We start from the raw sequence: 57,671 nt of genomic DNA, 5'->3' as shown, positions 1-57,671 counted from the left end.
TTCGCCCAGCGCGCTCGGCCCGCCGGGAGTCACGGGCTGCAGCGAGTCGGTGAGCTTCTCCAATTGCTTGCGCAGATCGTCCCACTCGACGGGAACCGCAGTGCGCTCCTGGGGAATGGTCGCGCCGTCGCTGAGCTTCGGCCCACCGGAATACGCCGGGACGAGCTGGATCGCCCGCGCGGTCACAAGTGACGGCGACAGGATCGCCGCCCGAGCATCGGCAGGCACCGGGTAGTGCGAGTCGACGCTGAAGGTGACTTTCGCCGCGTTGGGCTGCGGGTCGATCTGCTCCACGGTCCCCACGGCGACACCGAGGATGCGGACTTCGTCGCCGGTATACAGACCATTGGTGTTGGCGAAGTAGGCGATGTACGTGTTTCTGCTCAGGTGTTTCCACCATGGTGTGGCCACCACGGTGATCCCGACGACGAGGGTCACGACCAGGCTGACCAAGGTCGTGAGGCGCACGGCGCGTGTGTGTTTCGCGATCATGGCGCCCCACCCGCAGGTACTTCTCCGGGCGCCGGCACGTACACCGGCGTCGGCGCAGGCGCCGGCGCTGAACCGGCCGGCGGGCCGGGTGGCGGCCCTCCGGGCGGCGGCGCAGGCAACGGCTCCCGGTACGGGTAGCGCGGGTCGCCCGGGTTACCGGTGATCGCGTCGGGCAGCGTCCGTTTCGGCTCACCACCTTGTCCGGTGCGCGGATAGGGCAAGGGCAGCGGCGGGATGCCGGGCTGGCCCGTGGGCGGGTCGACAAGTTGCGACGGCAGTAGCACGTTGGGGTCCAGTCCCAGATCGGAGAACGCGGCGTCGATGAAGGGCTGGGCGAATTGGCCCGGCAGCAGGTTGACCAGTGAGGCCTTGAAGAACGGCCCTGATCCCAGCACTTCGCCGAACGACATCGCGTATCGCCGAAGCAGATACAAGGTGCGCTGCAATTCCTGCTTGCGGTTGTCCAGGATTCCCAGCACACCGTTGAGTTTGTCGAGAGCAGGTTTGAGTTGCTTGCGGTTGTCATCGACGAGACCGGATATCTGCCGCGACGCGGCCGTGAGACTGGTCATCAATGCGTCGACGGACTTCCGTTGCGAGAGAAGCTCGGCCAGCAATGCATTGGCATTCACGACCAGGCTGGCAATCTGGTCGCTGCGCTTCCCGAGCACGGCGGTGACCTTGTTGGCGTTGGCCAGCAGGTTGCGCAGCTGCGCGTCGCGGGCGTCGAGGGTGTCGGAAAACCGGGCCACCCCCTGCAACGCGACCTTCAGGTCGGGCGGGGTGTCCTTGAAGGTGTCCGCCAACGTGGTGAGCGCCGAAGACAGCTGGGTGGTGTCCAAAGCGCTGATGGTGCTGGTCAAGTCGCCCAGCGCGGTGGGCAGGTCATACGGAGAACGCGTGCGCTCGATCGGGATGGTGCCGGTGAGCCTGCCGTCTCCTCGCGGGGTCAGTTCGAGCATTTTCGTGCCGAGCACGGTCTCGGTCTTGATCGCTGCCTCGGTCCGGTCTCCCAGGGTTACGTCGTCGTCGACCGTGAAGGTCACCAACACCTTCGTCCTGTCCAGCTTGACGCCGGAGACCCTGCCGACCGACAGTCCGGAGACCCGCACGTCACTGCCCGACTTGATACCCCCGGCCTCGGCGAAGTAGGCCGAGTAGTCGCTGGTGCCCTTGATGAACGGAATCTTGTTGTAGGAAAAGACGGCAACAACCAATGCGACCACAATGAGTATCCCGACCACACCAACCGTGATCCGGTTACGCTCGGCAAGCGGCTTGATATCGGGTCGCCTCATTTCGGTGCGCACCGCCCCGTAGCCTGGCCCACGAGCTTGATGAACACCGGCTGGCCGTTCTTTCCGTTGACCTTCAAAATCGCGTCGCACAGGTAGAAGCCGAAGTAGTCGCCGTAAAGCCCGTTGCGCGCCAGCACCTGATACGCGTCGGGCAGGGTCTTGACCAGATCGTCGACGTAGTCGTGATCGGCCTCGATTTGCCCTGAGACCCGGTCGGTTTGCACCACGGTGTCCTTGATCGGCTGCCGAGCAACCGTCAGCAGGTCGGCAACGGATGCCGCCGCAGCATTGATGTAAGCCACCCCCTTGGTGATTTCGGTCTTGCGCCCGGACAGTTCCTCGACAAGTTGGGACAGCTTGTCCAGGCCCTGTGAAAACTGATCGTCACGGGTGGCGAATGTGTGCAACACGGTGTTCAGGTTGGTGATCACCTCGCCGATGAGCTTGTCGCGGTCGGCCAGCGTGGAAGTCAGCGCAGAGGTCTGCGCCAGCACCGACGAGATGGTGCCGCCTTGGCCTTGGAAAACCCGCAGCAATTCGCCGGATAGCGCATTGACCTGGTCGGGGTCCAGCGCACGAAACAGCGGCCGGAAGCCGCCGATGAGGGCGTCGACGTCCAGCGCAGGGGAAGTGCGGGCCAGCGGAATCGTCTGCCCCGGCTGCAATTTTCGCGTCGAGCCCGGTCCCTGTTCGAGCGACAGATAGCGATCACCGATGAGGTTCTCGTAGCGCACCGCCGCCTTGGTGCCCTCGGTGAGTGTGAGTCCTTTGTCGATGGCGAAGTCGACTGAGACGGTTCCGTCCTTGTGCAGGGTCAGATGCTTGACTTTTCCGACTTCGACCCCGGCGATGCGGACGAAGTTTCCGCCTTTGAGGCCGGATACGTTCGAGAACACCGCGCTGTAGGAGGCCCGCTGGTCAAACCGGAATTGCCCGAACACCGTCACCAGAACGAACGTGAAGGCAAGGCAGACAATGGTGAACAGCGCCACTCGCGTAAGCGCGCGAACGGTTCTGCCTCGCATAGCTGTTCCTTGTCTTCTCGAGGTGTCTCTGGTCGGCTCAGGGGGCTGGTGCGCCGTATGGGGGCGCTCCTGGGTAGGGCGGCAACGGGCCCGGCGCCGGACCGCCCGGGTAACGGATCTTCGGTGGTTCGGGTGTTCCCTTGGTGACAGGGAAATAGTTGGCGATGCCCGGGAAGCCGATGCCGGGATTGGGCCGGATATCCAGGCCGGTGCCGAACCCGGTGTCGGTGACCAAGTACTTGACCGGGAAGTTTTTGCTCACGTCCGGTAGCGAGCCGCAACTCGGTTTACCACCGGGTCCGCCCTTTGCTTGGACGACGGGCAGGTTGTCGGGATACCGGTATGGATCGTCACCGAAGAGCAGCGCTGCATCCATGATGACGGATTTGCCATTGCCCCCCAACGCATCCCGGCCGCCGTGATCGAGAAACCACTGGGCGCCCTGAAATAGGCAGGTGTAGGTGGGCGAGTACTTCATCAGAAGGTCGGTGGTTGGCACCAGAACGTTCAAGCCGTCTATCAGGCTCTGCTGATTCGGCCCGATCGTGTTGATACCCGACTGGGCAAATCCGATCGCCGACAGCAGCAGCTCGTCGAGCGCCTTCGCATGCGTGGTGATCGTTGTGCTGGTGGTCGAAAACGAGTCCAGAACCGCGAGGATGTCCTGCGCGGCATCCGAATACGCCTGCGTGGTCTTGCCGAATAGCTGCCAGTCCCTGCGAACTGTCGGCATTCTCGGGTTGACGGCGAGCAGTAGTGTATTGGCGTCGCTGATCGCCTGACCGATGCGATCGCCCTTGCCGCGCACGCCGTCCGCCACCGCCGACAGCACACCGTTCAGCTTCGCCGGATCAATGGCCTGAACTATCGCCTGCAGGTTCTCGAACACGGTGTTGACTTCCACCGTCACGTTGCGCGAGTGCAACACAGCGCCCGGCGCTAGCGGCTTGGGACTGGCAGCGTCCGGCACTATGAGGTCGACGTACTTGGCGCCGAACGCGGTGCTCGACTTGATCTCCGCCTCGACATTGCTTGGCAGATAGCGGAACTCGTTCGGATATATCTTCAGTCTCAGCGTCGAGAGGTTGGTGCCGGCCGGGCCCGACTCGGCACCGATGGACGCGACTTCACCGATCTGAACGCCGCGTAGCTTCACCTTCGCGCCGTCCTCCATGACCAAACCGGCCCGGTCGGAAATCACAGTCAGCGGAACGGTTTCCCGCAGCGTTCCGGAGAACATGAACGCGGTCAGTGTGCTCACTGCGGCGATCACAAGAAGCAGCACCGGTGCCCACCAGATCGGATCGATCCTCCCCCGCCGCGGCGTGTTGTTCATCGCGCTCACCCCGACAGGTGGAAGTTGCCGGACTGCCCGTACACCGAAAGCGTGATGGTCAGCAAGATGAAAACGCCGGCGGTAATCGAGGTGCGGACAGCACGCCCGACCGCCTCGCCGACGCCGGCCGGACCACCGGTCGCGGTGTATCCGTAGTAGGTGTGCACCGCCATCACGGCGGCGGCCATCGACAGCGCCTCGGTGAACGACCACAACAGGTCCGTCGGGTGCAGGAACGACGAGAAGTAGTGGTCGTAGACACCCCGCGACTGCCCGTAGATGATCGTCGTGCCGAACCGGGTCGCCAGAAACGACATCAATACCGCGACGGTGTAAATCGGGATGACCGCCAAAACCCCGGCCACGATGCGGGTCGACGCCAGGTAGGTGATCGCCCGAATGCCCATCACCTCCAGCGCGTCGATTTCCTCGTTGATGCGCATGGCGCCGAGTTGCGCGGTGGCACCGGCACCGATGGTGGCCGCCAACGCCACCCCCGCGGTGGCCGGGGCGATGAACCTGACATTGAGAAAGGCCCCCAAAAAGCCGGTGAGGGCCTCGATTCCGACGTTGGACAGTGTGTTGTATCCCTGCACGGCGATCAACGCGCCGGTGGTCAGCGTCAGGAATCCGACGATGACCACCGTGCCGCCGATGACGGCCAAAGCGCCGGTGCCCATGCCCATGACGGCGATCAACCGCAGCACCTCACCGGGGTAGCGTCGGACCGCGTCGGCGGTGGCCCCGAGCGCGTTGCCGTAGAAGGCGGTCTGCTCGCCCAGCGTGCGGGTCGCGTCGACCAATCTGCCCAGAGTCTCGCTGGCGCGGTGACGCTTGCTCGTCTCAGCTGTAGAGATGCGCTCGCCCTCGGCGCTTTTCGCATCGACGAGGTGGCGCGGAGCCTCGTCGGCGCGGGTGGATTCTTTCGCGTCTGTGGCTGTCACGGAGCCACCTTGACTCCGAACGCGGTGGCGAGGATGTTGATCAGGAACAGCGCCATGAACGCGAACACCACTGTCTCGTTGACGGCTTCGCCTACCGCCGTCGGCCCGCCGCCGACCGATAGGCCCTTGTAGCACGCGATCAGCCCGGCCGAGAGGCCGAACAACGCCGCCTTGACCAACGACACGACCACTTGCGGCAGGCCGGTCAACAACGTCATCCCGGCGACGAAGGCGCCCGGCGTGACGTGCTGAACGAACACCACAAAGAAATAGCTTCCGAAGAGCCCGACGACTGCGACCACCGAATAGAGCATCAGGGCAACAAAAGTCGCGGCGATTACCCGCGGCACTACAAGCGCGTGGATGGGGTTGACGCCGATGACCTTCATCGCGTCGATCTCCTCGCGAATGGTCCGGGCGCCCAAATCTGCGCACATCGCGGTGGCTGCCGCACCGGATACGACGATGGCGGTCACCACCGGGCCCACCTGTGTCACGGATGCCAGCGCCGCACCGGCACCGGACAGGTCGCCGGCGCCGACCTCGATCAGCACGATGTTCAGCGTGAAGACGATCAGCACCGTGTAGGGAATGGAGAGCACGAGAGTGGGGACGATCGATACCCTGGCCACAAACCAGATCTGGTCCAGCAGCTCGCGCCAGGCGAAGGGCCGGCGGAACATCGCGGCAAGCGTCTCGCCCGCGAGCACGACGAAATCGCCCGCAGCGATCGCGGGCTTCGACCAGGCCGCCGGACGGCCGGGCTGGTTACGGACAGAGACCACGCCGGGACTCTACGGGCAACCCGCTGCCGGCAAGAGGGTTGAAATCAACCAGACGTTATGTCGACCAGCGGCTCATCCGATCGTGATGGTGACGGTTTGGATCGCGTTGCCGCCATAGCCGAGTCGATTCCATTCGGCCCGCTCGGGCTGGCTGGCGCCGGTCAGGTCGGTCGCGCGCGCACGCACTGTGCAAGGCCCGCGGGATTCGCTCTGCGTCAACAGCTCCCACCACTGCCAGCTGTGCCTGCGGCGTTCGCCGATCAGACGCGCGGCCTGCCATGGACCTTCGCCGACGGATACGTCGACGCGCTCGATCGGCGCCGCGCCCGACCAGGCAACACCACGCACCACGAGTTCACCGGCGGTCACCGACGCGCCGTCGGCGGGTTCGGCGATCACCGCGCGGACGCGCTGCAGGCGAACGGGTTCGCGGACGACGCCGCCTTCACGCTCCCATTCGTAGACGTAGCGGTCGGTCTGAAAATAGGCTTCGAACGGTTCGCCGATCACCTCGATCTCGGTCAGCCACTTGACCGATGCCACCGAGTACCAGCCGGGAACGACGAGCCGAACGGGGCGACCATGTTGCAGGGGCAGGGATTCGCCGTTCATCGCGTAGGCGACGAGCGCGCCCGAATTCCGCGCGTCGTCCACGGATAGGGCGCGCTCGAACCGCACCGGTGCGCTTGCGCCCTCGACCAACCCCGCATCGGCTCCGCGAAATACGACGTCGTGCGCACCGGCCTGCAATCCCGCGCGGTCCAGGATTTCCACCAGCGGGACGCCGGTCCATTCCGCCGTGCTCGCTGCTCCGTAGCGCCATTGCTCGCCTTCGACCGGCGGGTCGAAATTGATTCGACCGTTGCCGGCGCATTCCAGGGTGGACACCAATGACTGTGACGGCATGTTCTGCAGATCGCGTAAGCCAAAGGTCAACGGTTGCTCCACCAGCCCGCCGACCGTCAGTTCATACGACTCCGGGTCGAGCGTCGGGGTCGGAAAGTGGTTGCGCACATAGAAGTTGGCGTTGGGCATCACGACGCCGCCGACAAGCGCTGCCAGCGAGGTCTCACAGTTGAGTGGCTCTTCGCGGTGAACAATCAGACCGGGATTTCCACCATCGGTTACCACCGGGAGCCCGGCGGCCGCCCACGCGCACATCCCGCCGGCCAAGTTGACCGCGTCGAACCCCGACTGGCGCAGCGTCGCAGTCACCGCGGCGGAGCGACCTCCTGACCGGCACATCACCACGATGCGGCGGTCGCGGGGTAACTCGTCCTGGCGTGCGCTCACCCGGCCCATCGGCAGCAACGTCGCTTTGGGGGCGTGCTCGACGTACCACTCGTCGGGCTCTCGCACGTCGAGCAGCAATGCGCCGCGGTCCAGCAGCTTTTTCGCCGCAACGGGGCCGACTTGCGGTGTCTCACGGACGATGTCGCCCTCTTCGAGGCGGCGTGAGTCCAGGCCGGCGGTCTGCCAGGCGCTGAACCCACCCACCAGGTCGGAGACATCGTCGAATCCCGACGCCCGAAGCACACTGGCGGCCACCATCGAGCGGTAGCCACTCGCACAGTAGACGAGAACCGGCGCGGTCGGATCGAGGTCTGCGATCGAATTCGTCAGGGCCGCTAGCGGAATCTCGCGCGCTCCCGGGATGACGCCCTCTGCGAGCTCGCCGGGATTGCGAACGTCCACCAGCTGCAGGCCAGGCTGCAAGCCGCGCAGTTCGGCGAGCTGCCCGACGGACAGCCGCGAAGCGGTCTCGACGAGTTCTGGGTGGTTAGCGAAAACCGTTGCCGGGTTACGCAATTGACCGACGACCCGGTCAAAGCCCACCCGGCTGAGCCGGATCTTCGATTCACGCGCAAGCGTGGGATCCCCGACCAACACTATGTCGCGCTCTGGTGATACGACGTCGCCGGCCCACTCGGCGAAGCGTCCCTGCAGGCCTACGTTGACCGCCCCGCGCAGGTGACCGGACGCATAGTTGGCTGGTTCGCGGGTGTCCAACAGGACCGCGCCCGTTGCAGCTCGTTGACACACCTCCTCGATGTCCAGCAACGGCGGTTCGCTTTCTTCGAGCAGCGGGTGAAGTTCACGGTTGCGGTGCGTGGCGAAGTCGACGTACGGCGGCCGCACCGGCTGCCCCTCGGTGACCGCGGCCACGAACTGGTCGACGTCGCGCATTTGCAACGCATAGTTGGTCCGGCGCTGCTCGCCGATCGTTGAACTGGTTTCGCTCGACAGCTGCTTGCCGCACATCGATCCGGCACCGTGGGCGGGAAACACCCGCGTGGCGTCGGGCAGTTTCAGCAGTTTGTCGTGCAGCGAGCTGTGAAGCGCCCGGGCAAGCGCCTCCGACGACCAGCCCGAGGGCGACAGCAGATCCGGGCGCCCCACGTCGCCGACGAACAAGGTGTCGCCGGTGAGGACGCCGTAAGGCACCTCGTCGTCGTCCTCGCGGATCACGATGCAGATCGATTCCGGTGTGTGACCCGGCGTCGCGAGGATCTCGAGGGTCACCCTTCCCAGCGAGATCCGCTGGCCGTCCCTCAACTGCTCGATCGGGAACTCCACGCCGGCGTCTTCCCCGTAGCAGATCAGGGCGCCGGTGGCGGCGGCCAGCTCCAGATGACCGCTGACGAAGTCGGCATGGACATGGGTTTCGATGACTCTTTCGATCGCCAACCCGTGGTCAGCCGCTTCGGTCAAGTAGGGCTCGATGTCGCGACGAGGGTCGACCACCACCGCCCGGCCGGTGGTCTCATCGCCGATCAGGTAGGACGCGTGCGACAAACAGCCCAGGTAATGCTGCGTGAAGATCATCTCGTTCTGCTCCTCACGCCGGTCGGGACAGCTGCGCAGGGCGATTCAGTTGGGAATTCGTGGCAATTCATAATGTCGTGCGGGTCGCACGCGGCCACAAACCCTGCGCTGCTCGCGCAGCCATGTGTTTCCAAGCTTATGCCGCGTTTGCCCAGCGTGCAGGCGGTTTTAGCGGAGGCAGGAGTGGTCGCCTACTTGGAATCACCCTGAGTTTGACGACGATCCGGGCTGCAGCCGGCCGGCGACGAACGTCGCCGCCTGATCTGCCATGCCGGACTGGACATACAAAAGGTGCGGGACCATGTTCCCGCCTTCGGAACAAATGATGTCGTCGGGAATACACAAATCGATCGCCTTGGGGCGGTAGGGCGGGCTGAGCGTCGGCAGCTGCCCGCCCATCAGCGAACTCGCGTAGGGGCTGGAGGGATTGCCGAAGAGCGCGACGGCCGCGACATGACCGGCCGTCTGAGGCGGCATCGACGCGCTCGAGAAATCGATCACGCTCGCGCCCTGGGAATAGCCGCCAAGCACCAGTTTGGTGTTGGGACAGTTCGCGATCACGTTCCCGATATGAGCGCTCGCGTCACCCGCACCTGCTAACGCACTATTTCGGTAATCGTCGGTCGCCGGGTAGTTGACCGGGTAGGCGCCGATGGAACTGCCCGGCAGTTGGGAGCGAAGCGAGTCGACGAATGCCTGGCCGACCCCACCGAGCCCCACGGGCTCGCCGGTGCCCCGAGCGAACACCACCTCTGCGTCAGAACATGGATCGGCAACGGCGGGCGGACTTCCGGACGCGCTTACCAGCGCCCAGGTCATCACCACCACAACGCCGACGATCCGAATGAGGTTGCGCGCGCCCATTTCCAAATGCTGACATATCGCCGGCAATGCGCAGCGCGGATTGGCCTGTCGGGTAAAACGACGAAACCGACAGGACAACTGTGCCGATGTGGACGATGATGGAGCGATGCGACCGCTTCAAGCGCTTGCCGGCCTCGCCGTCATCATCGGCCTGGCGGTGCCGGCGCACGCCGACCCGGGCAGCCCCGACCCGGGTGCTGATGCGCGTTTTCTGGACTCGCTGAACAAAGCGGGCATGACCTATCGCAGCGGGCCCGATGCCATCGCTGCCGGCAGAATGGCCTGCGACATGATGAACTCGGGGCAATCGGAAATGGACGTCGTCAACCGGTTGGCTGCGCTCAACCCGGGATTGAACACCGGTGGCGCCATGAAGTTTGCTGCGCTTGCATCGAGCGCTTACTGCCCGGAGTTCCTGGACAAGTCCAGCACCAAGACCACGTCTCCTGGCCCCATTCCCGGTCTTCCCGGCCGATGAGCGAGCGTCCGCGTTAAAAGGTTGTTTCGTCACGGTGAGAACCGCAACGCTGCGGCGATGATGAGCTGATGCGAATCCGATTGATGCTGTCGATCGTGGGGGCCGCGATCGCACTGGCGGCGCCTGCCGGCGCCGACGACGGTGACCAAACCTTTCTTGCCGACCTTGATCGGGCGGGAATTCACTACAGCGACCCAGACCAAGCCGTCACCGCAGGCAAGACCGTGTGCTCGTTGAAGGACAGCGGCACGAGCAACGATGATGTCGTCACAGACTTAACGGATCAAAATCCGGGTTTCGCCCCGGAGAAGGCAGCAAAGTTCGCGACGATCGCGACTAACGACCTCTGCCCGCAAAACGCTGAGGGTGGAGCGCAGAGCTCGGACTAGACGAGCGGTATTTGCGGCTCCCCCGGCTGGACTCGAACCAGCAACCCTTCGGTTAACAGCCGAACGCTCTGCCAATTGAGCTACAGGGGACTGCTCCCATCCGCGTACCTGCCTGCGCGGATCGCTGGATGACTCTAGCGTACTGGCCTCCGCACGCCCAACCAGCCGGATCGCCCGCCCGAGGGCGCTGCCCGCGGAGATGAGGCAGGATGGACCCGTCGAGAGTCGGGAGGGCCGTTTTGATCCGGTATGTCATTGTGCTGGGACTGGGTTATGTGCTGGGCGCGAAGGCCGGGCGTCGCCGCTATGAGCAGATTGTCGGCACCTACCGCGCCATGACCAGCAGTCCCGCCGCCAGATCGGTGATCGAAGCGGGCCGGCGCAAGATCGCGAATCGGGTCTCGCCCGACGCGCGGATGGTGACATTGACCGAGATCGACGACGCGACCAGCGTCGTGGAACCGCAAAAGCCGCGCCACGCGAAGTGACTTCAGGCGGTCAGGTCGTCGCCGCTGGCCTGTTCGAGCAGGCTGCGCCGATAGGCCTCCATGGCGACTAGGTCACCGAACAGAGCGTGGTAGTCGTCGCCCTGCTCCACTGGTGACATCCGCTGCAGCTTGGACTTGACCTCGGCGATCTGCCGGCCCACCCACACCTCTTGCAGTCGTGCCAGCACCCCGCCGATGTAACGCGGCAACTTGTCGTCGTCGTCGACTCGGATGCCCTCGACTCCGAGCTCGCTGATCAGTCCGGCGGCGGCCGGCGACGGGGCCTGCTGGCGCACCGCATCCAGCCACTGCGCGCCGACGATGCCCGCGCCGGTTCCGCCCGCCGCCTCGATGGCCGTGTACACCGCCGCATAGCCGGGATGGGTGAAGCTCTCGACCGTCAACGCGTCGAACACAGGGCCGGCCAGCGCCGGATACTGCAACGCCGACTTGAGCGCCTCGCGCTGCGGCCACAGCGTGGGGTCCTTCGGGTCGGGGCGAATGGCGGCGGGCGCGGCGGCGTCGGCGGAGGCTGCGGCGGTGCGGCGGGGCGTGGCGCGGCTGCGGGTCTTGGGATGCTTGGCCTGTTCGCGGACCCGGCCGATGACCTGCGCGACGTCCGGCCAGCCCACCCAGCCGGCGAGTTGGCGCGCGTACTCGTCGCGCAGCGTGGGATCTTTGATCTGGGCGACCATCGGCACGCACCGGCGCAGCGCATCCACCCGGCCCTCGGCGCTGTCCAGGTCGGTTTCGGCCAGCGTGGTGCGAATCGCGAACTCGAACAACGGCGTTCGGCGCGCGACCAGATCGCGCAGCGCGCCGTCACCGTGTGTCAATCGAAGGTCGCAGGGGTCCATGCCGTCGGCGGCCACCGCCACAAACGACTGGCCGGCCAGATGCTGTTCGCCGGCGAACGCTTTGAGTGCGGCGGCCCGGCCGGCTTCATCGCCGTCGAACACATAGATCAGTTCGCCGCGAAAGAAGTTGTCGTCCATCATCAATCGCCGCAGCATCGCCAAGTGCTCGTCACCGAATGCGGTGCCGCATGACGCGACCGCCGTGGTCACCCCCGCCAAATGCATCGCCATCACGTCGGTGTAGCCCTCGACGACGACGGCCTGATGTCCCTTCGCGATATCGCGTTTGGCCAAGTCGATACCGAACAGCGCCGACGACTTCTTGTACAGCAGCGTCTCGGGGGTGTTGACGTACTTGGCCTCCATCGGGTCGTCGTCGAACAGCCGCCGGGCGCCGAATCCGATCACCTCCCCGGCCGAGGTGCGGATCGGCCACAATAGCCGCCGGTGAAACCGGTCGATCGGGCCGCGGCGACCCTCTCTGGACAGGCCGGCGGCCTCCAGCTCCTTGAACTCAAAACCCTTGCGCAGCAGATGTTTTGTCAGCGAATCCCAGCCCGAGGGAGCGAAGCCGCAGCGGAAATGCCGGGCCGCGTCGCCGTCGAAGTTCCGCTCGGTCAGATAGCGGCGGGCCGGCGCGGCCTCGTCGGATTCCAGGGCCTCGGCGTAGAACGCGAGCGCCGCCGCGTTGGCGGCGAGCAGCCTGCTGCGACTGCCCCGGTCCCGCTGCACACTGGTGCCCGCGCCGGTGTAGCTGATCGTGTAGCCGATCCGGTCGGCCAGCAGCTCGACGGCCTCGACGAAGCTGACGTGTTCGATTTTCTGGACGAAGGCGTACACGTCGCCGCCTTCCCCGCACCCGAAGCAGTGGAAGTGGCCGTGGTTGGGCCGCACATGGAAGGACGGCGACTTCTCGTCGTGAAAGGGGCACAGGCCCTTCATGGAGTCAGCGCCGGCGCGCCGCAATTGGACGTAGTCGCCGACGACTTCGTCGATGCGGACTCGTTCGCGGATGGCGGCGATATCGCGATCGGAGATACGGCCGGCCATCGGCTCAGTGTAGAGCGGGCACCGGACTAGTCGGCCTCGATGCGCTCAAGCCGACCCTCGGTGTAGGAGGCGATCTGGTCGACGACGACGCGCAGCCGGGCACCGTCGTCGGCGGCGGTGTTGAACGCCGGCACGAACAACGGGTCGAGGGTCCTGGGCGCCCCGGCGAGCAGCCAGTTCGCCGCCCGGTGGATGCGTTCGCGCTGCGCGCGCTGCCGCTCGAGGTGCCGGGGGTCGGACATGATGAACTGCAGCGCCAGGATCTTCAGCACCGCAACCTCGGCGCGGACCACATCGGGGACTTGCAGGTTCGCCGCGTAGCGCGCCAACGGCCCGGGCCGGGAAGCGGCCCGGGTGGCCGCGATCGCCGCCGACGCGAACCGGCCGACCAGCTCGCTGGTCAGCCGCTTGAGCGCCACCGACGCCGAGAGGGTGGCGTCGTACTTACCGACCGCGGCGACCACCGGCAGTCCCGAAAGCCGGTGCGCGGCCGCGGCCAGGTCATCGGCACGCACACGGGCGAACGCGGTTTCGCCGAGTTTGGCCAACGCGCCGGCTTCGTCGTCGTCGGCGAGCACCCGAAGGTCGATTCGGCCGGAGACGATGCCGTCCTCGACGTCGTGCACCGAATAGGCGACGTCGTCGGCCCAGTCCATCACCTGCGCTTCCAGACATGGCCGATCCGCCGGCGCGTTTGCGCGCACCCAGTCGGCGGGCTCGCGGTCGATGTCGTAGAAGCCGAACTTGGGTCTGCCTCGATCACGTGTCCACGGATATTTGGTCACCGCGTCCAGGGCCGCCCGGGTCAAATTCAGCCCCACGCTGCGGCCTTGCGGATCAACAACTTTGGGCTCCAGGTTGGTCAGGATCCGGAAGTTCTGCGCGTTGCCTTCGAAGCCGCCGTACGCGGCGGCGACCTCGTCGAGCGCCTTCTCCCCGTTGTGCCCGTACGGCGGGTGGCCGATGTCGTGGGCCAGACCCGCCATGTCGACCAGGTCGGCGTCGGCGCCCAGCCCGATCGCCATCCCCCGGCCGATCTGGGCGACCTCCAGCGAATGGGTCAGCCGGGTGCGCGGCGTGTCGCTTTCTCTGGGCCCGACAACCTGTGTCTTGTCGGCCAGGCGCCGCAGCGCGGCGCTGTGCAGGACCCGGGCCCGGTCCCGGGCGAAGTCGGTGCGGTGCTGGCCCTCGGTGCCCGGCAATCCCGCGGTCTTGGGCGCTTCGGGGACCCGCCGCTCGCGGTCGAAGTCGTCATACGGATCCTGCTGACTCATCGTCGCTCAGTCTGCCAGGGCCGTGCCGAACCGCATTAGATTGGCGAGCATGCGTATCGCCCGCGTGATCGCCGCGTTCCTGGCTGTTCTGCTGACCGGACTGCTGGCGGCGCCCGCGGCCGTCGCCCAACCGCCGTTCCGGCTTGCCGACTACGTCACCGACGATGCGGGCGCATTGAGCGGCTCGGGGCGCGCCGCGGTCGGGTCGGCCGTCGACAAGCTTTACGCCGACCGCCATATCCGGCTGTGGGTGGTCTACGTCGACAACTTCTCCGGGCAGCCGGCCGTGAGCTGGGCGCAGAGCACCCGGCAAGCCACCGACATGGGCGACTTCGACGCGCTGCTCGCGGTGGCTACCGTCGACCGCGCCTATGCGTTCCTGGTGCCGTCCAGAGTGCCGAGCATCACCACCGGGCAGGTGAACGACTTGCGGCGCAACCAGATCGAACCCGCGTTGCATCGGATGGACTGGAGCGGTGCGGCCGTCGCAGCCGCCGAGGGGCTCAATCGGGAGCAGGGCGGAAGCTCCGCCGGATCGTGGGTGCCCATGCTGATCGCGCTGGGCGTGATCGTGATCGGGGTGCTGGGTTTGTTCCTGGTGATGCGCTACCGGCGCCGGCGGCGGCGTGCGGCCGAGCTGGCCGCTGCGCGGCGCATCGACGCGACCGACCCCGATGCGCTGGCGGCGCTCTCGTTGGGCGCCCTCGACGACCTGTCCCGGATGAAGGTGGTCGAAGTCGACAACGCGGTACGTACCAGTGCCAATGAACTGGCCCTGACCATCGAGGAATTCGGTGAGCAGCGAACCGAGCCGTTCACCCGGGCGGTGAACAACGCCAAAGCCGCTCTGGGCCAAGCGTTCACCGTGCGCCAACAACTCGACGACGCGATACCGGAGACGCGCACGCAGCGGCGCGAGCTGCTGACCCGGGTGATCGTCTCAGCAGCACGCGCCGATCGTGAGCTCGAGTCGCAGCGGGAAGCCTTCGAGGAGATGCGCGACCTCGTCATCAACGCCCCGTCACGGCTCGATCGCCTGACCCAGCAGATCGTCGAGCTGACCGCGCGCATCGGCCCCGCCGAAGAGCGAATGACCGCACTGCACAAGGAATTCGACGCTGCGGCGCTGACGTCGGTGGCCACCAACGTTGCGACCGCCAAGGACCGGCTGGCATTCGCCGACCAGAACCTCAGCCGAGCGCGTGAGCTGGCGGCCCGGCCCGTCAGCGGTCAGCAGAGCGAACTGGTCGACGCGCTGCGCGCCGCCGAGTCGGCGCTGGGACAAGCGCGTGCGCTGCTCGACGCGGTCGACAGCGCCGCCACCGACATCCGCCACGCCGTCGCCACCCTGCCGTCGCTGATCGCCGACATCCGGGCGGGCATCGAGCAGGCCAACACGCAGTTGGTGCAGGCGCAGAAAACCAAAGCGCCGCATATCCGCGAGCTGGCCGACGCCCGAGACACGGCGGTCAATGCCGTCGACGCCGTCAACGCCGGTGGTTCGGCCGACCCGCTCGGCGCGTTCACCCGATTGACCCAGGCCGACGCCGCGCTGGACCGGTTGCTGGCCACCGTCGCCGAGGAGCAGGCGGCCGCCGAGCGACTCAACCGCACGCTGGAGCAGGCGCTGTTCACCGCCCAGTCGCGGGTGCGAGCGGTGACCGACTACATCGACACCCGCCGCGGCAGCATCGGGCCCGAGGCGCGCACCCGGCTGGCCGAGGCCAGCCGCCGACTGCAAGCCGCGATGGACAACCGGGCCACCGACGTCAGTGCGGCCATCGCCGACGCCAACGCCGCCGCCGCGCTGGCCGCACAGGCGCAGACGCTGGCCAACGACGACGTTCAGTACGCGCAGCGAGCCTACGCCGGACGCTACGGCGGCGGCAACGACCTGGGCGCAATGATGGGCGGCATCATCATCGGCGACATGCTGGGCGGGGCGATGCGCGGCGGGTTCGGCGGCGGATGGGGTGGCGGCTGGGGTCCCACGTCATTCGGCGGGTCGCCGGGCGGGTCCGACGGCGGCTTCATGGGCGGCGGCGGACGCTTCTAAGACGCTTGTAATAAGACGCGACAGCACACCACGCCCAAGTGTGCTGCCGCGCCAAGTATGGGAGTTAGTGCCTCCTGGAGCTGTGGGCGCTTTCGGTGGAGGTCACCGTATCCACGTAGACGATCGTATTACCCATGTGACCAATATTGGGCGACGATGAAGAAATTCGTCCAACATTTCGGAATCCTTGGCCTCCGAGGAGAACGGCCCGCCGACGAGGCGGGCTAGAAGCCGAGGCTCTCCAGCTGCGATTGGTAGGAGAGCGGCGCCTTCCCCTAGCAGGCCCGCAGGCGTACGGCCAGGTAGTCGGCGACGGCGTCCATCCCCACTCGCTCCTGGGTCATGGCGTCGCGCTCGCGAACCGTGACCGCCTGGTCGTCGAGCGAGTCGAAATCCACCGTCACGCAAAACGGCGTGCCGATCTCGTCCTGGCGCCGGTAGCGCCGACCGATCGCGCCGGCGTCGTCGAACTCGACGTTCCAGCATTTCCGCAACTCGGCGGCCAGATCGCGGGCCTTGGGACTCAGGTCGGCATGGCGGGATAGCGGCAACACCGCAACCTTCACCGGCGCCAGCCGCGGATCCAGCCTCAGCACCGTGCGCTTGTCCATCCCGCCCTTGGCGTTGGGGGCCTCGTCCTCGTTGTAGGCGTCGATCAAAAACGCCATGAACGATCGGGTCAGCCCGGCCGCCGGCTCGATCACGTACGGCACATAACGGGTGTCGGTGGCTTGGTCGTAGAACGACAGGTCGACGCCGGAATGCTTTGCGTGCGTTGACAAGTCGAAATCGGTCCGGTTAGCCACACCCTCCAGTTCACCCCACGGGTTTCCGGCGAAGCCGAACTTGTACTCGATGTCGACGGTGCGGTCGGAATAATGCGACAGCTTGTCCTTCGGGTGTTCCCACAACCGCAGATTCTCGCGATTGATACCGAGGTCGACGTACCACTGCAGCCGGGTGTCGATCCAATACTGGTGCCACTCCGGCGCCGTCGCGGGCTCGACGAAGAACTCCATCTCCATCTGCTCGAACTCGCGGGTGCGAAAGATGAAGTTGCCGGGGGTGATCTCGTTGCGAAAGCTCTTGCCGATCTGGCCGATACCGAACGGGGGCTTGCGGCGCGCGGTGGTGACCACGTTCGCGAAGTTGACGAAAATGCCCTGCGCGGTCTCCGGCCGCAGATAGTGCAGGCCCTCCTCGGTTTCGATCGGCCCGAGATAGGTCTTGAGCATCATGTTGAACTCGCGTGGCTCGGTCCACCGGCCCGGCTCGCCGGTATCCGGATCCCGGATATCGGCCAGCCCGTTGGGCGGCGGATGCCCGTGCTTTTGCTCGTAGGCCTCGATGAGCTGGTCGGCGCGATAACGCTTGTGGGTGATCAGTGACTCGACCAGCGGGTCGTGGAATACGTCGACATGCCCGGAGGCGACCCACACCTCGCGCGGCAGGATGATCGAGGAGTCCAGTCCGACGACGTCGTCGCGGCCGGTGACGACCGAACGCCACCACTGCCGTTTGATGTTCTCCTTGAGTTCCACCCCCAACGGCCCGTAGTCCCACGCCGACTTGGTGCCGCCGTAGATCTCGCCGGAGGGATAGACCAGGCCACGGCGTTTGGCCAGGTTCACGACGGTGTCGATGACGGACGCCACGAGGTGCCATCGTAGCCATCGAGGTGACGGTCTTTGACATGCGCGATCATGCATGTGACAGTGGAATCAACATGTCACCTGCTATGTCCACGGCGGCCGACGGCGACCTCGGCGCCGACGACGGCGCCCACGAGCGCAGCGGTACGGCCGATCTGCCGGCACCCCCGCCGCGGGAGATCCTCGACGCCGCCGGCGAGTTGTTGCGGGCGCTGGCGGCGCCGGTGCGGATCGCGATCGTGCTGCAGTTGCGCGAATCCCAGCGCTGCGTGCACGAACTGGTCGACGCGCTGGGCGTGCCGCAGCCGCTGGTCAGCCAGCATCTGAAGATCCTCAAGGCGGCGGGTGTGGTGGCCGGGGAACGCTCCGGCCGCGAAGTGCTCTACCGGCTGGCCGATCACCACTTGGCGCACATCGTGATCGACGCCGTCGCGCACGCCGGCGAGGAGAGCCTGTGACCCGCGCGGGTGAGCGCGCTACCCGGCAGCGAGCGGCGATCTCGACGCTGCTGGACACGCTCGACGACTTCCGCTCCGCGCAGGAACTGCACGACGAGCTGCGGCGCCGCGGCGAGAACATCGGCCTGACCACCGTCTATCGGACGCTGCAGTCGATGTCGACGACGGGCTTGGTTGACACGCTGCGCACCGACACCGGCGAATCGGTGTACCGGCGCTGTTCGGACCACCATCACCACCACCTGGTGTGCCGCGGCTGTGGGTCCACCGTCGAGGTCGGCGACCACGAGGTCGAGACGTGGGCGGCGGAGGTCGCCGCCGAACACGGCTTCTCCGACGTCAGCCACACGATCGAGATCTTCGGGACCTGCGCGGACTGCCGGGCCTAGACCGCGAGCGAGCGGCGGATCTCGGCGCCCCTGTCGAGCACCATCAAGATCAGTGTGCGCAGCGCGTCGTCGCTGATTCCGCCGCCCGGAAAGTTGTAGCGCAGCATCACGTCGGCGGTCTTGCCCGAGTTGCGCTTGGCGGTCGGCTCGCTCATCTTTTCCACGAGGTCCACCGAGCCGAGCAGGGTGCCGTGCGCCAGCTCGGCTACCCGGTCGCGAGTCTTCTTGGTAAGAGCCAGATCCCACGCCACGATCTGGGTGAGCGACACCAGGTCGAGATCCTCGGTGATGGTCACCGCCCGCAATGAGGCGAACGTGCCGTCGTGACGCACGGTCAGCGCGCCGTCGTCTTCCTCCTCGACGGGCAGCACCGCCTCCAGTACCGACAGCAGCCGCTCCTGCAGCGATGGCATCAGGCGCTGCCGAATCGTCGATGGCGCGACGCGTATTCCTCGCAGGCCGCCCACAGATCGCGGCGGTCGTAGTCGGGCCACAATTTGTCCTGGAAGATGTATTCAGCGTAGGCCGCCTGCCACAGCATGAAATTGCTGGTCCGCTGCTCACCCGAAGTCCGCAGCAGCAGGTCCACATCGGGAATGTCGGGCCGTTGCAGGTGCCGCGCGACGGTCGCCTCGGTGACCCGTTCGGGGTTGAGCTTGCCCGCCGCGGCCTCACGCGCGATGTTCCTTGCGGCTTCGGCTATTTCGGCACGGCCGCCGTAGTTGACGCAGTAATTCACGGTGATGACGTGGTTGCGGGCGGTCATCTGCTCGGCAATCGCCAATTCTTTGATCACGCTGCGCCACAGTCGTGGTCGCGAGCCCACCCACCGTATCCGGACTCCCATCTCGTTGAGGTTCTCGCGGCGCCGCCGTACGACGTCGCGGTTGAACCCCATCAGAAAGCGGACCTCCTCTGGGGAACGGTTCCAGTTCTCGGTGGAGAAGGCGTAGAGGCTAAGCCATTTGATACCGATTTCGATTGCACCGCAAGCGATGTCAATGACAACCGCCTCGCCCATCTTGTGGCCCTCGACGCGAGCCAGTCCGCGCTGGGTGGCCCAGCGGCCGTTCCCGTCCATGACGATCGCGACGTGGGTGGGTAGCTGGTCGGCCGGAATCCTCGGGGCGGCCGCCTTGGAGATGTGCTGCGGCGGCCGACGGGGGCCGCCATCCGGCGACGGCGGCAGCTCCGGAAAGACCACCGGCCACGTCGACTTGTCGGGAAAGGTCGGGTAGTCGTCGGGCGCCGGGGGCAGTTGCGGGAAGCCCTTCCGGATGTGCTCAGGCAAAGCTGCGATCCACCCGGTCGATCCGCTCGACCAGCGGCAACGTTCGCAACTGCCGCTCCAGATGCCATTGCAGGTGGGCGGCCACCAATCCGCTGACCTGACTGCGCGCCGATGGCGGCGCGGCCTCGGCGGCTTCCCAGTCGCCGTCGTGCAGCGCGGACATCAGATCCAGCACACCCAGCGGCGGTCTGGCCGCACCGACGGGGCGGCAGTGCGGACAGACGCTGCCGCCGGCGGCGATGTGAAACGACGTATGCGGGCCCGGCGCGGCGCAGCGAGCGCATTCGGTCAGCGCGGGTGCCCACCCGGCGATGCTCATGGCGCGCAGCAGATAAGCGTCCAGAACCAGCTCGCGGGGTCGTCGGCCGTCGGCGACGGCCCGCAGCGCACCGACCGTGAGCCGATGCAGCGCCGGAGCCGGGGCCCGTTCCTCACCGGCGAGGCGTTCGGCGGTCTCCAGCACCGCGCACGCGCAGGTGTATCGGCCGTAGTCGCTGACGATGTCGGTGGCGAACGCGTCAAGCGAGACGACTTGCGTGACGATGTCCAGGTTGCGGCCCGGATGCAGCTGCACGTCGATATGGGCGAACGGTTCCAGCCGCGCGCCGAACTTGCTGCGCGTGCGGCGCACACCCTTGGCCACCGCGCGAACCAGTCCGTGGTCGCGGGTGAGCAGGGTGACGATCCGGTCGGCTTCGCCGAGCTTGTGCTGGCGCAGCACCACCGCCCGGTCCCGGTAGAGCCGCATCACACCAGTCTGTCATCGCGCTGAGACATCGCCGGTATCGCACGCCGATAATGTCGATACCGATGATGCATCCTCCGCACTCCCGCCTGCCCACCCTGACCGACCTGCTCTACCAGCTGAACAGCGGCGAGGTGACGTCCGACGAGCTGGTCCGCCGCTCGTTGCACGCCATCGACGTCAGCCAGTCCACGCTGAACGCGTTCCGGGTAGTGCTCACCGAGTCGGCGCTGGTCGACGCCGCCGAAGCCGACCGCCGCCGCGCCGCGGGCGACGACGCGCCGCTGCTCGGTGTCCCGATCGCGGTCAAGGACGACGTCGACATCGCCGGGGTGCCAACCGCCTTCGGCACGTCGGGCTTTGTGCGGCCTGCCACGAGCGACTCCGAGGTGGTGCGCCGGCTGAAAGCGGCCGGCGCCGTGATCGTCGGCAAGACCAACACGTGCGAGCTGGGCCAATGGCCGTTCACCAGCGGACCCGGGTTCGGCCACACCCGCAACCCGTGGTCGCGCAAGCACACACCGGGCGGGTCGTCGGGCGGCAGCGCCGCCGCGGTGGCCGCGGGCCTGGTCACCGCGGCGATCGGCTCTGACGGCGCCGGCAGCGTCCGCATCCCGGCGGCCTGGACGCATCTCGTGGGCATCAAGCCGCAGCGCGGCCGCATCTCCACCTGGCCGCTGCCGGAAGCGTTCAACGGCATCACCGTCAATGGCGTGCTGGCCCGCACGGTCGAGGATGCGGCGTTGGTGCTCGATGCCGCATCCGGCAACGTCGACGGCGATCGGCACAAGCCGCGGCCGGTGACGGTATCCGACCACGTGGGCATTGCTCCCGGGCCGCTGCGGATCGCGCTGTCAACCCGGTTTCCGTTCACCGGGTTTCCGGCGCGACTGCATCCGGAAATCAGGGCGGCGCTGGAATCTGTGGCCGACCAACTTCGGTTGCTCGGCCATACTGTGATGCCGGGCAACCCGGACTACGGGCTGCGGTTGTCGTGGAACTTCCTGTCGCGCTCCACTTCTGGCCTGCTCGACTGGGCCGAACGACTCGGCGACGGGGTCACCCTGGACCGGCGGACGATGTCCAACTTGCGGATGGGACGGTTGCTCTCGGAGTCGGTGCTGCGCGCCGCTCGCGCGCACGAGGCCGCCGACCAGCGCCGGGTGGGCTCGATTTTCCGGATCGTGGACGTGGTGCTGGCGCCGACGACCGCGCAGCCGCCTCCGCCGGTGCATGCGTTCGACAAGTTGGGCGGCCTGGGCACCGACCGCGTGATGATCGCCGCCTGCCCGGTGACCTGGCCGTGGAATCTGTTGGGGTGGCCGTCGATCAACGTGCCGGCCGGGTTCACCTCCGAGGGTCTGCCGATCGGTGTGCAGTTGATGGGACCGGCCAACAGCGAGCCGCTGCTGGTCTCGCTGGCGGCCGAGCTGGAGGCGCTCAGCGGCTGGGCGGCCAAGCAGCCGCAGGTGTGGTGGAACACCGGCACCGGCACGTCGCTGGACACGGGTGGGCTGGAGCCCACGCGATGATCTCAAAAGCCTAGTCGGCCAAGCTGTTTGGGATCGCGCTGCCAGTTCTTGGCGACCTTGACTCGTAGGTCGAGATAGACCTTGGTGCCCAGCAGCTTCTCGATCTGGCTGCGCGCGGCTGTGCCCACCTCGCGAAGGCGTGTGCCGCCCTTGCCGATCACGATGCCTTTCTGGCTGTCGCGCTCTACGTAGAGGACGGCGTGCACGTCGATCAGGTCGTCGCGACCCTGGCGCGGAGTGGTCTCGTCGATCACCACCGCCAGCGAATGCGGCAGTTCGTCACGGACCCCCTCCAGGGCGGCCTCCCGGATGAACTCGGCCATCAGGACCTCTTCTGGCTCGTCGGTGAGCTCCCCGTCGGGATAAAACGCCGGCCCGGGCGGCAGCGCGGCGGCGAGGACGTCGATCAGAACGTCGATCTGCTCACCGGTCACTGCCGAGACCGGCACGATCTCGGCTTGCCGACCGTCGGGGCTGCCGACGAGTTCGCCGACTGCGGCGAGCTGTGCGGCCAGTTTGTCCTTGGATACCTTGTCAATTTTGGTGACGACGACGACGAGTGTCGTTGCGGGTGCGATGGAACGGATCTGCTCCATGATCCACCGGTCCCCCGGACCGATCCCCTCGTCGGCTGGAATGCACAGGCCGATGGCGTCCACTTGTGCGTAGGTGTCACGGACCAGGTCGTTGAGCCGCTTGCCCAGCAGCGTGCGCGGCCGGTGCAGCCCCGGAGTGTCGACCAGGATGATCTGGAAGTTCTCCCGATGCACAATGCCGCGGATGGTGTGCCGGGTGGTCTGCGGCCGACTCGACGTGATGGCGACCTTCGTGCCGACCAGGGCGTTGGTCAGCGTCGATTTCCCGGTGTTGGGCCGGCCAACGAAACATACGAAGCCGGAATGGAATTCAGCGTTCGCCGCGGTCACGACAGCACATTGCCCTCGCGGTCGGTGATGATGACCACCGCCGTGCCGGACATTTCGCGGACGGCGGCGATGCCGGCGTCATCGGCCGAGCCGCCGACCAATGCGGCCGCCTCCAACCCGGCCGCCCCACTGGACACCGCCGCGGCCACCGCCGTCTGCAAAGCGGTCAGCTGCAGCGCCGAGAGGTTCACCGGCGCACCGGCGTACGTGCGGCCGTCGACGTCACGCACAGCGGCTCCGCTGCCGGCCTCCGCACGCGCCATCGCAGAGCGGGCCAGCACCACCAGCTTGGTGTCTTCGGCGTCAAGCGGCTCAGCTGCCACCGGTGACCTCCTGACCGTCGGAGTCGACGCGGCTCAGCAATACCGTCCCGATCCGTAGCCGCCCGCGATGGTCGGGGCCGCCTTCGGCTTGCAGCCGCAACCCGTGTGATACCACCTCCGCGCCGGGTAGCGGGACGCGGCCCAGCTCCAGGGCCAACAGTCCGCCAACCGTGTCGACGTCGAGGTTGTCGTCGAATTCCATGCCATACAGGTCGCCGACGTGTTCGATCGGTAGCCGCGCCGATACCCGGAAGCGGTTGTCGCCCAGTTCTTCTACCGGTGCTATTTCGGCTTGGTCGTACTCGTCGGCGATCTCACCGACGATTTCCTCCAGCACGTCCTCGATCGTCACCAGCCCGGCTATCGCACCGTATTCGTCGACCAGCAACGCCATGTGGTTGCGGTCGCGCTGCATTTCCCGCAGCAACGTGTCCAGAGGTTTGGAGTCCGGCACGAACACCGCTGGACGCATCAGCTCGCCCACAGTGGTGTCCCGGCCGCCGTTGGTCGAGTAGTACGTCTGCTGGACAAGGTCTTTGAGATACACCACGCCGACGACGTCGTCGACGTTCTCGCCGATCACCGGGATGCGGGAATGGCCGCTGCGCACGGCCAGCGATGTCGCTTGGCCGGCCGATTTGTCGCTTTCGATCCAGATCATCTCGGTGCGCGGCACCATCACCTCGCGGGCCGGGGTATCGCCGAGTTCGAAGACAGACTGGATCATGCGGCGCTCGTCGGCGGCGACCACGCCGCGCTGCTGTGCCAGGTCGACCACTTCGCGTAACTCGATCTCTGATGCGAAAGGTCCGTTGCGGAATCCCCGGCCCGGGGTCAGCGCGTTACCGAGTAGCACCAGTAGTCGGCTGATCGGCATCAGCAGTAGCGAAATCGCTTGTAGCGGAAGGGCTGCCGCCAACGAAATCGAATATGCGTTCTGCCGGCCGAGGGTACGCGGGCCGACGCCGATGACGACGAAGCTGGTCAGCACCATGATCACGGCGGCGGCGATGCGCCCCCACTCCCAGCCGAGCTCACCGTGGAGGAAAGCCACCAGCAGCACGGTTGCGGTGATCTCACAGGTGATCCGTAGCAGCACAACCAAGTTGATGTAGCGGGGCCGGTCGGACATCAGCTTGGCCAGCCGCACCGCGCCCGGCCGCCCGTCACGCACCAGTTCGTGGACGCGGGCCATTGATACCGTGCTGATCGCGGCATCGGTCGCCGCGAACAGCCCGCCCAGGCATATCAGCACAATTGCGGCGAGTAGCGGAGCGGACCCGTCCAATTCACCACCTTTTGCCAGGTTTCACACCGCCGAAGCGCCCCGGGGCCGCGTTTAGATCCCAATCCAGACCCATTGCTGATGGGCCTGATCCCACACCGGGTGCAGCGGCGGCGCCCCCGGCGCCGGTGAAGGAGGCGGAGGGATGTCCTGCGGCGCCCAGATCGGCGCGTATTGCGGTGGGGGTGTCCACCACTCTGGCTGTGGCGGTGGCGGTTTGCACTCGTTGGTCCATACATTGCGCGACCAGTTGGGGTCGCATTGCGCCGAGCTGACCCCCGGCGTCGCCACCGTCGCAGCCGCCATCAGAACCGACACGACCGCGACTCCGGCCGCCAGATGACCGACGAAACGCATCATCGCAGGACCTCCAAGCGCTCGCTCTAATTGTCGAAATACCTTGATTTGTCAAGCAGCCGACGGTCTTTCTCGCTCTGGCGATCCTGGTGGTAGGCCTCCACCTGGTCGGCGACCCACTCCTCCAGCAGCCGGTGCTGCAGAGCGAACATCTCTTTTTCCTCGTCCGGCTCGGCGTGGTCATAGCCCAGCAGATGCAGCACACCGTGAATCGTCAGCAGCGCCAGCTCGTGACCGAGCGAATGACCGGCGGCAGCCGCCTGCTCGGCGGCGAACTCCGGGCATAGCACGATATCGCCGAGCATCGCCGGGCCGGGCTCGGGTGCATCGGGGCGGCCGCCCGGCTCGAGCTCGTCCATCGGAAAGCTCATCACGTCAGTGGGGCCGGGCAGGTCCATCCAACGCATGTGCAGGTCGGCCATCGCGGCGGAGTCCAACAGCAGCATCGACAGCTCGGCAGCCGGATTCACCTCCATCTCCGCGATGACGAACCGGGCGACGCTGATCAGCTCGGCCTCGGAGACGTCGATGCCCGACTCGTTGGCGACCTCGATGCTCATGACACGCTCACCGGCGGTGGCGGACACCCGATGCCCGCCGCGCGGCCCGGTTCATCGTCAGGCCGGGCTCTTCGTATTTTGCGTAGGCGTCCACGATTTCGGAAACCAGCCGATGGCGCACCACGTCGACACTCGTCAGCTCCGCGAGATGGATGTCGTCGATGCCCTCGAGGATGTCAACCGCCGCCCGCAGCCCCGACCGCGCGCCACCCGGCAGGTCGATCTGCGTAACATCGCCGGTGACAACCACTTTGGAGCCGAATCCCAACCGGGTGAGGAACATCTTCATCTGCTCGGCGGTGGTGTTCTGCGCCTCGTCGAGGATGATGAACGCATCATTTAACGTGCGACCGCGCATAAATGCCAGTGGCACAACTTCAATCACGCCGGAGGCTATCAGCTTGGGGATCAGCTCGGCGTCCATCATGTCGTAGAGCGCGTCGTAGAGCGGGCGCAGGTATGGGTCGATCTTCTCGCTCAGTGTGCCCGGTAAAAAGCCAAGGCGCTCACCGGCTTCCACCGCAGGGCGGGTGAGGATGATGCGAACCACCTGCTTGGTCTGTAGTGCGTTGACCGCTTTGGCCATGGCCAGATACGTCTTGCCGGTGCCAGCTGGCCCGATCCCGAACACGATGGTGTTGTTGTCGATGGCGTCGACGTAGCGCTTCTGGTTGAGGGTCTTGGGTCGAATGGTCTTGCCGCGGCGCGACAAGATGTCCAGGGTCAGCACTTCGGCCGGCGACTCGTTGCCGGTACCGACCAGCATGGCGACGCTGTGGCGCACTACTTCTGGCGTCAATGGCTGCCCGCTGGCCACGATCGGGATCAGCTCGGAGATCACCCGCTCGGCGAGCGCGACGTCGGCGGGCTCACCGGAGAGGCTTACGGCGTTGCCGCGCACATGCAGATCGGCGGCAAGAATGCGCTCCAGTGCGCGCAGGTTTTCGTCGGCGGAACCCAGCAGGCCCACGACGAGGTCGGGCGGAACATCGATGCTGCTGCGTACCTGAGATGACGATGAATCAGCAGCGTTGGTCTCGCGGGGCGTCACGTGGTTTCTGATGCCTGCTTTCTGCGGTCTGTTCAGCGGTTCAGGTTCTAAAGTCTACCGCCGCGACCCCGACAGGTCAGCGCTGTAGCAGCGTATTGGCTGGTAGATCCTTGTCGAGGACCTTCTCGGCCTGGCCTACGCCGGTGACCGGCAGCGACTTCTCGTCCAGCAAACCGACCTGCACCAACAGCGACGCCTGATCCCAGTAGATCCGCTCGTAGGCCACCTTGTCCGCCTCGAATCCCATCACGACCACCACCGGAAGCAGCACCGTGCGCCCGGTAGGCGCCACGCCCGGAAGGAACGTCGGCATCGGGATGTCGTGGGTGAACGACATGATCATCTCGTCGACCACGCGGTCGCTGCCGACCGTGCGGCAGACCGGGATGATTCTGGTGTCGGCGGGCCAATGCCCGATGAAGTACTTGCCGTAGAAATCCGCCAGTGCGTCGGCGCCGACCCCGCCCATCATCGTGGGCACGTGGTTGACGTACGGCTGCGCGGTCATCGTCGCCATGGTCGCCGCAACGTCCTCGGCGACGAACTCGTCGGCGACATGCTCGTCGAAGATCGCGCTCAGATCGTAGGTTTTGTTGACCATCCTGCAAGCGTCGCACTTCGGCTGCCATCTCATGCGCATAACCGTCGACGGCGGCGGGAACATTGAAGTGATGACGATCCGGTACCTGGAATTCGTTCGCGCGGGATGGGGTGCGCTGTTGTTGACGGCCCCGCGTGCTGTGCTGACCGCAGTGCGGGCTGTGCATGTCGACCGCAAGGCGCTCGCCGTCACCCGCATCCTGGGTGCACGCCAACTTGTCCAGGCATCGTTGTCGGGAGTCAATCCCACACCGGAGATCCTGGCGGCCGGCGTCTGGGTGGATGCGGTGCACTCGCTGACCGCGTTTGGGCTGGCGGCGGCCGATCGTCGTCGGGTCCGGGTGGGCGTGATCGATGGGATGGTCGCGGCAGTATGGGCCGGCTTGGGGTGGCACCACCTGCGCGCCAACAAGACTCGACAGGATCCTCCACCGTGAGATTGCACGCAGGGTTGTGGTTGCCCGTGGATCAACAGCCCTGACTGCAATCTCACGCCATCACCGCCAGCTACTCCCAGCGCGCCGTCAACACCCCCAGCGCGCCCAACGCCACCGCAGCGGCGGACGACGTGCGCAGCACCGTCGAGCCCAGCCGCACCGCGATTGCACCCGCGTCGGTCAACGCCGTGATCTCATCGGGGGCAATGCCGCCCTCGGGACCGACGATCAACATCAACGAGTTCGCTTGTGCCACACTGAGTTCCGTCAACCTATCGGTTGCCGATTCGTGTAGCGCCAGCACCATCGCCCCGCTCGCCACCGCGTCGCGAACCCGGTGGGTGAGCGCAGTGGTGGACAGCACGCCCTCGACCGGCGGGATGTGGGCGCGACGTGATTGCCGCGCGGCAGAGCGGACCACCGCGCGCCAGCGGCGCAGACCCTTCTCCATTCGCGCACCGTCCCACCGCGCGACACAGCGCGCCGCCTGCCAGGCCACAAACGCGTCAGCGCCCGCCTCGGTGGCCAACTCGACGGCCAACTCGGAGCGCTCAGCCTTGGGCAGGGCCTGCACGACGGTCACGGACGGCTGCGGCGGCTCGACGCTCCAGCGCTCGAGGACCCGCACGGAAAGCCCGTCGCGGCCGGATTGCTCGACTATGCAGCGAGCCAGGCCGCCGGCGCTGTCGCCGAGCAGCAGCTCTTCGCCGGGGCGGATCCTGCGCACAGTCGCGGCGTGAAAGCCTTCGTCGCCGCCGACGACGGCCAGCGCACCGGTTTCGGGCAGCGTGTCGACATAGAACAGCGGCGCCGCCATGTGCGGGCTAGCGACCGGTGAACGTCTCGCGCAACCGGCTGAACAACCCGCTGGTGGCGGCGCCGTGCGTGGAGCGCACTTCGGGTACGTCGCGGTCACGGCGGCTCTTGAACTCGCGCAGCAGTTCGATATCGCGATTGTCGAGGCGGTCCGGGATCACGACCTCGACGTGCACGTGCAAGTCGCCCCGCGTTCCGGACCGCAGATGCGGCATCCCATGGCCGCGCAGCGTCGTCACCGAACCGGGCTGCACGCCCGCGGGGATGGTGATCTCGGTGAGCCCGTCCAGGATCGCGTCGACCGTCACCGTGGTGCCCAGGGCGGCGTCGACCATCGGTACCGAGATCGTGCAATGCAGGTCGTCGCCGTCACGCACGAAGATGTCGTGGGCCTTCTCGTGGACCTCGACGTAGAGATCACCCGCCGGTCCCCCGCCGGGCCCGACTTCGCCCTGGCCGGCCAACCGGACCCGCATGCCATCACCGACGCCCGCAGGGATCTTCACAGTGATCTCCCGGCGCGAGCGCACCCTGCCGTCCCCGCCGCACTGGTAGCACGGGTCGAGGATGACCTCGCCGACGCCGCGGCAGGTGGGGCACGGGCGTGACGTCATCACCTGGCCGAGCAGCGAGCGCTGCACGGTTTGCACCTCCCCACGACCACCACAGGTGTCACAGGCCACCGGCGCCGAATCGCCGTTGGTGCCGCGGCCCTGGCAGCGGTCGCACAGCACCGCGGTGTCGACGGTGACCTGCTTGCTGACCCCTGTTGCGCACTCGGCAAGGTCCAGCCGCGTCCGCAGCAGCGAGTCCGAGCCCGGACGGACCCGTCCGATGGGACCGCGGGAGGTGGACCCGCCGCCGAAGAACGCCTCGAACACGTCGCCGAGCCCGCCGAAGCCGGGGAATCCGTTTGCCATCGCGGCGTTCTCCAGCGGGTCGCCGCCCATGTCGACGATGCGCCGCTTCTCCGGGTCGGAGAGCACCTCGTAGGCGACGCTGATCTCCTTGAACTTCGCCTGGGCAGCCTCGTCGGGGTTGATGTCGGGATGCAGTTCCCGCGCGAGCTTGCGATAGGCGCGTTTGATCTCCGCATCGCTCGCGTTTCGGCTCACGCCGAGCAGACCGTAGTAATCGCGTGCCACGCCTAACCTTCCTTGTGCCGCGTCAGCACGGGCGCGCGTTCATCGAGCACCCAGCACTTCGCCGATGTACATAGCAACCGCAGCGACACTAGCGATAGTTCCCGGATAGTCCATGCGGGTGGGCCCCAGCACACCCATGCCGCCGTAAACGGTGTCCGTGGTGCCGTACGCGGTGGACACCACCGAGGTGCCCGCCATCTCCTCGACCTCGGTCTCGTGCCCGATGCGCACGGTCACCTTGCCGGCTTCCTGCTGCGCCGCCAGCAGCCGCAGCACCACCACCTGCTCCTCGAGCGCTTCCAGGATGGACCGCAGGGAGCCGCCGAAGTCGGCCGTGTTGCGGGTCAGGTTGGCAGTGCCGCCGAGCACCAGCCGCTCCTCGCTGTGCTCGACCAGTGACTCCAGCAGCACCGTCGCCGAGCGGCCGACGGCGTTGGACAGGCTGCCGGAGTGGCCGCCGCGTCCGTCGAGCTGCCCGGCCAACTCGGCGACCGCTGCAGAGGCCGCGGTGAGCTTTTTGCCTTCCAGCGCCTGCCCGAGAATCTCCCGCAACTGGGACAGCTGATGGTCGTCGATGACGTCGCCGAGCTCGACGATGCGCTGATCGACGCGACCCGTGTCGGTGATCACCACCATCAGCAACCGGGCCGGGGTCAGCGCGATCACTTCCAGGTGCCGGACGGTCGACGTCGACAGCGTCGGGTACTGAACGATGGCCACCTGACGGGTCAGCTGGGCCAGCAGCCGCACCGCGCGGCGCAGCACGTCGTCGAGGTCGACGGCGGACTCGAGGAAGTTCTGGATGGCGCGCCGCTCCGCGGCCGAGAGCGGTTTGACGTCTTCGAGCCGGTCGACGAATTCGCGGTAGCCCTTCTCCGTGGGCACCCGTCCGGAGCTGGTGTGCGGCTGGGTGATGTAGCCCTCGGCCTCCAGCACAGCCATATCGTTGCGGACCGTGGCCGACGAGACGCCGAGGTTGTGCCGCTCCACCAGCGACTTCGAACCGATCGGTTCCTTGGTGGCAACGAAGTCGGCGACGATCGCACGCAACACCTCGAAGCGGCGGTCGTCGGCACTTCCCATTGCTGTCCACCTCCTTGACCGCGTCCATTTTACGGTGATCAGCAGCGGGTTACGGTCGCGGCGGGACACGACTAGCCTTAACGCGATGATTTTCAAGGGCGTGCGCGATGGCAAGCCGTATCCCGACCACGGTCTGTCCTATCGGGACTGGTCCGCGATACCGCCCCGGCAGATCAGGCTCGACGAACTCGTCACCACCACCACGGTGTTGGCGCTGGACCGGCTGTTGTCGGAGGATTCCACGTTCTACGGCGACCTTTTCCCGCACGCTGTGAAGTGGCGCGGCATCCTCTACCTCGAGGACGGCCTGCACCGCGCGGTGCGCGCTGCGCTGCGCAACCGCACTGTGCTGCACGCCCGGCTGCTCGATATGGATGCGGTGGGGCAACACGCCTAGTGGTCACATTCGGCCGATGGCCGGTGTCGAGGTAGGTGAGAGACCGAATCCGACATTCGACAGGAGGACGGCCATGCCACGAATTGCCGGGGTGTCCGACCGCGACGCCGGCCTGGGCGCCAAGATCGCGTTCTTCTTCACCAAGCGGCGGTTGGCGAAGATGACCGGACTGGAAACCGCCACCATGCTCGAACCGCTGCGGATGTACGCGCATATTCCCAAGCTGCTCAACGCCTATGGCCGGCTGGAGCTGGCGGAGTCGAAACTGGACATCCTCAGTCCCCGTCACCGGGCGCTCGCCGAGCTGAAGTCGGCGACGACGGTGCGCTGCGAATACTGCATCGATCTCGGGTCGCAGATCGCCCGCCGCTGGGGAATCACCGACGAGGAACTGCTCGCGATGGCCGACTATCGCAACGCCACCTGTTTCTCCGACCTGGACAAGCTGATCCTCGAATACGCCACCGCGGTCAGCCGCACACCGGTCGAGGTGACCGACGAGTTATTCGACCGCCTGCGAGAGCATTTCGACGACGCTCAACTGGTCGGGCTAACCCACGTCATCAATCTCGGCAACATGCGGGCCCGCTTCAACATCGCGCTCGGCATCGGGGCGTCGGGTTTCAGCGAGGGCAGGGTGTGCGCGGTGCCCGACGCAGGTAACCGGTGACCGGCAACGCGGCGCTGGCCGAGCGTTTCCAGGCGGCGCGCCCGCATCTCGGGGCGCTCGCCTACCGCATGCTGGGCTCGGTCGACGACGCCGAGGACGCGGTGCAGGAGGCCTGGCTGCGGCTGAGCCGCGATGGCGCCGCCGAAGGGGTGGTCAACCTGGACGCCTGGCTCACCACCGTGGTGGCGCGGATCTGCCTCAACGCCTTGCGCGCCCGCCGCAGCGGCGTCCGCGAAGAACTCGTCGCGCACGTGCCGGACCCCATCGTCGATGCGGTCGGCGAAGCCGATCCCGAACACCAGGCGATGCTGGCCGACGCGGTGGGGCTGGCGTTGTATGTGGTGCTGGACACTCTGCCGCCGGCGGAGCGGCTGGCGTTCGTGCTGCACGACGTCTTCGCGGTGCCGTTCGACCAGATCGCGTCGATCGTCGAGCGCTCACCGGAGGCCACCCGCAAGCTGGCCAGCCGGGCGCGCAGGCGCATCAACGACGCGGCGCCCGACCCGGACACCGACCTGGTGGCCCAGCACGCCGTCGTCGACGCCTTCTTCGCCGCCGGGCGCGCGGGTGACTTCGACCGGCTGGTCGCCGTGCTGGACCCCGACGTGTCGTTGCACGGCGACTTCGGCCCCGGGCCGGCCGGGCTCCGCTCGGTGCGTGGCGCCTCCGCGGTGGCCGGTCTGGCCCGTGGTTACGCGGCGCCGGAACGGGAGGTGCGCCCCGCCGTCGTCAACGGGGCCGCCGGCGCGGTGATCTTTGTCGCGGGCCAGCCGACGGCGATCATGGGCTTCGTCGTCCGCGGCGGGCGGATCGCTGCGATCGACGTGCTGGCCGATCCGGCGCGCATCGCGCGGATCGACCTGAGCGCAGTGGGCGGCTAGTCGATTCCGCTCGTGGCCGTCTCCAGCAGCGCCTGTGCTGAGTCGTGCGCGATCACCCAGTTGCCGTCTTGGTTGGCGAACGTGTAGTTCTGCGTGACCGGCGCGGCAAGCTTGGGACCCGTCGTGGTGACGTCGGCGGTGACGTTCGGACCGGCCTGCTGAATGTTCGTCACGTTGAACTGCTCCGGGAAGTTCCCGTTCCGGTATGCCTGTCTCAGCCGGTGGTCGGCCTCATGGCCCTCGTTCGGGGGAATGCCTCCTTGGACCAGATTCTGCTTGGTCGTATACGACACGCCGGGGTTGGTCACTTGGTCGCACAGGCTGGACAACTGCTCAGCGCTCGGCAGGGCAGCCGGCGCGCCCGGCGGGGGCGGGTTTGGCGACGGCGGCGGGTCGAGTGGAAGTGGGGCGCCGACGGCGGCGAGCTGCACCTGATCCGCGGCTGGGTGGCCATAGGCGATGGACGTCACGCCGGCGGCCGCGGCTCCGATCGCGGCGGCGGCTGCCGCACCTGTGGCGAGGGCTTTGACGGTCATGGCTGTCCCTTCGATTCGGAGGAAAACATCCGTGTCATTGTGCCGGTCGGCGCTGGTGCGCGTCTACGACTCGCGCAGACTCGCTGACCAGGGAGTTGGCGCCGGGGCGCAGCTCGCTGCCGAGCACCCGGTCGGAAAGCAGACCCAGGCAGCTGAGGTTGGGGAATCCCGGGCCCTGGTTGAGTCCGGCGAGGTTGGGCAGGAACAGCTTCGGCGAGACGTCGGTGACGGCGAGGTCGTATCCGATCGCCTCCTGCAGGCGATCACCGGTCAGCGGGCCGCCCAGGCCGAGCTCGAGCAGGTCGAGCGCATCTTGGCTGAACAGCGTGGTGAACCACAGCGGGTCGTAGCCCGACCCGTCGATGACCAGATCGAAGCCGTGCACGGTTTCGGAGTTTTCGCTGCCCCGATCGGTGGACAGCGTCAACCGGATCTGCTCGTCGCGGCCCACCGCGTGAGCGACGCGGCCACGCAGATGGCGGATGCGGTCGTCGGCCAGCAGGGCGTCCTGCACGTTCGACGAGAACACTCCGCGGTCGGTGCGGGCGATCGCGTCGCGCCGCTCGTCAAGCGTGAGCGCGGTCCAGTCGGTGGGATCGGAGAACAGCGTGTTCTCGAAGAAGCTCTCGCCGCGGGTGAACAACGTCACCTGTGGGGAGATGACGGTGATCGTCGAAATCCGGTGGCGGAACAGCTCGGTGAGCATCGCCGCGGCCGTCTCGCCGCCGCCGATCATCGCAACCCGCTCGGCGCAGATCCGATCGTGTTGCGCGGCGCGGTGCCAGAACTGGGCGATCGAAAGCACCCGCGGATTGCCGGGTAGCAGCGAACGTTCGGCCTGCCCCGGGCCGGTGATCATCAACCCGTCGGCGTGCACGGTTTTTTCATCGTTTTCGTCGGTGCGCAACATCCAGCGCTCGCCGTCCACTGAGAGCCGGTTGACCTCTCCGCGGATGACCGTCATGCCGATCTGGTCGGCCACCCAGCGCAGGTACTGCCCCCAATTCCGGTGCGCGGGTGCGGGTCTGCCGCGGTCGATCCACTGCGCGAACTGACCGGTGGCGATCAGATACGACTGCCAGCTGTAGCAAGTCATCCGCTCATCGAGTTCGGCGTTGCGTCGTGGCACCAGCGACGAGCGGTACGGGAAGCCGATGTCTTTCTCCGGGCTGGTGCCCAGCCGTTGCGCGCCGTCGGTCCAGCCGCCGCTGGCTTGCCAATTGGCGCCCACCCCGGTGCGTTCGACGGTGATCACGTCGGGTGTGTCGACGCCCATCTCGCGCAACACGAAAGCCTTGGCCGCGACGGCCACCGCCTTTACTCCGGCGCCGAGCACCGCAAGTGTGGTCATGCCGTCACCTCCCGGAGGGCATCGTGGAAAAGGCCATGCAGCGCAGTGATATCCGCGTCGCTGAGAATGTCGGGCAGTGCGCGCCATTGCGTCACCAGCACCTGCTGGTCACCGGCGCCGAGCAGGGTGGCCAGGATGACGAGCTCGTGACGGACCGCGACATCAGGCGCTGGAAGCTTCGGCAGCCCGGCGAGCAGCGCGCGGTCGAGGCGCGGGCCGGCGCCGGCGTCGCTCATGTCGGTGCGGCCGAGATAGTTCAGCAGCAGCTGCGGCCCGGGGAATCCGCTCAGCTCCTCGGCGGTGTCGTCGCGCAGATATCGCAGCAGCCCGTAATCGATTCCATCGCCGGGGATCGCTGCCAGCAACTCGCCCACCCGTCGCGGGTCCGCGGAGTCGACCCGCAGCGGATAGATCATGCTGAGCAAGCCCACGGTGTCGGTGGTGTCGATGGCGTTGTCCCCCATGTCGTCGAACAAAGCGTCGGCGCGTCCATGGGTTTCCAGCTCCAGCAGCGGCGGCGGTGTGGGCTGACCGCGCAGCCGGCGCCACCGCGTCACCGTCTGCGCCACCGCGGCGACCAGCAGGTCGAACATCGGCATTCCCGAACTCAGCAGCCGAGCGGTGATGTCGGCCTCGGTGACCGCAGCCCGCACCAGCAGTTCACGCGCTAGATCACGGCTGGGCCGGGTCCGCCGCGCTCCGAGCTCCGGATCGTTTCCGACCAGCTGCGAAAGCCAAAACGGCGCGGTGTCAAGTTTTTTGGCGCGCTCGATGAGCGCCTGTGACCATCGGCGATAGCTGGTGTGTTCGCGAATTGTTGCCGGTGTGTGCCCGTCGCGCAGTGCGTGCAGCGCGGCGTCGAGTTCGCCGAGCACGATCCGCCACGACGCCGGGTCCATGGCAAGCACGTGGGCGCTCAGCACCAGCACGCTTTCTGCGTTCGGCACGCGCAGCAACACCGCTGCCAACAACACGCCCCGTTCGGGGTCGAGGCTGTCCAGCATCCGTTGGGCATGTTCGGTGACCGCAGCCTGGAGGTCGTCGGAAACCTGTACTGTGGTGAGAATTTCGGCGGCTGGTGCGGGATGCAGAGTCATGGTGGCGCGGTCCAGCCGGGTGCGCAGCACCTCGTGGCCGTCGAGGACGGCGGTCAGCGCGGTCCGTACCTGGTCACCGGTGACGCCTTCGGGCAGCCGGATGGCTTCGGTCTGGGCCACCCTTCTGGGCTCGCCGTACTCGTAGAGCCAATGTGCGTTGGGCAGCAATGGGATTGGTGTGCTGCTGTGGTCTGATTCGCGGGTGCCGCCGCCAGATTCGGCGTCGATTGCGGCGGCGAGCTCGCGAATCGTGCTGCACTCCAGGATCAGCCGGGCCCGCATCGGGATACCGCGGCGGCGAGCCGCCTGCACTACCGAGAGCGCCACGATGCTGTCCAGGCCCAGCTGCAGGAAATCGGTGGTCACGTCGATCTGCGGGGCGTGCAGCATCTGGCAAAGCAGCTCGGCCAACGCGGATTCGGTCGGTGTTTCCGGTGTGCATTCGACCGTGGCGGCGGAATCGATGTCGGCGAGCGCGGTCTCGTCCAGCTTGCCGTTGGCGGTCAACGGAATGTCGTCGACGACGACGATGCGCTGCGGAACCATGTAGCGGGGTAGCCGCTCTCCGAGCATGCTGCGTAGTTCTCCGGCTTTGGGTTTAGTGCCGTTGGGGGCCGCCGCGTACGCGGTCAGTCGTGGACCACCCTGCGCTTGCTCACGCACTACGACGTGGGCATGCCGTACCGCGGGATGCGCTTGCAGCGCGGCGGTGATCTCGCCGAGTTCGACACGGTAGCCGCGGATCTTCACTTGAGCATCCGCACGGCCGAGGTACTGCAGCGAACCGTCCGGATGGCGGCGCACCAGATCGCCCGTGCGGTACATGCGCTCACCGCGCGCAAACGGATCGGCGACGAATCGAATCGATGTTTCCGCTGCGCGGCCGAGATAGCCGCGGGCCAATTGCGCGCCGGCCAAATACAACTCGCCGGCCGCACCGTAGGGCACCGGGCGCAGCGCGGAGTCCAGCACGTAGCCGCGGGTCTGCTGGGTGGGACGTCCGATCGACGGCTGGACGTGCTCGGCGATGGCCGCAACCACCGCCTCGACCGTCGTCTCGGTGGGGCCGTAACAGTTGTAGGCCGCCATGCCGCTGCGAGCGCACTCGTCGCGGATCGCATCCCAGGTCGATGTGCCGATGGCTTCGCCGCCCAGCGCCAGCACCGTCAACGGCGCGGTGTCCAGCAAGCCGAATGCCCGCAGTTGGGCGAACATCGACGGGGTGGTGTCGATCATGTCGATGCGCTGCTCGACGATCGTGCGGACCACTGCCTCGGCGTCGCGCTGGGTCTGCTGGTCGACGACGTGTACGGCGTGCCCGTCCAGCAGCGCGACCAGCGGCTGCCACGCGGCGTCGAATGCGAATGACCAGGCGTGAGCGATGCGCAACGGGCGACCCAGCCGGGCGGCGGCGGGGCGCAGCACGGTGTCGATGTGGTCGTCGGCGTAGGCGCTCAGCGCGGCGTGGGTTCCGATGACTCCCTTGGGTTCGCCGGTCGTCCCCGAGGTGAAGACCACGTAGGCGGCCTGCTCGGGTTGCACATCGACTGGTCGAAATTCGTTGAGTGCCTTGTCCACTGCGAGCAGCATGCCCTCGTCGATGACGATGGTCGTACCGCTCTGGCGCAGAATGGACTGCACCCGTTCGGGAGGCATGTCCGGCTCCAGCGGCACGCCCACGGCTCCGGCCTTCAGCGTCGCGAGCATTGCCGCGACGTATTGTGGGCCGCGGGAAAGCCGTATCGCCACCGGGGTTTCCGGTCCGACACCGCGATCACACAACATCGCAGCCAGTCGATTGGCGGTGGCGTTCAGTTCGGCATAGCTCATCGAGCCGCCCGCCCAGCTGAGTGCGACGGCGTCCGGATTGGCCTCGGCGACGGCGGCGAACCGCGTGTGGAAGCCGGTTGCCGCTCGGATCGGGGGCGTATCGGCCGCCCGAATCGGCTCCGCCTCGTCGTCGAACAGCACGCTGACTTCACGCAGTGGGCGGTCCCACATCGACAGCAGCCGCTCGGCGACGGCCAGCAGCCGTCGGCCCAGCATCGCACCGGTCGTCGGGCCCAGTGCCCCGTCGAGCACTTCGACCAGCAAGACCAGTTCGCCGTCGGCCATGTGGGCAGCCAGCGCGACGGGAAAATGCGACACGCTCTCCAGGCCGGCGGGCCGGAATGTCACACCGAGAGCGGTCAGTTCACCGCCGTCGACCAGTCCCGCGGTGGGAAAGTTCTCGTAGACCAGCAGGGTGTCGAACATCTCGCCGACACCGCCCAGTGCCCGCAGCTGCGCATGCCCGAGGTAGCCATGGTCTCGCAGCACCGCCGCATCCCGTTGGGCGGCAAGGCATTGCGTGCCGACCTCGGCATCGGGGTCGATCCGCACCCGCATGGGAATGGTGTTGATGAACAGCCCGATCATGGTTTCCACGCCGGACAGTTCGGGTGGACGTCCGGAAACGGTGACTCCGAACACCACGTCCTCGCGGTCGACCAGCCGCGACAACACCAGCGCCCAGGCCATCTGCATCAGCGTGTTGACGGTGATGCCGCGTGAGCGGGCGCCGTCGGAAAGCCGTGCGGTGGCCGCGCGGTCGGTGTGCAGCTCGGTGCGCCGCGGCAGACCGGTGCCCCGAATGCCGCCCGCCACCGCAGCCGACAAGAGGGTCGGGCCGGGCAAGTCGGCCAGATGCTCGCGCCACACCTGCTCGGCGGCCGCGTGATCACGCGCGGCCAGCCAGCCGATGTAATCCCGGTAGGGCCGCGGCTCGGGCAGTGCGGTCATGTCGCCGCAGGCCCCATACAAGGCGATCATCTCCGCGGCGAACACCGGCAGCGACCAGCCGTCGATCACGATGTGATGGGCGGTGATCACCAAACGCCAACGAGCATCCGGTAATTCGATGAGCAGGAAGCGAATCGCCGGAGTGCGCTCGAAGTCGAACGCGCTGCATCGCTCCTCGGTCTCCAGCCGCTCGATATCCTCGGGTCCTGCGATGAGCTGCCGCCACGGCAGATCGACCCGAGTCGGCACTATCTGCACCGGGCGCGGGATGTCGCGGCTGACAAAGCTGGCCCGCAGGTTCGGGTGGCGCTGCAACATCTTTGCCGCGCAATCCTTGAGCAGCTCGACGTCAAGCGCACCGGAGATGTCGGCGGTCATCCCGATCAGGTACGGATCGTTCGCACTGAATTCGGTCAAAGTGGTCAGCGAATACAGCCCCTCCTGCAAAGGGCTGAGCGCCATCACGTCCTCAATGCCCGGCGGCGCACCTGTTTCGGTGGCCGTCACGGCTTTCCGCCCTGGGTCCAGGACTGCGTCACCGCTGCCAAATCCTCTGCCGACAGACCAGAGGTGCTCATCGGGGCATGCCGGGTGTCGATCTCGGCGCCGTTGGCCTGCGGCCCGGCGACGTCCACCGCGGCGGCCAGTAACTGCACCGTCGGGTGCTCGAACACCATCCGCGGGCTGACCGGCAGGCCCGCCTCGCGCGCTCGAGCCGCCAGCCGCACCGACAGGATGCTGTCACCGCCGAGCGCGAAGAAGTCGTCGAAGCGGCCCACCTCGGGCGTTGACAGCAGCTCGGTGAACAGTGCGGCCAGCGCGCGCTCCGTGCCGGTTTGCGGTGGCTCGCTGCGGCCCGCCGTGCTCGCGGTCGGCGGCGGCAGCCCAGGCCGGTTCAGCTTGCCCGACTCGGTCTTCGGCATCTCGTCGAGCACGGTGATCGACGACGGCACCATGTATCCAGGTAGGACGGACGCGACTTCGGCGCGCACGGCAGCGGCGAACGCGGCCCTGGCAGCGTCGTCGGTGCACTGCTCGTGGGGCACCACATAGCCGGCCAACGTGGTGCTGCCCTGCACTTCCCAGGTGCGCGAGGCAGCAACGGCGACTCCATCGGCCGCCTTCAGCGCGGCATCCACCTCGCCGAGTTCGACACGGAAGCCCCGGACCTTCACTTGGTGGTCGATCCGGCCGACAAATTCGAGTCGACCATCCTCGGTCCAGCGGGCCCGGTCGCCGCTGCGATAGAACCGCGCACCGGGTTCGCTCGCATACGGGTTGGCCACGAACCGCGACGCGGTTAGCGCGGGCCGTTTCCAGTAGCCCCGAACCAATTGGCCGCCAGCATAATACAGCTCGCCGACGACACCGACCGGCACTGGGCTGAGCCCGTCGTCGAGCAGATACACCTGCGAGTCTGGCATCGGGGTGCCCAGAATCGGGACCGGCGGAGTCAGCCGTCCGCGCACCAGCGCGCCCGATGTCTCGGTGGCGCCGAAGTTGTTCAGCAGCTCCGGGCCGCCCACGCCGCCGCACGCGGCCATCAGCCGTTTCTGCAGAGAAACCGTCATCGGCTCGGCGCCGCACACCAACCGGGTCAACGATCGCAATGACTCGGGCCAGGAGTCGACCATGGTCGAGACCAGGCTGGGCACCGCCGTCACCTGGGCTATCGAGTGACGCTCGATCAGCGACGCCAGCGCTTCCGGGTCGCGGTACTCGGCATCGTCGGCCAGGATCGTGGTGGCGCCGGCGGCCAGCCCGCCCAACGTCTCCATGCAGCCCTCCAGGAATGTCCACGACGCCTGCGCCAAGCGAATGTCGTTGCCGGGCACCGGATAATTCCATAGCTGCCAGTTCAGCCGGGTGGTCATCGCACGATGTGTACCCAGCACGCCCTTGGGCTTGCCGGTCGATCCGGAGGTGAACACCAGATACATCGGGTCGTCGGGATGCGCCGGGGTCAACTCGCGAGAAGTCCCCCCGGGCGTATCCATGGCGTGTTGCACCGCCGGGTCGTCGAGCGAAATGAACGTCACATCAGCCGATTCCGGCATGGTGTCGAGCGCTTCGGGTGTCACCACGACGACTTGCGGCGCAACGTCGTCGAGCATCAGCTGCTTACGCACCCGCGGGTAGCTGGGGTCGAGCGGGAAGAACCCGGCGCCGGCCTTCATGATGCCGACCAACGCCACCACCATGTCGATGCAGCGCCGCGTCGACAGGCCCACCAGCGATCCCGGCCCCACACCGCGGTCGGCGAGCAACCGAGCGAAGTTATCCGAACGACGGTGCAGCGCCGGGTAATCGATCTGCTCGTCGCCGCATCGCAGCGCGATGCGGTCGGCGCCCCATTGCCGGCTCAATTCAAGCAGTTCGGCGATGGTCAGCGGACGCTCGGGCGGCAGCTGTGCGCCGCGGCTCCACTCGGTCAGGATACGTTGCCGCTCACCGGATTCGAGCAATTGCACGTCGCGCAACGTCTGATCGACATCGCCGGCGAACGCATCAATGACCCGCGTCAGCCACCCGACGAGCCGCTCGATGGTGCTGCGGCGATACAGCTCGGTGCGATAGAGGATGCTGCCGCGATACCCGTCCTCGGTGCCGAAGAAGTTGACACTCAGGTCGGCATGGGCGATATCGAAGGGCGGCTCCAGCGCGGTGAGCACGGTGTCGCCGTCCGGAGTGGTGTCGATGACCCGTTCGGCGGGCAGGTGGTCACGAACGTGCACGACGACCTGGAACAACGGGTTGCGTGCTAGCGAGCGGACGGGGCTGACCGCGTCCACCACCCGGTCGAAGGGCAGGTCCTGGTGAGCGTAGGCGGCCAACGCCGTCTCCCGGGCCCGCGTCAGCACCTCACGCAGCGTCGGGTTGCCGCCCAAGTCGTTGCGCAGCACCAGGATGTTGATGAAAAAGCCGATCAGTTGGTCGAGTTCGGGTTCGGTGCGTCCGGCGATCGGAGTGCCCAATGGAATATCCGCTCCCCCACCGGCTTTGTGGAGCACCACCGCGACGGCCGCTTGCAACAGCATGAACTCGGTGACCCCTAGCTCCCGGCTCAGCTCGGCGAGCCGACGGCGGGTCTGCCGGTCGATGCTGAATTCGACGGAGTCACCGGCGCCGCTGGGTACCGGTGGTCGAGGAAAATCGGGCCGCAGCCCGGTGTCCTCGGGCAACTCGTCCAACTGCCGCTTCCAGTAGTCGCGCTGGGTTTCCGCGATGGCGGGCTCGGCCAGCAACGCACCCTGCCAGGCGGCGTAGTCGGCGTAGTGCACGGGCAATGGCGCCCACGTCGGCTTTTGCCCGCCGTGGCGGGCCCGGTAGGCGGTCAGCAGGTCGGCGAATAGCACGCCACCCGACCAATGGTCGCTGGCGATGTGGTGCACCACCAACGACACGACGTGCTCACGGCCGGTTCGCAGCACGGCGGCGCGGATCGGCCAATCCCGATCCAGCTCGAAGCAGTACCGGCGCTCCGCCTCCAGCTGCGCCTGTAGCCAAGCTTCATCGTCACCGGTCAACTGCTGCACCGGCACATCAGCGGCGGGATTGACCACCTGGTATGGCACACCGTCGATTTCGGTGTAGGTAGTCCGCAGTATCTCGTGGCGCGCCACCACATCGCTGACGGCGGCGACCAGGGCATCGACATCGCACGGCCCGCTCAGCCTGGCCGCGAATGGAATGTTGTTGACTTCGCTGGGCCCCTCGATGCGATAGGCGAACCAGGTTCGTAGCTGTGACGCCGACAGCGGCAACGGCTCGTCGTGCGACGTTTTGAACAGCTTGGGCCGCTTGATCGTAGCCGCGCCGGACTCCAGCTGGTCGATCCGCCCGGCCAGCCGGGCGATCGTCGCCAGCTCGAAGACATCGCGGATTCCGATCTCCACGCCGCACTCGGATCGGATCGCGGCGACCAGCTTGGTGGCCACCAGAGAGTGCCCGCCGAGCTCGAAGAACGAGTCGTCGGCACCCACCCGGTCGCGGCCGAGCAATTGGCCGAAGAGTCCGGCGATCCGCCGCTCGTTGGCAGTCGTCGGCTCGCGATAGACGGCGGCCGCTTCGATCTTCGGCTGCGGCAGGGCGTCACGGTCGATCTTGCCGTGGGCGGTGATCGGTATTTCGTCGAGCACGACGTAGGCGGCCGGCGTCATGTAATCCGGCAGTGCGGCCGCCACCCGTATCCGAATGCGCTCAACCTCAACAGTTTCCGTGCCACCCGCGGCCGGGGTGATGTAACCGACCAGGCTTCTGCCCACTCCCGGCAAGTCTGCGGCGATCACCACGGCCTGACCTACGCTCGGATCGACCGAGATCGCCGCGGCGACCTCGCCGAGTTCGATACGGAATCCGCGGATCTTGACCTGTTCGTCGGCGCGACCGACGAATTCGATATCGCCATCGGCGTTGCGGCGGGCGAGGTCTCCGGAGCGGTACAGCCGGCCGCCCGACGTGAACGGATCGGCGACGAAACGCTCCGCGGTCAACGCCGGCCGGCGGTGATAACCATGCGCCATATGACTTCCGCCGATGTAGATTTCGCCGATCACACCGACGGGTACCGGCTGGAGGGCATTGTCCAGCAGGTACAGTTGAGTGTTGATCTTGGGCCGGCCGATCGGCACGATGCGGGTGCCCTGCGTTCCCTCGACCGGATAGCTGGTGGCGTTGATGACGGTCTCGGTCGGGCCGTAGAAGTTGTACAGCGAGGCGTCGAAGGTGGCGTGGAACTTGTCGGCGATCTCGCCGGGCAGCGGCTCGCCGCCGACCGGCACCCGGCGCAGTGTGCGCCATTGGCTGACGCCCGGCAGCGACAAGAACAGCCCGAGCAGCGACGGCACGAAGTGCATCGACGTGATGCCCTCGCGATACAGCAGGTCGGTCAGATACCCGATATCGCGCAAGCCGTCAGGTCGCGGGATCACCAGCCTCGCACCGCAAATCAGGGTGCCGAAGATCTCGGCGATGGACACGTCGAACCCCGGCGAAGCCACTTGCAGCAGCCGGTCGGTCTCGTCGACCTGGTAGGCGTCGCCGAACCAGACGAAGTACTCGGCGACCGGCGCATGGGTCACCGGGACGCCCTTGGGCAGCCCGGTCGAACCGGAGGTGTAGATCAAATAGGCGGTGTTGTCCGGCCGCAGCGGTCGGGGCAGCTCGTCGGCGGCCGGATCTCTTGCCGGATATTGCGCCAAGTCGCTGACCGGTTGGCGCAGAACGAGTTTGGCTTCGGCGTCGTCGAGGATGAACGACAGCCGGTCCTCGGGGTAGGTCGGGTCGACCGGCACGTAGACGGCGCCGGCTTTGAGGATGCCCAGCGCCGTGATGACCAGCTCGGGCGACTTGTCGAGCACCACGGCGACCCGGTCCTCCGCGCCGATGTCCTGCTCGATCAGCCAGTGCGCCAACCGATTAGCTTCTTCGTTGATCTCACGGTAGCTGTACTGCCGGCCTTCGTAGACCACCGCGACGGCGTCGGGAGACATCGCCGCACGCTCGGCTACCAGCGCCGGCAGTGTGCTGGCCGGTGTGGAGAACTTCTCCCCGGTCGAAGCGGTTCGCAACCATTCGACGTCGGCGTCGCTCAGTATGGTCAGCGCTGCCAGTTCGCTGTCGGGCTCCCTCAACGCGCTATCGAGCAGCGCGCGATAAGAGTCGAGCGTCTGTTGCACCAGGGGGGCGTCGAGCACCTCGACCAGATACTCCGCCTCGATTAGCGCGCCGGTCTCGGCGTATTCCACCATGAAGCCAAGCGGCAGCTGGGTGAACTGGCTGCGCAATTCGCCGCGTTGGCACCGCACCCCGGGCGGACAGAAGCCACCGCCGTCGGGCTCGCGAAACCCGAAGCTCACCCGCGTCATCCGCTCCGCGCCGTGGCGCCGGTCGGGGTTGGACTCACGCACCAGCATGTCCAGGTTGACGCGTTGGTGGGCGAACGCCCCGGATGCGCTGTCCCGTGCTTCCGCCAGGAGTTCACGGAAGGTGCGGCGCGGCTGAGGGCGCGTGCGCATCACGACGGTGTTCCCGTAGTAGCCGATCGCGTCCTCGGTCCCGGCGCTGCGGTTCATCACCGGTGCGGCGATCAGGAAGTCGCTGGCATGGGTGTAGCGGTGCACCAGCGCCGAGAACACCGCCATGAACACCATGTACGGGGTGGCCCCGCCCTCGCGGGCCAGCGCCCCGACGCGGGCAACGTCATCCGCCGACAGCCGTATCGATGCCCGTTGCGAGCGCCAGCTGCTCGGTACCACCGAGCCATTGGGACCCGGAAGCTCCAGCGGCTCAGGAAGATCCGCCATCAAGGGACGCCAGTACGCGAGGTCTTCTGCGGTGGTTTCGGCGGGCGGCTCGTTCGCCGGCGCCCACTGAGGGCCGCCGAGCGCGTCGGGGTCGAGGTAGGCGCGGGTGAGATCGGTGAAGAACGGTCCCCACGATCCGTCGTCCCACGCGATGTGGTGGGCGGTAAAGAGCAGCATCAGCTCGTCGGCGCCCAGCCGGGCCACGCTGATGCGTAGCGGCGAGTCGGCGGTCAGGTCGAATGGTCGGCGAAAATCTCGCTGCGCCAGGACTTCCAGGCGTAGCCGCTGCGCCTGTTCGGCCAACCCCGAGAGGTCGTGCTCCGCCCAGCCGGGACGCAGGTCTTTATGGGTGATCAGATTCAGATCGCCGTCGTCATCGGTGTAGTAGGTGGTGCGCAACACGGGGTGTCGAACCGCGACGGCGTCCACTGCCCGGTGCAGCCGGGCGACATCGACGGTTCCGGTGAGGCGGTAGGACAGGCAGACGTTGAGTAGCGAGCTGGTAGGGTCGATCGACTGCACGAACCACATTCGGCGCTGGCCGTCCGACGGCGCGGGGCTGGTCTGTTGCGCCGGCGCCGCTGACCGGGACAGGCCACGCTCGGCGAGCCGGCGGCGCAACAACTCAAGCCGCTGTTCATCGAGCCGGGTATCCGTGGTCTCAGTCACGCAGTGGTTCCAACCTTTCGTATCTGCAAGGCGTCGATCAGCTCAGCGCCGGTGATGCCACCGAGCAACCTGGCCAGCGGAACCGATGCGCCGGTGCGCCCAAGCAGCCGCCTGCGCAGGTCCAGAGCGAGCATGGAGTCCAGCCCGAGGTCGACCAGCGCGGCGCTCAAGTCGACCGACTCGGACCCACCAAGGCTCAGCGCCGCGGCCAGTTCAGCGCGCACCACCTCCGCCACTGGTCTCTCATCGCAGGGGGCGGCGACTTCAGCAGGGTCGGGCACCGGCTTATGTTCGGCGAACGGCATTGGCGCGCCTTGGCTTTCGAAGAACATCCGCAGGCGGTCGAAGTCGGCAGCAAGGATCAGCGGGTTGCCACGGTGGTCGTGCAGGCTGGCGTCGATCGCCGCTTCCGGATCCATCGCCACCAGACCGGACCGTTCGATCCGGGCGATCTCGTCGGCGTCGGCGATCCCGGTGCCCTGCCACAAACCCCACCGCACCGCCGTGCAGTCCAGGCCGTCGGCCCGCAGCGTGTCGGCCATCACGTCGAGCATGCGGTTGGCCGCCGCATAGGCGGCGTGTCCACGACCACCCCATAGCCCGGATACCGATGAGCACAACAGGATTCGTATGCCGGGCCGCAGCGGCCAGACTTCGGTCATCCTGCCCAGACCGGCCACCTTCGCCCCGAACACGTCGGCCAAATCCAGGTCGGTGAGCTGATCGTGCGGCGCGAATTTGGCGACTCCGGCGGCATGGATCAGCAACGTCGCACCATCGCCGCCGTGCTCCTCGGCGACGGCCGACAGCGCCTCCGCGTCCGCGATATCGCACGGCGGGGCATATACATCGGTGCGATATCCGTCGGTGAGCCGGCCGAGCGCCATGGCGTCGAGGCCCTTGCGGCTCAACAGCGTTACGCGGCGTGCTCCCCGCTCGATGCAATGTCGGGCATACCGCAGTCCGATGGCGCCGGTTCCGCCGGTGATCACCACGTTGTCCAACTCGGCGCCATTCAGCGGCCGCTCGGCCGGCGGGATTTGGCGCTCCCGCAACGTACGGACGTACGGACGCAGCCCCGACCCGCCCGAACCGTTCTCGCGCAATGCCACTTCCGTGTGCGAGCCCAACAGCGCGTTGACCGCGGCCAGGGCGCCGTCGACGTCCAGATCGCGGGACGCCAGATCCACATGCGCAAAGGTCTGGTCGGGGAATTCGAAGCCAACGCTGCGATGCATCGCTGCCAGCGCGGCCTGGCTCGCCAACACTACCGGTTCGCCTGGCTGCACCCGCTCACCGCGAACTGTGACCAGCCAAACCCGCCGGCAGCGAGGTCCCACGATCGCGGAGTAGCGCAGCGGCCGAGGGCCGTGCTGCGACGCCGGTGCCACCACGACGACGATCTCCGCCTTGTCGATTGGCGCCGGCTCGCAGGCTTCGTGTGCGCCGACGGCGTCCGTCAGCCGCCGGGTGACGGCGTCGTCAGCGTCCTCGGGTGCGACGACTGCGACGCAACGACGTGGCGCGCTGATCGGTGTGCGCTCGGGACTCGGCTCCCACTCCTCGAACGCGACCGTGATCGCCGAACTGCGGTGTGACGGCAGCGGCTCCCGCGCCGCCCACAAGTGAACCGCGCGCATCGGTGCATTCGGAAAGCCCCGCAGTGGCGGCTGGTCGGTGCCGCTCGACAGGTCCGCCCATCGGTATCCAGGGTCGGCCAGCGCGGCGGCGGTGATGTTGGCGGAGAGCTGGTCGACGAGGGACGCATCGCGGCGGCCCGACCCGACGACGACGGCCGACTCGTCGATCAGATCGGAAAGCGCCGGCAGCAGCGACGGATTCGCCGACAGCTCGATGAATGCGTTGGCGCCGCGTTGCACGGCCATCGCCACCGCGTGATCGAATCGCACGCTGTTGCGCAGATTCCGGCACCAGTAGTCGGCGAAATCGGTGTCGGCGCCCACGACGGTCCCGCAGGCCGAGCTGACGAACTCAACCGGCGCATCCACGAACGCCGACTCGGGCAACAGCTCCTCGAACGCGTCCAGCAGTGGTTCCAGGGCGCTTGTGTGCCCGGGGTAGTCGACGGCGATCGCGCGGGCGAAGATGCCACGCTGTTCGACAACCCATACCGCGGCTGCCACCGCGTCGCGGTCACCGGACACCACGGTCGACGACGGTCCGTTGACAGCCGAGACTTCAAGCCAGCCGGCCGTTTCGGCGATGACCCGCTGGGCGTCGTGCAGGCCGATGCCCAGCATCGCCATGCCGTAGCTGCCCGGTAACCGGTCGACGACCGTCGACCGGGCCGCCACCACGGCAACCGCGTCGGAAAGTGCGATGGTGCCCGCCACATATGCGGCGGCCACCTCCCCCAGACTGTGTCCGATCGTGATGTCGGGCAGAACGCCGCAGGATCGCCACACCTGCGCCAAGCTGACAGAGTGGGTGAATTGCGCGCCCTGAATGTGGATTTGGGGCCACTCCTGGTCGCTAGCCGCGCACAAGTAAGGCAGCGGCGACGGCAGCCCGGCAGCCGCGAACGCATCCGCGCATCGGTCCGCCTCCGCTCGGTAAACCGGAAGCCGTTGGTAGGCTTCGGCACCCATCGACGGCCACTGACTGCCCTGACCGGGGAACACAAACGCGGTGCGCGGCGAAGCGGTTTCCGAGGACCTGGTGATCAGGGGATGCTCGGCGCCGTCGGCCAGCGCCCGCAGCCCGGCCGCCAGCTCATGGCGGTCAGCGGCTCGCACCACGGCGCGGTGCCGACGCCGCCGGCGCAGGCGCAGGAGCGTTGCGGCGACCTCGGCGGGCCCAACGTCGGGGGCGCGGTCCAGATAGTCGGCGATGGCGGCGGCGTCCGGCCCGATCAACTCCTCGGCGTGTGCGCTGATCAGTACCGGCACACGGCCGTCGGGCAGGGCAAGAACACCCATCAGGCGACCTCCGGAACGGACACGATCACATGTGCGTTCGTGCCGCTGATGCCGAATGCCGATGCCGCTCCAATCCTCTGACCGTCCAGCGCGCGCCACGGCGTCAGCGTTCGAGCCAGTCGCAAACCTTGGCTGTCCCAATCGATCACCGGGCTCGGTTCACCGCTGTGCAGGCTGGCCGGAACCGCCCCGTGCTCGGCGGAAACCAGAACCTTGGCCAGCCCGAGCCCACCGGCGGCGGCTTGCGCATGGCCCAGGTTGGACTTCACCGAGCCCAGCAGCGGTCCGGCACCGGGTTCGGTGCTGCCGTATGTTTCCGACAGCGAGCGCAATTCGGTGCGATCGCCAATCCGGGTGGCGGTGCCGTGTCCCTCGACCATGCCGACCTGCTCGGGCCGCACCCCGGCCTGGCTGATGGCGCGGCGCAACAGGCTGGTCTGCGCCGCGCCGTTGGGAGCGCTCAGCCCCGCGCTACGGCCGTCCTGGTTGACGGCGGTGGAACGGATCTCCGCGATGATTCGCCGGCCGTCGCGCTGCGCAGCCGACTTGCGTTGCAGCACAAACATTGCCGCGCCCTCAGCCCATACCGTTCCGCTGGCCTGCGCGCTGTAGGAGCGGCAGTGGCCGTCGTCGGAGAGACCGTGCTGCTTGGAAAACTCGACGAAGTATCCGGGCGAGCCCATTACGCAGACACCACCGGTTATCGCCATGTCGCAATCACCCGCGCGCACCGACTGAACAGCAACGTGCAGAGCGGCCAGCGCGGATGCGCACGAGGCGTCGACCGTGAGCGCCGGCCCGGCCAGGCCCAGTGTGTAGGAGATGCGACCGGAAATCACGCTCAACGCCGTGCCGGTGATCAGATGACCACTGTGACTGGAGAACTCGGCCATCTCGGGCCCGTACCCGGTAGGCGAGGCACCGACATAACAGCCGACATCATGGCCGGCCAGATCATCGGGGTTGATCCCACTGTTTTCCAGCGCGCGCCAGGACACTCGCAGCGCGACGCGCTGCTGCGGGTCCATCGTCGTCGCTTCGCGCGGTGAGATACCGAAGAATTCGGGGTCGAATGTCGCTGCCCCAGTGAGGAATCCACCACAATCGTGGATTCGCTTGAAGCCCTCCCGGCGTGACCCGTCCAGCAGGTCGCGAACCGGCCAGCCCCGGTCGGTGGGAAACGGACCGAGCGCTTCCTGTTGCTGGTTGAGCAGCGCCCAGTAATTGTCGGCGGTGTCGATACCGCCGGGCGCCTCGAGAGCCATGCCGATGACGACGACGGGATCGGGGTCGCCCACGGACCGACCGGAATGACTGTCAGGCATCGGCGATGACCCGAGTGGCGAGGGTGTCGATGTGTTGGTTGACGTAAAAGTGCCCGCCGTCAAAGAAAGCCAGCCTGAACGCGCCCTCGGTGTGATCGGCCCACCGCTGTAGCGAGTCGACGTCGATGCGGCGGTCGTCGCGACCACACAAAACGTCGATATCGGCGCGGATGCGAACGCCCGGGCCGCAGTCGTACCGGTTGAATGCCTCGTAGTCGGCTCGTGCCGCAGTGGTCAGCAGGTCGGCGAACTCGTCGTCGGCGAGCAACTGCGGGTCGGTTCCGCCCAGATCCGCGAGGTCGGCGAGCAGCTCTTCGTCGCTGGTGGGCAAGTCGGGCATCGCCGCGATGCTCGACGGCACCGGGCCGGCCGACACCCACAGCTTGCGCACCGCGACGCCGCGCTGCTCGGCGATCCTGGCGAATTCGAAGGCGACGACGGCGCCCATGCTGTGTCCGAACAGCCACAGCGGCGAGACCTCCCGCCACGGTCCGGCGTCGAAGAGGCCCAGCGCCAGGTCATGTACGGTCGCCGGGGCAGGGTCGCGTAGCCGCTCGGCACGACGCGGGTACTGCACGATGAAGGTGTCCCTGACAGCGGCGAAAGCCATGCCGAACTTGCGGTAGCCGGCGGCCGCGCCCCCGGCATGCGGGAATACCACGGTCGCGCCCCGCCGCGGCTGATCGTCGGGCCCGGGGAAGTGTTTGATCCAGGGCGCGAATGTCATTGTGTGGCCGCCTCTTTGGAAACTGCAGACCGGACCTCTTCGGCGTCCATGTCGGAAATCTCCAGATACAGCTCCGCGACCTGCTCCAGTCGGCGGCGGTCACCTTCGCGCCTGATGAGCAGATCGCCAAGCACCGAAACGGTGCGCGCCGCGAACATGTCGGCGACCATCACGTCAGGGGTGTCCAGCCACGCCCTGATGCGCGCAACGGCCTGAGTGGCCAGCACCGAGTCGCCACCGAGTGCGAAAAAGTCGTCGTCACAACCGACCCCGGCCACGCCGAGAACTTCACCCACAATTGCCGCCAACGCACGCTCCACCGGTGTTACCGGGACCCGCCGGGCCCCTTCAACCGCCGCGGCGACCGACGCGGCCAGTCGGGCGGTCACGGCGGGACGGTCGATCTTGCCGCCATCGGTGAAGGGAATGCGATCTGCCAACGTCACATGGCGCGGAACCATATGGGCCGGAATGATTTTGGCCAAAGCTTCCCGCACCTCGGCTGCGGTCAACCGGATGTCATCGACGCAAACCGCAGCCGCCAAGGCCTGCGATCCTGCGGTCGTCGGCACAACAGCGGCGACGGCGGTCGTCACGCCGGGCGCCCGCCGCAGCGCCGCTTCCACCTCGCCGAGTTCGATGCGGTAGCCGCTGACCTTCACGCGGTGATCGGCTCGCCCGACGAATTCCAGCGTGCCGTCGGTCCAGTAGCGCGCCAGATCGCCTGTGCGGTACCAGATTTTGCCGTCGTGCACGACGAACCGGTCGGCGGTGAGGTCGGGACGGCCGCGGTAACCCCTCGAAATACCGCGTCCGCCGACCCACAGCTCACCGGTCACCCAGTCGGGGCAGTCGTCGCCGAAGGCGTTCACCACCCGACAGGCGATATTGGGAAACGGTCTGCCGTAGGGCACCGCGGTCCAGTGCGCGGGCGGCTCGGCAGTCTCGCAGATGGTTGCGTGCACGGCGGTTTCGGTGGCGCCGCCCAACCCGGCGAACCGCAGACCAGGGGCGTGCGCCTTCAGGCGGCGGGCCAACTCGGGTCGCACCCAGTCGCCACCGGTGGCCACCACCCGCAGTGAAGACAGCGTTCCCGCATCGGTCTCGAGCAGCATCTCCAGCCAACCCGGCAGGAAGTTCAGCACGGTCACCCGGTGGGTGTCGATCAACCGGGCCCAGGCGTCAGGATCTCGGCGCTGAGCCTCGTCGACCATCACGATCGCGCCGCCCGCCCGCAGCGTGGCGAAGATGTCGAGCACCGACATGTCGCATTCCAGCGTCGACAGCGCCAGGCACCGGTCGGCTGCGCCGAGCTCGAAATGGTCGCTGAGGAACTCCACGGTGTTCATCGCCGCGTCGTGCGTCAGCTCGACGCCCTTGGGCTCGCCGGTGGAGCCCGACGTGAACAGCACATAGGCCAGCTCCCCGGGATCCGTTGGGTGAGGCCGCGATTGGCCGCCGTGGCGCAGCGCTTCGGCGACGGTCAGCGTCGGCAACGGCAGCGATGCCTGGTGGTCGCCGCAGACCAGTGCGGCGCTGACGCCACCCATTTCGAGGATGCGTGCCGCCCGGTCCGGCGGTTGGTCGGCGGCGATGGGCAGGTATACCCCGCCGGCGGTCAGGACGCCCAGCACCGCGGCAATCTGCTCGGCGCACTTGGGACCAAGCACCGCGACCGTGTCGCCGGCAGCGACGCCCAGCTCCCCTAGCGCCGCGGCCACCGCCAGCGTTTGGTCACGCAGCTTCCCGTAGCTGAGGGCGCCGGAACCGGCGTACAGCGCCGGCGCATCGGGCTGTTTTTCGGCCCGCCGGAAGAAGCCGTCGTGCAGCGCCTCGCCGCTGCCGGCCATGCGGCGGCCGTTGACGGTGTCGCGCACCGCACGCTGGGTCTGCGGCAGCGCCGACGGTCCCGTCGTGTCCCAGGCGCCGTCGTCGTGAGCCAGCCGCACGAGTTCGTCGACGTGGTCGGTGAACATCGCGTCGATGACTCCCGGTGCGAACGCCTCTTCGCGCACGTCCCAGTTCACCAGCACACCGCCGTTGAACTCGGTGACCTGCGCGTCGAGCAATACCTGCGGCCCCTGGGAGATCATCCACCCGGGTGTCCCGAACGCATCGGTGACGTCGGCGGCGAACAGTTCGCCGAGCCCCAGCGCGCTGGTGAACACCACCGGCGCCAGCACTTGAGCGCCGCGATGCCGGCTCAGGTCGCGCAGCACTGCTAATCCCGGATAGCCGGAATGCGCGGCCGCCGTGCGCATGGCGTCTTGTACGACATGTGCGCGTGCCGTCGGGGTGGCGGCGTGGGTCAAATCGATGTCGAGCAGCAGCGAGGAGGTGAAGTCGCCGACCAGCAGATCCACATCGGGGTGCAACGGTCGGCGGCCGAACAGCGGGACGTTGAGCAAGAACCGCGGGCTGGACGACCAGCGCGCCAACGTGTTGGCGTACGACGCGGCCAGCGCCATCGCGGGGGTGATGGCCCGCCTGCGCGCGGCGGCGAACAGCGCATCCCGGTCGGCGGGATCCAGCCAGTGCCAGCGCCGGGTGCTGCGACGCGAATCGCGTCTGCCGAGCGTGGGTAACGCGGGCGGATCCGGGAGGTGCGGAACGCGCTGGGCCCACCAATCCCGGTCGGCGCTATCAGGGGCGGATTCCTGGCGGGCAACGGCCTTCCGATACTGCTGGTAGGTGTAGCCCAATTGCGCGGGCTGCCGGCCGCAGTACAGCGCCGCCAGATCGGCCATCAGGGTGCGATAACTGATCGCGTCGGCGGCCTGCATGTCCAGGTCGACGTGCAGCCGCGAGCGGTGTCCGGGCAGGAGCGACAGCGTCAGCTCCAGCACCTGACCATTGAGCTGCTGATGCGATTTGGTGTCCCGGATGGCGGCCAGTCGCTGGTCCAGCGCCTGCTGGTTGAGATCGGTGAAATCGTTCACCGTGACCGGGAATTCCGCCGCGGGACCGATCCGCTGAGCTCCCTCCGGCAGGAACTCCACCCGCAGCATCGGGTGCCGGCGCGCCAGGCTGGTGGCCGCCGCGCGCAACCGGGCGGAATCGATCGGGCCGCCGTCGAACTCGACATAGAGGTGGGCGGCGACGCCACCGAGCTGCTGCTCGTCCTGGCGGCCCAGCCACAGCGCGTGCTGCATCGGAGCCAATCCGAACGCCTCGCCTGTGGTGTCCACTTCGGGCGTTGCCGGCTTGTCGACGGTTTCCGGTTGCCCACGGGAGGCCGACACCAGCGCCGCCCACGCCTCGATCGTCGGGCTCTCGGCCAGCGCAGCGAAGTCGACGGCAATGCCCTGCCGCCGCCACTGCCCGGCCAGCGCCATCATCCGAATCGAATCAAGACCCTGACGGATGAGGTTGTCACCAGGGTCGACGGCATCGACGCGGACGCCGAGCAGTTCGGCGACCTCCGCACGAATAGCCTCGTGACTGGCCGGTGCAGAACCCACACACCCCTCCGGTGATTAGCGAAGGCTTCCCTTATTTCGGTCGTCACTTTATCGTGATCTCGCGCGACTCGGTTAACTTCGTCGAGACGAGGTCCCAGGCGCGATGATGTGCGGTTTTCCGTCGGCTTTGTAAAGGGTGGAAACGACATGGAGGGCTTCGTGCCGTTTCCCGCGGACCGGGCCGCACGGTATCGCTCGGCCGGCTACTGGACGGGCCGAACGCTCGACTCGGTTCTGTCCGATGCCGCGCAGCATTGGTCGGATCGCCAGGCTCTGTGCGATGCCGGTGGGCGGTGCCTGAGCTACGCAGAGCTCGAGGATCGTGCCAATCGCGCGGCGGCCGGGCTGGCCGAGCTGGGCATCGCCCCCCGCGATCGGGTGTTGCTGCAATTACCGAACAGCTGTGAGTTCGCGGTGGCGCTGTTCGGGCTGCTGCGCGCGGGCGCGATCCCGGTGATGTGCCTGCCCGGCCACCGGGCCACCGAGCTGGGGCACTTCGCCGCGGTGAGCAACGCCAGCGCACTGGTAATCCCCGATACGGCAAACGGTTTCGACTACCGCGCAATGGCGCGGGAACTGCTGCACGATCATCAGGCGCTGCGACACGTCGTCGTCGACGGCGACTGCGGACCCTTCACGCCGTGGTCGCAGGTATGCGCGACCACCGCCCGCCCACCTGCGGCGCCCCCAGCAGATCCGGAGCTGCCGGCGTTGCTGCTGGTCTCGGGCGGCACCACGGGCACACCCAAGCTGATCCCCCGCACCCACGACGACTATGTCTACAACGTCACCGCCAGCGCGGCGCTCTGCCGGCTCACCGCCGACGACGTCTACTTGGTGGCATTGCCTGCCGCGCACAATTTTGCGCTGGCCTGCCCCGGTCTGCTCGGCGCAATGACGGTCGGAGCGAGCGCCGTGTTCGTCACCGATCCCAGCCCGGAGACGGCCTTCGCTGCCATCGCGCGCCACGGGGTGACGGTGACCGCGCTGGTACCGGCATTGGCGAAACTGTGGACGCAGGCTTGCGAGTGGGAAACGGTGACACCAAAAACCTTGCGGCTGTTGCAGGTTGGTGGTGCAAAGCTTGACCCCAGTGACGCCCGTCAGATCCGCAAAACGCTGACGCCGGGTCTGCAGCAGGTATTCGGAATGGCGGAGGGGCTGCTGTGCTACACCCGTCTCGACGATCCGCCGGACCTCGTCGACAGCACTCAGGGCAGGCCGATGTGTGCGGATGACGAGCTGCTCGTGGTCGACGACGCCGGCCGGCCGGTGCCCGACGGGGCGGAGGGCGAACTGCTGGTGCGCGGGCCCTACACGCTCAACGGCTATTTTTGCGCCGAGCGCGACAACATGCGGTGCTTCGGCTCCGCCGGCTTCTACCGCACCGGCGACCTGGTCCGCCGCCTCGACGACGGCTATCTCGAGGTCACCGGACGGGTCAAGGATGTCATCGTTCGCGGCGGGGAGACAGTGTCGGCGGCCGAGATCGAAGAACACCTGCTCAGCCACGCGGCGATATCGTCGGCCGCGGCGCTACCGTTACCGGACCCCTACCTTGGCGAGAAGGTCTGTGCCGCGGTCGTTTTCGCAGGCAGGCCGGTGGCGCTGGCGGAGCTGAACGATTACCTCGACCGACGTGGAGTCGCCACCCATGCCCGCCCGGACGTGCTCGTCGAGGTGACTGCGTTGCCGACTACCGCGGTCGGCAAGGTGGACAAGAGGGCCCTGGCCCGGCAGTTGGCGATGTAAGCACGGGCTGACGTTGCCATTGACTAATGTCACCATTTGCTGTTGACTCAGTCGCATGCTTGGGCTGTTGCACAGGTCGGACAAGACGAGCCACAACGCGTCCGCGGTGGTGACCGGCGCCGGCAGCGGTATCGGTGCGGCATTCGCCGTCGAGCTCGCCCGCCGTGGTGGTGCGGTCGTCTGCAGCGACATCGATGAGGCCGCCGCCAAGGAAACCGTGGCTGCGATCACCGACCAAAGCGGTAAGGCCGTCGCAGTCACATGCGACGTGTCCCGATTCGACGACGTTCGGGAACTGGCCGCGGAGTCGGAAGCGTGGTTCGGCGGCACGCCCACGCTGGTGATCAACAACGCCGGTGTCGGCGCCGGTGGGTCGCCCATCGGTGAAATCTCCCTTGACGATTGGCATTGGACGCTTGGCGTCAACCTGTGGGGACCCATCCACGGTTGCCATGTTTTCGCTCCGCTTCTGCGGGCGGCCGAGCCGGCGAAGACTCCGCGGGGCATCATCAACGTCGCCTCCGCCGCCGCATTCGGGGCGGCGCCGGGCATGGCCGCCTACAACGTCAGCAAGGCCGGTGTGCTGTCACTGTCGGAGACCCTGGCCGCCGAATTATCCGGTACCAGAGTCAAAGTCACGGTGCTGTGCCCGACCTTCGTCAAGACGAACATCGTCGAATCGGGCCGCATCTCAGCGGAGACAGCAGAATTCGCGGGAAGACTGATGCGCTGGACCGGAGTTTCATCAGCCAAGGTGGCGCGCACCTGCCTGGACGCGCACGATCGCGGCGATCTGTATTGCATGCCGCAGCTCGAAGCCAAGTTCGGCTGGAACGTCAAACGCCTCGCCCCGGGCGCATACACCCGCGCCGTCGGGCTGGTGTCACGCGTCAGCCCGCTCTGAGGACACAAACCGAAGGAGGATCCGGTGGCCATCGATATGGAAACGATGCTCGCCAAGATCAAGGATCGCCAGTGGGCGCTTGCCGACATCGACTGGGATGCACCCGGCGCCGAAACCATCAGCGACGAGTTTCGGCCCAAGCTCAAAGCATTCATGGCGGACCTGTGCTGGATCGAGAACATCGGCGCGCGCGGCTTCGCCGCGCTCGCGAAGAAGGCACCCACGTCGACGCTGGCCGAGATCTACCGGTACTTCCACGCCGAGGAACAACGTCACGCCAATGCCGAGCTGGCGCTGATGAAGCGCTGGGGAATGCTCGATGACGACGAAATGCCCGAACCCAACGTGAACATTCGGCTGGCCATGCAGTGGCTGGACACCTACGCCGACGGCATGTCGCTGTCGATCCTGGGCACCGTCATACCGATGTTGGAAGTCGCCCTCGACGGCGCACTGTTGAAGTTCTTGCTCGACGAGGTCGAAGATCCGGTGTGCCACCAGGTTTTCGAGAAGATCAACAACGACGAATCGCGCCACCTCGCCGTCGACTTCGAAGTGCTCAACATGATCGGCTATGCCAGGGCACGCAGGCTCGCAATCGATTTCGTCGGCAATGTGGCCTCGCCCGGACTGATCATCGGCGCACTGATGTATGTCCCGCTGCTCAACCGGGTGCGCAACGAACTCGCGGACATGGGCATGGAGCCAGAGCGCCTGTACAACGCGGTCAAGCGGTTCAAACAACTGGGCGAGCGGGGCGACCACACCTGGCGGGTACCGACCTATCAGGTCCTCAAGCGGCACGCCGCGATGGTGGTCAATCCGCGCCACCCCTACCATCTGCTGGCCAATTCCATGGTGTGGCTGTCGGATCGCTATCCCAGGCCGCTGCTCAAGCCGGTGCCCAGCTGGTTCAAAGAACTCACCCACGAGCCGGCGGCATAACGCATGGCCCGCAACCATACCCACACGACGCTGATCGTCGGCGCCGGCTTCACCGGACTCGGCGCCGCCATCAAACTGCTCGAAGCCGGTGTGGAGGACATACTCATCTTGGAGCGCAG

General features: G+C 67.1%; 47 protein-coding genes, 1 tRNA gene and 1 pseudogene (2 of these 49 running past the window's edge). 15 read left to right on the top strand and 34 right to left on the bottom strand.

What is annotated here, in order from left to right:
* The 9 genes and pseudogenes from AWC06_RS19765 to AWC06_RS19730 all read right to left on the bottom strand — a co-directional run.
* Nucleotides 1-492 carry the beginning of an MCE family protein gene (locus tag AWC06_RS19765; protein WP_085199680.1) on the bottom strand. The gene continues 795 nt to the left of window position 1, outside the view, so only the first 492 of its 1,287 coding nucleotides appear in the window; it begins with the start codon at nt 490-492; its stop codon lies off the left edge, out of view.
* Nucleotides 489-1,790, bottom strand: coding sequence for an MCE family protein (locus AWC06_RS19760; protein ID WP_227370923.1), 1,302 nt, complete (start codon nt 1,788-1,790; stop codon nt 489-491). Before AWC06_RS19760 ends, AWC06_RS19765 begins: the two co-directional genes overlap by 4 nt.
* Nucleotides 1,787-2,815, bottom strand: a complete 1,029-nt coding sequence (locus tag AWC06_RS19755; protein WP_085199679.1) for an MCE family protein — start codon at nt 2,813-2,815, stop codon at nt 1,787-1,789. Before AWC06_RS19755 ends, AWC06_RS19760 begins: the two co-directional genes overlap by 4 nt.
* 37 nt (nt 2,816-2,852) lie before the next feature.
* Nucleotides 2,853-4,151, bottom strand: a complete 1,299-nt coding sequence (locus AWC06_RS19750) for an MCE family protein (RefSeq protein WP_085200064.1) — start codon at nt 4,149-4,151, stop codon at nt 2,853-2,855.
* Between the two features lie 5 nt (nt 4,152-4,156).
* Nucleotides 4,157-4,963 carry an ABC transporter permease gene (locus AWC06_RS19745; RefSeq protein ID WP_372457970.1) on the bottom strand — a complete coding sequence of 269 codons (807 nt, stop codon included), beginning with the start codon at nt 4,961-4,963 and terminating at the stop codon, nt 4,157-4,159.
* Between the two features lie 128 nt (nt 4,964-5,091).
* On the bottom strand, nt 5,092-5,778 hold the full coding sequence (locus tag AWC06_RS19740) for an MlaE family ABC transporter permease (RefSeq protein WP_264479745.1): 687 nt from the start codon (nt 5,776-5,778) through the stop codon (nt 5,092-5,094).
* A gap of 174 nt (nt 5,779-5,952) precedes the next feature.
* Nucleotides 5,953-7,266 (bottom strand): molybdopterin-dependent oxidoreductase, encoded by a 1,314-nt coding sequence (locus tag AWC06_RS23735; RefSeq protein ID WP_425320179.1) that lies wholly within the window; start codon nt 7,264-7,266, stop codon nt 5,953-5,955.
* Nucleotides 7,267-7,347: 81 nt separating this feature from the next.
* Nucleotides 7,348-8,706, bottom strand: a pseudogene (locus tag AWC06_RS23730) (MBL fold metallo-hydrolase); the annotation flags it as partial.
* Between the two features lie 201 nt (nt 8,707-8,907).
* Nucleotides 8,908-9,570 carry a cutinase family protein gene (locus AWC06_RS19730; RefSeq protein ID WP_085199678.1) on the bottom strand — a complete coding sequence of 221 codons (663 nt, stop codon included), beginning with the start codon at nt 9,568-9,570 and terminating at the stop codon, nt 8,908-8,910.
* A gap of 106 nt (nt 9,571-9,676) precedes the next feature.
* Between AWC06_RS19730 and AWC06_RS19725 the strand changes: the two genes are divergently transcribed.
* Together AWC06_RS19725 and AWC06_RS19720 are read left to right on the top strand one after the other, a co-directional pair.
* Nucleotides 9,677-10,048 (top strand): DUF732 domain-containing protein, encoded by a 372-nt coding sequence (locus AWC06_RS19725; RefSeq protein WP_139820142.1) that lies wholly within the window; start codon nt 9,677-9,679, stop codon nt 10,046-10,048.
* A gap of 83 nt (nt 10,049-10,131) precedes the next feature.
* The gene (locus tag AWC06_RS19720) at nt 10,132-10,437 is read left to right on the top strand and encodes a DUF732 domain-containing protein (RefSeq protein ID WP_169715382.1); all 306 of its coding nucleotides are present in this window, start codon (nt 10,132-10,134) and stop codon (nt 10,435-10,437) included.
* A gap of 17 nt (nt 10,438-10,454) precedes the next feature.
* On the opposite strand, the gene AWC06_RS19715 is transcribed toward AWC06_RS19720, so the two are convergent.
* A tRNA-Asn gene (locus AWC06_RS19715) sits at nt 10,455-10,527 on the bottom strand.
* 149 nt (nt 10,528-10,676) lie between these two features.
* Here AWC06_RS19715 and AWC06_RS19710 point away from each other — a divergent pair.
* Nucleotides 10,677-10,925, top strand: coding sequence for a hypothetical protein (locus AWC06_RS19710; RefSeq protein ID WP_085200062.1), 249 nt, complete (start codon nt 10,677-10,679; stop codon nt 10,923-10,925).
* Between the two features lie 2 nt (nt 10,926-10,927).
* On the opposite strand, the gene dnaG is transcribed toward AWC06_RS19710, so the two are convergent.
* Together dnaG and AWC06_RS19700 are read right to left on the bottom strand one after the other, a co-directional pair.
* Nucleotides 10,928-12,832 (bottom strand): DNA primase, encoded by a 1,905-nt coding sequence (gene dnaG, locus AWC06_RS19705; RefSeq protein ID WP_085199675.1) that lies wholly within the window; start codon nt 12,830-12,832, stop codon nt 10,928-10,930.
* Nucleotides 12,833-12,858: 26 nt separating this feature from the next.
* Entirely contained in the window at nt 12,859-14,106 is a 1,248-nt protein-coding gene (locus AWC06_RS19700; RefSeq protein WP_085199674.1) for a deoxyguanosinetriphosphate triphosphohydrolase, read from the bottom strand.
* Between the two features lie 49 nt (nt 14,107-14,155).
* On the opposite strand from AWC06_RS19700, the gene AWC06_RS19695 reads away from it, so the two are divergent.
* Complete coding sequence (locus AWC06_RS19695) at nt 14,156-16,162, top strand: TPM domain-containing protein (protein ID WP_085199673.1); 2,007 nt, start codon at nt 14,156-14,158, stop codon at nt 16,160-16,162.
* Between the two features lie 275 nt (nt 16,163-16,437).
* Here the strand turns inward: AWC06_RS19695 and AWC06_RS19690 are convergent, their stop codons facing one another.
* Nucleotides 16,438-17,871, bottom strand: a complete 1,434-nt coding sequence (locus AWC06_RS19690) for a glycine--tRNA ligase (RefSeq protein WP_139820141.1) — start codon at nt 17,869-17,871, stop codon at nt 16,438-16,440.
* Between the two features lie 11 nt (nt 17,872-17,882).
* Between AWC06_RS19690 and AWC06_RS19685 the strand changes: the two genes are divergently transcribed.
* Complete coding sequence (locus AWC06_RS19685) at nt 17,883-18,272, top strand: ArsR/SmtB family transcription factor (RefSeq protein ID WP_139820175.1); 390 nt, start codon at nt 17,883-17,885, stop codon at nt 18,270-18,272.
* Nucleotides 18,269-18,661 (top strand): Fur family transcriptional regulator, encoded by a 393-nt coding sequence (locus tag AWC06_RS19680; RefSeq protein WP_085199670.1) that lies wholly within the window; start codon nt 18,269-18,271, stop codon nt 18,659-18,661. Before AWC06_RS19685 ends, AWC06_RS19680 begins: the two co-directional genes overlap by 4 nt.
* On the opposite strand, the gene AWC06_RS19675 is transcribed toward AWC06_RS19680, so the two are convergent.
* The 3 genes from AWC06_RS19675 to recO are packed head-to-tail and all read right to left on the bottom strand — an operon-like array spanning nt 18,658 to nt 20,700.
* Nucleotides 18,658-19,074, bottom strand: a complete 417-nt coding sequence (locus AWC06_RS19675) for a hypothetical protein (RefSeq protein WP_085199669.1) — start codon at nt 19,072-19,074, stop codon at nt 18,658-18,660. The genes AWC06_RS19680 and AWC06_RS19675 overlap by 4 nt on opposite strands.
* Entirely contained in the window at nt 19,074-19,961 is an 888-nt protein-coding gene (locus AWC06_RS19670; RefSeq protein ID WP_139820140.1) for a decaprenyl diphosphate synthase, read from the bottom strand. Before AWC06_RS19670 ends, AWC06_RS19675 begins: the two co-directional genes overlap by 1 nt.
* Nucleotides 19,945-20,700: a DNA repair protein RecO gene (recO, locus tag AWC06_RS19665; RefSeq protein ID WP_085199667.1), complete on the bottom strand. Its 756-nt coding sequence runs from the start codon at nt 20,698-20,700 to the stop codon at nt 19,945-19,947. The genes AWC06_RS19670 and recO overlap by 17 nt, the downstream gene beginning before the upstream one ends.
* A 62-nt stretch (nt 20,701-20,762) precedes the next feature.
* Here recO and AWC06_RS19660 point away from each other — a divergent pair, with 62 nt between their 5' ends.
* Nucleotides 20,763-22,229, top strand: a complete 1,467-nt coding sequence (locus tag AWC06_RS19660) for an amidase (RefSeq protein ID WP_227370925.1) — start codon at nt 20,763-20,765, stop codon at nt 22,227-22,229.
* Between the two features lie 2 nt (nt 22,230-22,231).
* Here the strand turns inward: AWC06_RS19660 and era are convergent, their stop codons facing one another.
* The 7 genes from era to AWC06_RS19625 form a co-directional block, all read right to left on the bottom strand.
* Nucleotides 22,232-23,155 (bottom strand): GTPase Era, encoded by a 924-nt coding sequence (gene era / locus AWC06_RS19655; protein WP_085199665.1) that lies wholly within the window; start codon nt 23,153-23,155, stop codon nt 22,232-22,234.
* Complete coding sequence (locus AWC06_RS19650; RefSeq protein WP_085200061.1) at nt 23,152-23,418, bottom strand: cytidine deaminase; 267 nt, start codon at nt 23,416-23,418, stop codon at nt 23,152-23,154. The genes era and AWC06_RS19650 overlap by 4 nt, the downstream gene beginning before the upstream one ends.
* Nucleotides 23,419-23,467: 49 nt before the next feature.
* Nucleotides 23,468-24,766 carry a hemolysin family protein gene (locus AWC06_RS19645; RefSeq protein WP_085199664.1) on the bottom strand — a complete coding sequence of 433 codons (1,299 nt, stop codon included), beginning with the start codon at nt 24,764-24,766 and terminating at the stop codon, nt 23,468-23,470.
* A gap of 51 nt (nt 24,767-24,817) precedes the next feature.
* Nucleotides 24,818-25,123 carry a hypothetical protein gene (locus AWC06_RS19640; protein WP_085199663.1) on the bottom strand — a complete coding sequence of 102 codons (306 nt, stop codon included), beginning with the start codon at nt 25,121-25,123 and terminating at the stop codon, nt 24,818-24,820.
* Between the two features lie 23 nt (nt 25,124-25,146).
* Nucleotides 25,147-25,680, bottom strand: a complete 534-nt coding sequence (gene ybeY / locus AWC06_RS19635) for an rRNA maturation RNase YbeY (RefSeq protein WP_085200060.1) — start codon at nt 25,678-25,680, stop codon at nt 25,147-25,149.
* Between the two features lie 7 nt (nt 25,681-25,687).
* On the bottom strand, nt 25,688-26,731 hold the full coding sequence (locus AWC06_RS19630) for a PhoH family protein (protein WP_085199662.1): 1,044 nt from the start codon (nt 26,729-26,731) through the stop codon (nt 25,688-25,690).
* Between the two features lie 76 nt (nt 26,732-26,807).
* A complete protein-coding gene (locus AWC06_RS19625; protein WP_085199661.1) occupies nt 26,808-27,332 on the bottom strand; it encodes a nuclear transport factor 2 family protein in 525 nt (174 codons plus the stop codon).
* On the opposite strand from AWC06_RS19625, the gene AWC06_RS19620 reads away from it, so the two are divergent.
* The gene (locus AWC06_RS19620) at nt 27,325-27,768 is read left to right on the top strand and encodes a hypothetical protein (protein ID WP_211281998.1); all 444 of its coding nucleotides are present in this window, start codon (nt 27,325-27,327) and stop codon (nt 27,766-27,768) included. The genes AWC06_RS19625 and AWC06_RS19620 overlap by 8 nt on opposite strands.
* A gap of 70 nt (nt 27,769-27,838) precedes the next feature.
* Here the strand turns inward: AWC06_RS19620 and AWC06_RS19615 are convergent, their stop codons facing one another.
* From AWC06_RS19615 to hrcA, 3 genes are read right to left on the bottom strand one after another with little or no spacing between them, the layout of a single operon-like run.
* Nucleotides 27,839-28,585 (bottom strand): 16S rRNA (uracil(1498)-N(3))-methyltransferase, encoded by a 747-nt coding sequence (locus AWC06_RS19615; protein ID WP_085199660.1) that lies wholly within the window; start codon nt 28,583-28,585, stop codon nt 27,839-27,841.
* A 7-nt stretch (nt 28,586-28,592) separates the two neighbouring features.
* On the bottom strand, nt 28,593-29,729 hold the full coding sequence (dnaJ, locus tag AWC06_RS19610; RefSeq protein WP_085199659.1) for a molecular chaperone DnaJ: 1,137 nt from the start codon (nt 29,727-29,729) through the stop codon (nt 28,593-28,595).
* Between the two features lie 39 nt (nt 29,730-29,768).
* Nucleotides 29,769-30,812 (bottom strand): heat-inducible transcriptional repressor HrcA, encoded by a 1,044-nt coding sequence (gene hrcA / locus AWC06_RS19605; RefSeq protein ID WP_085199658.1) that lies wholly within the window; start codon nt 30,810-30,812, stop codon nt 29,769-29,771.
* Nucleotides 30,813-30,897: 85 nt separating this feature from the next.
* Here hrcA and AWC06_RS19600 point away from each other — a divergent pair, with 85 nt between their 5' ends.
* From AWC06_RS19600 to AWC06_RS19590, 3 genes are all read left to right on the top strand, one after another.
* Nucleotides 30,898-31,209, top strand: a complete 312-nt coding sequence (locus tag AWC06_RS19600; RefSeq protein WP_085199657.1) for a type II toxin-antitoxin system VapB family antitoxin — start codon at nt 30,898-30,900, stop codon at nt 31,207-31,209.
* A gap of 73 nt (nt 31,210-31,282) precedes the next feature.
* Nucleotides 31,283-31,879, top strand: a complete 597-nt coding sequence (locus AWC06_RS19595; protein WP_085199656.1) for a carboxymuconolactone decarboxylase family protein — start codon at nt 31,283-31,285, stop codon at nt 31,877-31,879.
* Nucleotides 31,876-32,760 (top strand): sigma-70 family RNA polymerase sigma factor, encoded by an 885-nt coding sequence (locus tag AWC06_RS19590; protein ID WP_085199655.1) that lies wholly within the window; start codon nt 31,876-31,878, stop codon nt 32,758-32,760. The genes AWC06_RS19595 and AWC06_RS19590 overlap by 4 nt, the downstream gene beginning before the upstream one ends.
* On the opposite strand, the gene AWC06_RS19585 is transcribed toward AWC06_RS19590, so the two are convergent.
* The 8 genes from AWC06_RS19585 to AWC06_RS19550 are packed head-to-tail and all read right to left on the bottom strand — an operon-like array spanning nt 32,757 to nt 53,951.
* A complete protein-coding gene (locus tag AWC06_RS19585; RefSeq protein WP_085199654.1) occupies nt 32,757-33,296 on the bottom strand; it encodes an MTB12 family secreted protein in 540 nt (179 codons plus the stop codon). The two genes, AWC06_RS19590 and AWC06_RS19585, sit on opposite strands and share 4 nt — an antisense overlap.
* A 34-nt stretch (nt 33,297-33,330) precedes the next feature.
* Complete coding sequence (mbtG, locus tag AWC06_RS19580; RefSeq protein WP_085199653.1) at nt 33,331-34,647, bottom strand: NADPH-dependent L-lysine N(6)-monooxygenase MbtG; 1,317 nt, start codon at nt 34,645-34,647, stop codon at nt 33,331-33,333.
* Nucleotides 34,644-39,032, bottom strand: a complete 4,389-nt coding sequence (locus AWC06_RS19575; protein WP_085199652.1) for a non-ribosomal peptide synthetase — start codon at nt 39,030-39,032, stop codon at nt 34,644-34,646. The genes mbtG and AWC06_RS19575 overlap by 4 nt, the downstream gene beginning before the upstream one ends.
* On the bottom strand, nt 39,029-45,499 hold the full coding sequence (locus AWC06_RS19570) for a non-ribosomal peptide synthetase (RefSeq protein ID WP_085199651.1): 6,471 nt from the start codon (nt 45,497-45,499) through the stop codon (nt 39,029-39,031). The genes AWC06_RS19575 and AWC06_RS19570 overlap by 4 nt, the downstream gene beginning before the upstream one ends.
* A complete protein-coding gene (gene mbtD, locus AWC06_RS19565) occupies nt 45,496-48,438 on the bottom strand; it encodes a mycobactin polyketide synthase MbtD (RefSeq protein WP_085199650.1) in 2,943 nt (980 codons plus the stop codon). Before mbtD ends, AWC06_RS19570 begins: the two co-directional genes overlap by 4 nt.
* Nucleotides 48,438-49,763: a beta-ketoacyl [acyl carrier protein] synthase domain-containing protein gene (locus AWC06_RS19560; RefSeq protein ID WP_085199649.1), complete on the bottom strand. Its 1,326-nt coding sequence runs from the start codon at nt 49,761-49,763 to the stop codon at nt 48,438-48,440. The genes mbtD and AWC06_RS19560 overlap by 1 nt, the downstream gene beginning before the upstream one ends.
* Nucleotides 49,756-50,490: a thioesterase II family protein gene (locus tag AWC06_RS19555; RefSeq protein ID WP_085199648.1), complete on the bottom strand. Its 735-nt coding sequence runs from the start codon at nt 50,488-50,490 to the stop codon at nt 49,756-49,758. The genes AWC06_RS19560 and AWC06_RS19555 overlap by 8 nt, the downstream gene beginning before the upstream one ends.
* Nucleotides 50,487-53,951 carry a non-ribosomal peptide synthetase gene (locus tag AWC06_RS19550; RefSeq protein ID WP_085199647.1) on the bottom strand — a complete coding sequence of 1,155 codons (3,465 nt, stop codon included), beginning with the start codon at nt 53,949-53,951 and terminating at the stop codon, nt 50,487-50,489. The genes AWC06_RS19555 and AWC06_RS19550 overlap by 4 nt, the downstream gene beginning before the upstream one ends.
* 147 nt (nt 53,952-54,098) lie before the next feature.
* Between AWC06_RS19550 and AWC06_RS19545 the strand changes: the two genes are divergently transcribed.
* The 4 genes in view from AWC06_RS19545 to AWC06_RS19530 are tightly spaced (at most 55 nt apart) and all read left to right on the top strand, a layout consistent with a single transcriptional unit that may run on beyond the window.
* The gene (locus AWC06_RS19545; protein ID WP_085199646.1) at nt 54,099-55,703 is read left to right on the top strand and encodes a (2,3-dihydroxybenzoyl)adenylate synthase; all 1,605 of its coding nucleotides are present in this window, start codon (nt 54,099-54,101) and stop codon (nt 55,701-55,703) included.
* A gap of 55 nt (nt 55,704-55,758) precedes the next feature.
* A complete protein-coding gene (locus AWC06_RS19540; protein WP_085199645.1) occupies nt 55,759-56,607 on the top strand; it encodes an SDR family NAD(P)-dependent oxidoreductase in 849 nt (282 codons plus the stop codon).
* A 24-nt stretch (nt 56,608-56,631) separates the two neighbouring features.
* Nucleotides 56,632-57,552, top strand: coding sequence for a reductase (locus tag AWC06_RS19535; RefSeq protein WP_085199644.1), 921 nt, complete (start codon nt 56,632-56,634; stop codon nt 57,550-57,552).
* A 3-nt stretch (nt 57,553-57,555) separates the two neighbouring features.
* Nucleotides 57,556-57,671, top strand: partial view of a flavin-containing monooxygenase gene (locus tag AWC06_RS19530; protein WP_085199643.1) — the 5' portion only. 1,357 nt of this gene lie beyond the right edge of the window; only the first 116 of its 1,473 coding nucleotides appear in the window; the start codon lies at nt 57,556-57,558; its stop codon lies off the right edge, out of view.

This window comes from Mycobacterium fragae (assembly GCF_002102185.1).
In the GTDB taxonomy this organism is placed as follows: Bacteria; Actinomycetota; Actinomycetes; order Mycobacteriales; family Mycobacteriaceae; genus Mycobacterium; species Mycobacterium fragae.
This window is presented reverse-complemented; position numbering and strand designations above follow the sequence as displayed.

Coding starts and splice junctions, on each gene's coding strand:
- AWC06_RS19760 (WP_227370923.1), bottom strand. CDS start 1,790: ATGAGGCGACCCGATATCAAGCCGCTTGCCGAGCGTAACCGGATCACG.
- AWC06_RS19755 (WP_085199679.1), bottom strand. CDS start 2,815: ATGCGAGGCAGAACCGTTCGCGCGCTTACGCGAGTGGCGCTGTTCACC.
- AWC06_RS19750 (WP_085200064.1), bottom strand. CDS start 4,151: ATGAACAACACGCCGCGGCGGGGGAGGATCGATCCGATCTGGTGGGCA.
- AWC06_RS19740 (WP_264479745.1), bottom strand. CDS start 5,778: ATGTTCCGCCGGCCCTTCGCCTGGCGCGAGCTGCTGGACCAGATCTGG.
- AWC06_RS19730 (WP_085199678.1), bottom strand. CDS start 9,570: ATGGGCGCGCGCAACCTCATTCGGATCGTCGGCGTTGTGGTGGTGATG.
- AWC06_RS19725 (WP_139820142.1), top strand. CDS start 9,677: ATGCGACCGCTTCAAGCGCTTGCCGGCCTCGCCGTCATCATCGGCCTG.
- AWC06_RS19720 (WP_169715382.1), top strand. CDS start 10,132: ATGCTGTCGATCGTGGGGGCCGCGATCGCACTGGCGGCGCCTGCCGGC.
- dnaG (WP_085199675.1), bottom strand. CDS start 12,832: ATGGCCGGCCGTATCTCCGATCGCGATATCGCCGCCATCCGCGAACGA.
- AWC06_RS19700 (WP_085199674.1), bottom strand. CDS start 14,106: ATGAGTCAGCAGGATCCGTATGACGACTTCGACCGCGAGCGGCGGGTC.
- AWC06_RS19695 (WP_085199673.1), top strand. CDS start 14,156: ATGCGTATCGCCCGCGTGATCGCCGCGTTCCTGGCTGTTCTGCTGACC.
- AWC06_RS19690 (WP_139820141.1), bottom strand. CDS start 17,871: ATGCATGATCGCGCATGTCAAAGACCGTCACCTCGATGGCTACGATGG.
- AWC06_RS19675 (WP_085199669.1), bottom strand. CDS start 19,074: ATGCCATCGCTGCAGGAGCGGCTGCTGTCGGTACTGGAGGCGGTGCTG.
- recO (WP_085199667.1), bottom strand. CDS start 20,700: ATGCGGCTCTACCGGGACCGGGCGGTGGTGCTGCGCCAGCACAAGCTC.
- AWC06_RS19660 (WP_227370925.1), top strand. CDS start 20,763: ATGATGCATCCTCCGCACTCCCGCCTGCCCACCCTGACCGACCTGCTC.
- AWC06_RS19650 (WP_085200061.1), bottom strand. CDS start 23,418: ATGGCGCGTGCGGAGGCCGGCAGCGGAGCCGCTGTGCGTGACGTCGAC.
- AWC06_RS19640 (WP_085199663.1), bottom strand. CDS start 25,123: ATGATGCGTTTCGTCGGTCATCTGGCGGCCGGAGTCGCGGTCGTGTCG.
- ybeY (WP_085200060.1), bottom strand. CDS start 25,680: ATGAGCATCGAGGTCGCCAACGAGTCGGGCATCGACGTCTCCGAGGCC.
- AWC06_RS19625 (WP_085199661.1), bottom strand. CDS start 27,332: ATGGTCAACAAAACCTACGATCTGAGCGCGATCTTCGACGAGCATGTC.
- AWC06_RS19615 (WP_085199660.1), bottom strand. CDS start 28,585: ATGGCGGCGCCGCTGTTCTATGTCGACACGCTGCCCGAAACCGGTGCG.
- hrcA (WP_085199658.1), bottom strand. CDS start 30,812: ATGGGAAGTGCCGACGACCGCCGCTTCGAGGTGTTGCGTGCGATCGTC.
- AWC06_RS19600 (WP_085199657.1), top strand. CDS start 30,898: ATGATTTTCAAGGGCGTGCGCGATGGCAAGCCGTATCCCGACCACGGT.
- AWC06_RS19595 (WP_085199656.1), top strand. CDS start 31,283: ATGCCACGAATTGCCGGGGTGTCCGACCGCGACGCCGGCCTGGGCGCC.
- AWC06_RS19585 (WP_085199654.1), bottom strand. CDS start 33,296: ATGACCGTCAAAGCCCTCGCCACAGGTGCGGCAGCCGCCGCCGCGATC.
- mbtG (WP_085199653.1), bottom strand. CDS start 34,647: ATGACCACACTTGCGGTGCTCGGCGCCGGAGTAAAGGCGGTGGCCGTC.
- mbtD (WP_085199650.1), bottom strand. CDS start 48,438: ATGGGTGTTCTTGCCCTGCCCGACGGCCGTGTGCCGGTACTGATCAGC.
- AWC06_RS19560 (WP_085199649.1), bottom strand. CDS start 49,763: ATGCCTGACAGTCATTCCGGTCGGTCCGTGGGCGACCCCGATCCCGTC.
- AWC06_RS19555 (WP_085199648.1), bottom strand. CDS start 50,490: ATGACATTCGCGCCCTGGATCAAACACTTCCCCGGGCCCGACGATCAG.
- AWC06_RS19545 (WP_085199646.1), top strand. CDS start 54,099: ATGGAGGGCTTCGTGCCGTTTCCCGCGGACCGGGCCGCACGGTATCGC.
- AWC06_RS19540 (WP_085199645.1), top strand. CDS start 55,759: ATGCTTGGGCTGTTGCACAGGTCGGACAAGACGAGCCACAACGCGTCC.